This is a genomic window from Nocardioides koreensis, assembly GCF_039531775.1.
Taxonomy (GTDB): Bacteria; Actinomycetota; Actinomycetes; order Propionibacteriales; family Nocardioidaceae; genus Nocardioides; species Nocardioides koreensis.
The window spans coordinates 111,111-166,617 of sequence record NZ_BAAAQR010000011.1; the positions used below are offsets into that span (position 1 = coordinate 111,111).

A 55,507-nucleotide genomic window follows, 5' to 3' on the forward strand; every position below is an offset into this window, starting at 1 on the left:
AGCCGCGTGCTGCGCCTGTCCGTCGCCTCGCTGGTCGGGGGGCTCGCCGGCGCCCTGCTGCTGCTGGTGCTGCCCGAGGGCGCCTTCGCGGCCATCGTGCCGGCCCTGATCCTGCTGGGCCTGGTCCTCGTCGTCTTCCAGCCACGGATCTCCGCGTGGGTCGCCGCCCGGCACGAGGTCACCGGCGGCATGCCGCACCACGGCGCGTGGTGGGTGTGGCCCGCGGTCCTGCTCACCGGTGTGTACGGCGGGTACTTCGGCGCCGCGCAGGGCGTGCTGCTGATGGCGGTGCTCGGCATCGGCGTCGACGAGACCCTGCAGCGGCTCAACGCGGTCAAGAACGTCCTCGCGGCCATCGTCAACGGGGTCGCCGGCCTGCTCTTCATCCTCGTGGCGCACGTCGACTGGAAGGTCGCCGCGCTGATCGGGGTCGGCTCCGTGATCGGCGGGCAGGTCGGCGCCACGGTGGGCCGGCGGCTGCCGCAGCCGGTGCTGCGGGCGTTCATCGTGCTCGTCGGCGCGGTCGCTCTCGCGGCCTTCCTGCTGAACTGACCAGCGCTCCTCGACGCTCAGCCTTCCTTGACGACGTGGGTGCCGCCGGCGAACCGGTCGTGCCAGGCCTGCCGGTTGACGGTGTCGCTGTTGATGCCCACGGCGATCATGACGACCGCGACGAGCGAGGCGATCCCGCCCACGAGGCCGCCGATGACGGGCACCACGCCGAGCACGCCGAAGGCGACCCAGCAGTTGCGACGCAGGGACTGCTCCAGGGTCGGGTTGCCGCCCTGGGGGCCCAGCACGCGGAGCTTCATGACCATCTTGCCGACGCTCTGGCCGCGGGTGGACTCGAGGTAGCCGAAGTAGCCGAGGTAGAGCGCAGCGCCCAGCACGGCCGAGACCGCGGAGGCGGCGTACCCGGACGCGCCGTAGTACAGGCCGCTGCTGTCACCCATGACCGCCCCGACCACGATCCCGGTCACCACCACGCCGTCGACGACGGCGAGCAGGATGCCGTCGACGAGCCGGGCGAGGAACCGGTCGAGCAGCTCGCCGGGGCGGGTCCCGGTCCCGGGACCGGGCTGGGGAGTCTGGTCGGTCATCGCTGGTGCTCCTGGGCCGTCGTGCCCGAGCCGGGCACCTGTCGACAGCGTAGTTCGCCCGGTCCGGGTAGCGGGCCCGTGCCCGGATCGTTGTCAGTCGACGTACGCCGTCAGCCAGCGGCCGATCTGGTCGTACGCCGTGGCGCGCGGCCGGGGCAGGGACAGCACGACGTCGTGCCGGGCGCCGGGCACGGCGACGTAGGTGACGTGCCGACCGATGGCCGTGGACCAGCGCCGGATGTGCTCGACGTCGAGGACGATGTCGTGGCTGTGCACGTCGTCGTTCATGGCGGCCGGCAGCGTGGACCGGTCGGAGCTGAGCACCAGCACGGGACAGGCGACGTCCAGCCCGCGCTGGAGCCGGGCGTGGCCGTGCCGGATGGCGGCCAGCCAGCCGGCGAAGACCGGCCACGACTTCAGCGGCTTCCAGCTCAGGTCGAACTCCCACTCGCCGTCATGGTCCCGGTGCAGGCTGCGGGCGTAGAGGCCGTCGACCTTGCGCGGGATCTCGCGCCGGGGCGCGCGACGACCGAGCTGCTTGATGACCGTCGTCCCGACCGTCCGCAGCAGCGTGGAGCCCTGCAGGTCGAGCCAGGGCGAGTTGAGCACCATGCCGGCGAGCTCCCCGAGCCCGGCGGCCCGCTCGTCGGCCCACAGCGGCAGGACCAGGCCACCGGTGGAGTGGGCGCTCGCGACGACGTGGGTGTGGCCGTCCCGCTCGGTGATGCGGGTCCAGGCCGCGTCGAGGTCGGGGAAGTACTCGCGGAGGTCGCCGACGTAGTTGGGGGTCTGGTGCGGCCGGATGGAGCGGCCGTACTTGCGCAGGTCGAGGGCGTAGAAGTCGTAGCCGCGCTCGTTCCACCACTCGGCGTACCCGGTCTGGAAGAAGTAGTCCGCGAAGCCGTGGACGTGCAGCACCGCTCGCGTGGTCGGTCTCCCGGCGAGCCTGCTGACCAGGGTGGCGACGACGGGCCCCTCGTCGTCGTCGGGGAAGTCGATGGTCTCGGCCAGGTAGGGCTCGCCCAGGACGTCGGTTTCGGCGTTCACGGCTGGATTCTGGCACCCCGGATGGACAGCGCGAGCTCGGGACGGTTCGTGGTGACCATCCAGGCCCGTCCTGGCCGCAGCCAGTAGCGCAGCAGGAGCGGGTGGTCGACCGTCCACACCAGCAGGGGGAGCCGGGCCCGGCGCGCGAACCGGGCGACGCCCAGCAGGGCGAGCCAGTGGTTGGCGACGACGGCATCGGCGCGTGACTCGGCGAACCGCGGCGCGGGGAAGAGCTCGGACCACCGCGACCGCACCTGCTCGGCCAGGGGACGCCCGGCGACCGAGCCGCCGACCGACAGACCGGCCCGTACGCCGAGCCCCGCGGCGTCGGACCAGTCCCGGACCGCCCGGATCGCCTGGACGTTCCCGGTGGTGACGACGACGTTCGCCGGCCCCGCCAGCTCGACGGCGCGGGCCACGGCCGCGACCTCGAGCGCCCCGCCCGGCGACGCGTAGGCCTCCGCGGGGGACCGGAACTTGAGGTCGAGGTGGACGCCGGCCCGCCCGGCGAGCAGCCCGACCGCGTCCTCGAACCGGAGCGCGCCGGGCGCCGCCGCCGCGAACTCGTCGTACGAGAGCTGCGCGACCGGGCACAGCTCTCCACCGAGCAGCACCCAGGACTCGTGGCTGAGGACCAGCGTGCCGTCCCGGCAGCGGCGGACGTCGAGCTCGACGTACTCCGCGCCGGTGGCCACCGCGCGGTCGAGCGCGGCGGGCGTGTTCTCCAGGGCCGGGTCGTCGCGAGCGCCGTTGCGGTGGGCGCTGACGAGGACCGGCGCCGGAGCCGGCCTCACCGCCCGCGCCCGGCCGCGTAGGTCGCGGCGGCCCGGACCAGGCCCGCCAGCAGCCCCACGTCGGCGGCGGTCTCGGGGTGCCACTGGACGGCCAGCCAGAACCGGTCGCCCTCGGACTCGATGGCCTCGACGGAGCCGTCGCCCGCGTGCGCGCTGGCGACGTAGCCGGGATGCTCGAGCACGGACTGGTGGTGGTGGCAGCTGACGGTGAGCCGCTCACCCACCAGGGCGGCGACCCGGCTCCCACCCACCGTGGCCACCTCGATCTCGCCGAAGACGTCGCCGCCCGGGCTGTGCTCGTCGTGCTCGACGAGGTCGGGGGTGTGCTGGTGCAGGCTGCCGCCGGCGTGCACCGCCATCAGCTGCATCCCGCGGCAGATCCCCAGGACCGGCAGCCTGATCGCATCGGCGGCGTCGAGCAGGGCCAGCTCCCAGGCGTCCCGGTCCTCGCGCCAGCCGGCGGTGCGGGGATGCGGCTCCGCGCCGTACCGGGTGGGGTCGATGTCCGCACCGCCGCTGACCACCAGGGCGTCGAGGCGCGCGAGCACGGCGTCCGCGGCCTCCACCTGCGCGACGGGCGGCAGCAGCAGCGGCACGCCGCCGGTCTGCTCGACGGCCGTGGCGTACTGGGCGGGCAGCACATCGGCGGGCTGTCGCCACACCCCCCACGCGGCGTGCTCGCGGTAGGTCGTCAGGCCGATGACGGGGACGGCCATCCTCAGAGCGGCGTCACGTAGGCGCCGGAGATGCCGCCGTCGACGAGGAAGGTGCTCGCGGTGATGAAGCTGGACTCGTCGGAGGCCAGGAACAGCACGGCGTTGGCCATCTCCTCGGGCTCGGCGAACCGGCCGGCCGGGACGTGCACGAGCCGGCGCGCGGCCCGCTCGGGGTCCTTGGCGAACAGCTCCTGGAGCAGGGGCGTGTTCACCGGCCCCGGGCATAGCGCGTTCACGCGGACGCCCTGGCGCGCGAACTGCACGCCGAGCTCGCGTGACATCGACAGCACGCCGCCCTTCGAGGCGGAGTAGGAGATCTGCGAGGTGGCTGCGCCCATCACCGCGACGAACGACGCGGTGTTGATGATCGACCCCGACCCCTGCTCGAGCATGTGGGGGAGCGCGGCCTTGCAGCACAGGTAGACGCTGGTCAGGTTCACCTCCTGCACCCGCCGCCAGGCCTCGAGGTCGGTGTCGAGGATCGAGTCGTCCTCCGGCGGTGAGATGCCCGCGTTGTTGAAGGCGATGTCGACCGCCCCGTAGCTGTCCTTCGCGGTCCGGAACAGCGCGTCGACCTGCTCCTTGTCGGTGACGTCGACCTTCACGAAGGTCGCCAGGTCGGTCCCGCCCAGCTGGCCGACGAGCTCGTGGCCGCGCTGCTCGTCGATGTCACCGACCACGACCCGGGCGCCCTCCTCGACGAAGCGCTGCACGGTCGCCAGCCCGATGCCGGAGCAGCCTCCGGTGACGACGGCGACCTTGCCCTGGATGCGTCCTGCCATGTTCCCTCTGCTTTCGGTGCGGATCAGTGGGCGATGAAGACGTTCTTCTCCTCGGTGAACGCCATCGGGGCGTCGGGTCCGAGCTCCCGTCCCAGGCCGGACTGCTTGTAGCCGCCGAACGGCGTCCAGTAGCGCACCGAGGCGTGCGAGTTGACGCTCAGGTTGCCGGCCTCGACCGCCCGGGCGACGCGCATGCCCCGGCCCAGGTCGGCGGTGTAGATCGAGCCGGAGAGGCCGTACTCGGTGTCGTTGGCGAGCTCGACCGCGTGCGGCTCGTCGTCGAAGGGCATCACCGCCACGACCGGCCCGAAGACCTCCTCGCGCCAGATCCGGGCTGCGGGGTCCTCGGTGGTCACGACGCTCGGGGGCACCCAGAAGCCGTCGCCGCCCGGGGTGGTCCCGGCGATCGTCACCTCGACCTCGTCGAGGTAGCCCTCCACCGTGCGCTGCTGCTCCGCGGAGATCAGCGGACCCATCTCGCTGGCCTCGTCGCTCGGGTCGAGCACGCGCATCCCGGTCACGGCCGGCTCCAGCCGCGAGAGGAACTCGTCGTACGCCGACCGCTCGACGAGGATGCGGGACCGGGCGCAGCAGTCCTGGCCGGCGTTGTCGAAGACGGCGTACGGCGCCGCCGCTGCTGCGGCCGCGATGTCGGCGTCGGCGAAGACGATGTTGGAGCTCTTGCCACCCAGCTCGAGGGTCACCCGCTTCACCTGGTCGGCGCAGCCGGCCATGATCCGCTTCCCGACCGAGGTGGAGCCGGTGAAGCAGACCTTGCGCACCAGCGGGTGGGTCACGAAGCGTTCGCCGACGACCGTGCCCTTGCCGGGGACCACGGACAGCACGTGCTCGGGCAGCCCGGCCTCGAGCGCGAGCTCGCCGAGGCGGATGGCGGTGAGCGGGGTCAGCTCGGCCGGCTTGAGCACCACGGTGTTGCCGGCGGCGAGAGCCGGGGCGAATCCCCAGCCGGCGATGGGCATCGGGAAGTTCCAGGGCACGATGATGCCGACCACGCCCAGCGGTTCGTGGAAGGTGACGTCGGTGCCGCCGGCGACCGGGATCTGGCGGCCGAAGAGGCGTTCCGGAGCGCCCGAGTAGTAGTTGAGGCAGTCCCGGACGTTGCCGGCCTCCCACCGGGCGTTTCCCCAGGTGTGCCCGGCGTTGCGGACCTCGAGCCCGGCGAGCTCCTCGATGTGCTCGTCGACGACGGCGGCGAAGCGGCGCAGCAGCGCCGCGCGTTCCCCGGGGGCCACGGCCCGCCAGGTCGCAAAGGCCTCATGGGCACGCTCGATCGCGGCGTCCGCCTCCTCGACCGAGGCGAGGTGCACGTCGGTGACCGGCTGCGCGGTGGCCGGGTTCAGGACGGTGTGCGTGTCGGTCATCACAGCCTCTCGAATCCGCGTCGGAGCTCCCAGTCGGTGACGGCCGCGTTGTAGGCCGCGAGCTCCACGTCCGCCATGTTCACGTAGTGGTCCACCACGTCCGCACCCAGGGCCTCCTTGGCGACGGTGGAGGCGGCGAAGGCCTCGCGCGCCGCGGCCATCGTCGCGGGCACCCGCGGCCGGTCGGAGCGGTAGGCGTTGCCCACGAGCTCCTCGGGCAGGGGCAGCTCGTGCTCGATGCCGTGCAGGCCGCCGGCGAGCATCGCCGCCAGGGCGAGGTAGGGGTTCACGTCCGCCCCGGGCATGCGGTTCTCCATCCGGGCGGCCGGCCCCTCGCCCACCAGGCGCACTGCGCAGGTCCGGTTGTCGTGACCCCAGGCGATGGCGGTGGGGGCGAAGGAGGCGTCGGCGAACCGCTTGTAGGAGTTGATGTTCGGTGCGTAGAGCAGGGTGAAGTCGGCGGCGGTCGCCAGCACCCCCGCGACGAAGTGGTCGTAGAGCGGGGTGCGGCGCCGTGCCTCGTCGTCCCAGAACACCAGCTCGCCGTCCCGGCCCCGCAGGGACAGGTGGATGTGGCAGGAACTGCCCTCACGCTCGTTGAACTTCGCCATGAACGTGATCGACCTGCCCTGCTGGGCGGCGATCTCCTTGGCCGCGTTCTTGTAGACGGCGTGGTTGTCGGCGGTGGTCAGCGCGTCGGCGTAGAGGAACCCGATCTCGTGCTGCCCGAGGTTGCACTCGCCCTTGGCGCCCTCGACGTCGAGGCCGGCGTCGTACATGTGGTTGCGGATGCTGCGCAGCAGCGGCTCGGCACGGCTGGTGCCGAGGATCGAGTAGTCGACGTTGTACTGGTTGACCGGCGTCAGGTCCCGGTATCCGCTGAGGTGCGCCTGCTCGTACGACGTGTCGAAGGCGATGAACTCCAGCTCGGTGCCGGCGAGGGCGACCCAGCCGTGCTCGGCGGCGCGGTCGAGCTGGCCACGCAGGATGGCGCGGGGCGACTGGACCACGGGGGAGTGCTGTGCTCCGTCCGTGGGAGGCCAGACCAGGTCGCACTGCACCATGGCCGTGGCCGGCAGGTGGGTGAGGAGTCGGATCGTGTGGTGGTCGAGGACGAACTCCATGTCGCCGTAGCCCCGGTCCCACGAGGAGATCGCGTAGCCGTCGACGGTGTTCATGTCGACGTCGACGGCGAGCAGGTAGTTGCAGCCCTCGGTGCCGTGGTCGACCACGTGGTCGACGAAGTAGCGCCCGTGGAGCCGTTTGCCCTGCAGCCGTCCCTGCATGTCGGTGAACGCGACCACCACGGTGTCGATCTCGCCGTCCTCGATGCGACTGACGAGCTCGGTCATGGTGAGGTACCGCTCGTTGCGTGTTCCCAAGGCACTCTCCTGCCGATGGTCGGGGTTCAGCCCACCAGCCCGCGCAGGAGCGCGGCGGTGTCGTCGCAGTGTTCCTCCATCACCGTCCGGGCCCGGTCGGCCCGGCCCGCGAGGACGGCACGCACCAGGGCGGCGTGCTGGCGGTCGGAGTGGGCGATGTTGGCCTCGAGCACCGGGATCGCCAGCAGCATCTCGTGCAGGGTGGCCTGCACCGAGGTCACCGCCTCGATCAGGCGGGCCGAGCCGGTCAGCGCCGCGAGCGTCAGGTGGAAGCGCGAGTCCGCCTGGCGGTGCTGGGCCGGCTTGCGGGCCGACGCGACGGCCCGATGGGCCTCCTCGAGCTGCGCACGCGCGGCCTCCGAGAGCTGCGCGCGCGCCGCCAGGTGGGCCGCGCCCGGCTCGACGATGCGGCGGAAGTCGAGCGCGTCCAGCCAGTCCCGCCGTCGCTCGGCGGACGTGCGCGCCGCGGCCCGCGCCGAGGGCGTCCGCGGCTTGAGGGTCACGACGGTCCCACCTCCGCGACCGCGCCTGGTCTGCACCAGTCCTGCCTGGCGCAGGGCGGCGATGGCCTCGCGCAACGTCGCCCGAGACACCTTGAGCCGGGCGGCGAGCTCACGCTCGGAGGGCAGTGTCGAGCCGAGCGGGTAGACCCCGAGCCGGATGGTGGTGGCCAGCTGCTCCACGCACGCCTCGAAGGCGTGGTGCCCGCGCACGGGCCGCAGCACCGCCTCGGTGAGATCGTGCGCGGGCGCGGCCGTCATGCGCTCATCCTTGGCCTCGGTCTTCGGGGTGTCAATGCTGAAAGGTCTGAGTTCAGACCAACTTTGGGTACGACTATTTACGACCCTCTCGGAGCAGGTCTAGCCTCCGATCAATCGGCTCCGTTCACCCCGAGAAGGTGTGTCACCATGCCTGAAGCGCACGAACCAATCGCGGAACACGAAGTCCCCCCGCACCTGACGGAGGACGAGAAGCACCTGGCGAGACTCGGCTACAAGCAGGAGCTGAACCGGAGCTGGTCCGGCTTCTCCAACTTCGCCATCTCGTTCTCGATCATCTCCATCCTCGCCGGCTGCTTCACGAACTTCGGTGCCGGATTCAACAACGGCGGCCCGATCTCGATCTCGTGGACGTGGCCGATCCTCGGGCTGCTCATCCTCATGATCGGCTTCACGATGTCCGAGCTGGTCTCGGCCTACCCGACCTCGGGCGGCATCTACTGGTGGGCGTCGAAGCTCGGTGGGCCCGCGGCCGGCTTCTTCACCGGATGGCTGAACCTGATCGGGCTGATCGCGGTCACCGCGGGTGTGTCCTACGGCTGCGCCACGTTCATCGACCTGACGATCAGCACCTACTCGGACTCCTACGCGAACGACTACTCGCTGGGGCGGGTCTTCCTCATCTTCGTGGTCGTCCTCGCGCTGGGGTCGTTGCTCAACATCTTCAGCGGCCACCTGATGGCGATCGTGAACAACGTGTCCGTGTGGTGGCACGTGGTCGGCGCCTCGGTGATCGTGCTGATCCTCATCTTCGTCCCCGACCAGCACCAGAGCGTCAGCTACGTCTTCACCGAACGTTTCAACAACTCCGGGTACGGCGGAGGCAGCACGAGCAGCCTCGCCTTCTGGTTCGCGATCGTGCCGTTCGGCTTCCTGCTGACGCAGTACACCATCACGGGCTTCGACGCCTCCGCCCACCTGTCGGAGGAGACCTCGACGGCATCCAAGGCCGCAGCGAAGGGCATCTGGCGATCCATCGCGTACTCGGTCCTGGGCGGCTACATCCTGCTGCTCGCGGTGGTCTTCGCGATCCCGGACAACGCGCAGGGACAGCCGGACAACGCCCTGGCCGGCACGGGGGTGGCGCCGATCTTCGTCGGGGCCCTGGGCAGCAACTGGGCCACCTTCGTGCTGTTCATCTCGGCCTCCGCGCAGTTCTACTGCGCCACCTCCTGCATGACCTCCGCCTCGAGGATGACCTTCGCCTTCAGCCGCGACGGGGCCATCCCGGGTTCGGGCTACTGGAAGAGGCTGACCGCCAACCGGGTCCCGGCGCACGCCGTGGTCGGGGTCGCCGTGGTCAGTGCCCTCCTCACCCTGCCGGCCCTCATCGAGGTCAACGTCAACGGCACACCGGTGCCGCTGGCCTTCTACGCCGTCACCTCGATCGCGGTCATCGGCCTCTACCTCGCCTTCGCGATCCCGATCTGGCTGCGCTGGCGGCACGGCAGCAAGTTCGAGCTCGGCTCGTGGAACAACGGCGCGAAGTACAAGTGGATGAACCCGCTGGCGGTCGCCGAGATCCTGATCGTGTCGATCTACCTGATGATGCCCTCCACGCCGGCCGCGAACCCGTTCCGCGACGAGTTCGAGTGGAAGTTCGTCAACTACGCGCCGATCGTGACGCTGGGTGCGCTGCTGCTGCTGACGATCTGGTGGTTCGCCTCGGCCCGGAAGTGGTTCACCGGTCCCAAGCACACCATCGACGAGGCGGTCGTCGAGGCCTTCGACGCCTGAGTCGTGACCTCGACCGACGCGGAGCTGGAGGCCCTGCTCGACCGGATCCCGGTCCTGCAGGGTCGTCCGCGCACCGTGACCGACCTGCCCGGTGGCCTGACCAACCGCAACCTGCACGTCACCACCCCCGAACGGGACGTCGTCGTTCGCGTCTACCGCGGAGACCCGGACCTGCTCGGGATCGACCGGGACGCGGAGTGTGACAACTCTCGCGCGGCGGCGGCCGCGGGCGTGGGCCCGGGCGTCGTCGACCACCTGCCGGACCTCGGCGTGCTCGTCATCGACTACCTCTCGGGCAGGACCCTGACGAACGCCGACTTCGCGGACCCCGGCATCCTCGCGCGGGTGGCGGCCGCGTGCCGGCAGCTGCACGACGGCCCGCGCTTCACCGGTGACTTCGACATGCTCGCCCGCCAGGCGCGCTACCTCGCGACCGTCCGGGAACGCGGCTTCCCGCTGTTCGCGCGCTACACCGACTTCCTGGAGCCGTTCGAGCGCGTGAAGGCAGCGCTGGGAGCCAGGCCGCGGCCGACGGTCCCGTGCAACAACGACCTGCTCGCCGCCAACTTCGTCGACGACGGGGCCAAGATCTGGGTGATCGACTACGAGTACTCGGGCAACAACGACCCGTGCTTCGAGCTCGGCAACACCGCGACCGAGTGCGATCTCGACGGTGACCAGGTCGAGGCGCTGGTGACCGCCTACTTCGGCCGTCGCACGCGCCACGAGCTCGCCCGGGTCCGGCTCCAGTCGCTGGTGTCGGAGTACGGCTGGGCGTTGTGGGGCGCGATCCAGGCCGCGGCCAGCCCGATCGAGGCGGACTTCCACACCTGGGGTGAGTCACGCTTCGAGAAGGCGGCCACCACGTTTACCAGCCCGCTGTTCGAGCGGCTGCTCGAGGAGATCGGTCGTGACGACTGAGCTGCCCTCCCGGGCCCGCGTGGTGGTCGTGGGCGGTGGCGTGATCGGCACGTCGGTGGCCTACCACCTGGCCGGGCTCGGCTGGACCGACGTGCTGCTGCTCGAGCAGGGCTCGCTCTCCTGCGGCACGACGTGGCATGCGGCCGGGCTGGTCGGCCCGCTGCGGGCCTCGGAGAGCGGCACCCGTCTGGTTCAGTACTCCGCGGAGCTGTACTCCTCACTGGAGGCCGAGACCGGGCAGGCGACCGGCTACCGCAACGTCGGCGGGGTCATCGTCGCCCGGACCGAGGACCGGATGGTGCAGCTGCGGCGCACGGCGGCCAACGCCGCGGCGTACGACATGGAGTGCGAGCTGCTGACCCCGCGCCAGGCCGGTGACCTGTGGCCCGCCATGGCCACCGACGACCTGCTCGGGGCCATCTGGCTGCCGGGAGACGGCAAGGTCAACCCGACCGACCTGACCATGGCGCTGGCGCGGGGCGCGCGGATGCGGGGCGCGCGGATCGCCGAGCGGGTGCGGGTCCTCGGCCTCACGGTGGCGGGCACGGCCGCCGGGCGTCGGGTCACGGGCGTGCGGGCCGAGGTGGCGGGGGAGGAGCACCTGGTCGAGGCCGAGGTGGTGGTCAACTGCGCGGGGCAGTGGGCCAAGGCCCTCGGCGACCAGGTCGGGGTGACCGTGCCCCTGCACTCCGCGGAGCACTTCTACGTGGTGACCGAGCCGATCGCCGGCGTGCACCCGGGCCTGCCGATCATGCGCGACCCGGACGGCTGGACCTACTTCAAGGAGGAGGTGGGCGGCCTGGTCGTCGGCGGGTTCGAGCCGGAGGCCAAGCCGTGGCGGTCGCCGGCCACGATCCCGTACCCGTTCGAGTTCCAGCTGCTCGAGGAGGACTGGGAGCACTTCTCGGTGCTCATGGACGAGGCGGTGCGCCGGGTCCCGGCGCTGGCCGACACCGGTGTCCGCAAGTTCTACAACGGCCCCGAGTCGTTCACCCCGGACAACCAGTTCCTGCTCGGGGAGACGCCCGGGCTGCGCGGGTTCTTCGTCGGCGCGGGGTTCAACTCCGTGGGCATCGCCTCCGCCGGTGGGGCGGGCCGGGCGCTGGCCGAGTGGGTCGTCGAGGGCGAGCCGAGCACCGACCTGGTCGGGGTCGACGTGCGCCGGTTCGCGCCGTTCAACGCCAACAACACCTGGCTGCGCTCCCGCGTGGCGGAGGTGCTGGGCCTCCACTACGCGGTCCCGTGGCCCAACCGGGAGCTGGAGACGGCGCGCCCGTTCCGGTGCTCACCGGTGCATGACCGGCTCGCCGCTGCCGGCGCGGTCTTCGGGTCGAAGATGGGGTGGGAGCGGCCCAACGTCTTCGCGCCGGCGGGGTCGCAGGCGCGCCTGGACTACACGTGGGGCAAGCCGTCGTGGCTGCCCTGGTCGGCCGCGGAGCAGCGCGCCACGCGGAGCGACGTGGCGGTCTTCGACCAGACGTCGTTCTCCAAGTACGTCCTGGCGGGGCCCGGCGCGCTCGGCTGGCTCCAGTGGGTGTGCGCGAACGACGTCGACGTCGAGCCAGGTCAGGTGGTCTACACGCCGCTGCTGAACCGGCGGGGCACCTACGAGGCCGACCTGACGGTCACCCGAGTGGGCCCCGAGGAGTTCCTGCTCGTCAGCAGCTCGGCGGCCACCGTGCGCGACCTCGACTGGCTCGAGCGCCACCGGCCGGACGGCTGCGGGGCCACCCTCACCGACGTCACGACGGCGCACGCCGTGCTGGGGGTGATGGGGCCGCGGTCCCGCGACCTCCTGCAGCCCCTGACCGACGCCGACCTCGGTGACGAGGCGTTCCCGTTCGCGACCAGCCGGGTGGTCTCCCTGGGGTTCGCGACCCTGCGCGCCACCCGGATGACCTACGTCGGTGAGCTCGGCTGGGAGCTGATGGTCCCGGTGGAGCTGGCGACCGGGACCTACGACCTGCTGAAGGCCGGGGGAGCGACCGACGCCGGCTACTACACGATCGAGTCGCTGCGCCTCGAGAAGGGCTACCGCGCCTTCGGCCGCGAGCTGACCCCCGACTACGGCCCGGTCGAGGCGGGGCTGGTGTTCGCGACGGCGCTGAGTCGCGGGAAGGAGTTCCTCGGCCGTGCCGCGCTGGAGACCCACCGAGCTGCCCTCGCTGCCGGCGGACGGCGCCGGCGCCTGGTGTCCTTCGTGGTCGACTCGCCCGAGCCGATGCTGTGGGGTGGCGAGCTGGTCCTGCGTGCCGGCGTGCCCGTCGGTCAGGTCACCAGCGCAGCCTGGGGCGAGACCGCGGGCGCGTGCGTCGGCCTCGGCTACCTGCGCCACGACGGCCCGGTCACCCATGACTGGCTCGCCTCCGGCGGCTTCGAGGTCGACGTCGCGGGGGAGCGGTACGCCGCACGCTGCTCGCTGCGCGCGCCGCTGGCCTAGCGGTTCCTCGCCGCAGGAGTGGTGCTGGCGAGCCTTCTGCTGGCGGTGGGAGTGTCGGCTTGGCAATGATGGCCGCGCGACCACCTTGTTCTGACCAGCGATGGGCGGCAGCGATGCCGCCCGGACATGGGCTGTCCGATCGGGCCATTGCAGCGGCCACCCCGTGCGAGAACACTCGGCTCCAGGTCACGAAGGGAGGACCCCCATGTGGGCCCAGCTGAGCACCGTCCGTGTGGAGGAAGGCAAGGTCGACGCTGTCGGCGAGGCAGTGGAACGGCTGCGGGCCTTCGAGCAGCCCGACTCCGGACTTCTCCGCACGATCGTCATGCAGGACCAGAAGGACCCTGCCCGCATGCTGGTGCTGGTCGTCTTCGAGAGCGAGGAGAAGGCCCGGGCCCGTGAGCACGACCCTCGGCGCCAGGAAGGCGTCCAGGAGCTGCGGGCCAGTCTGGCCGAGGTCCTCGCATCCGCGCCCGAGTACACCGACCTGGACGTCATCGCGGATCTCGTGCCCTAGGCCAGCGGTGGGCGACCGGCCCGAGCCTCCTCATGGTGCGAGCCCGGAGCTCACCCGGCGTGGGTGTTCTGCTCCACGATCGGGGTGCCCGCGTCGGCCCTGGCGTCGCCCGGCTTGGCGCCGGGGGCACCGAGGTCCGCGCCGCTGCGCACGAGCTCCTCGATCTTCTTGCCGCACTCGGCGTCGACGTGGTGCCAGTACTGGAACGCGCGCTCGAGCACGTCGCCCTCCACGCCGCCGAGCAGGTGCCCGGCCACGGTCTTGACGAAGGCCTCGCGCTGCTCGTCGTCCCAGACCTCGCGGACCAGGGTGCCGGCCTGCGAGAAGTCGTCGTCGTCGGCCCGCAGCGTGTAGGCCTGCCGGACCATCGCGCCGTCGGTCTCCCAGCCGTCGGTGACCTCACCGACCTCGTCGGCGTAGCCGCGCCCGAAGGAGTTCGGGGCGTAGACCGGGTCGTCCGATCGGTGCTCGTAGGCCATCGGCCCGTCCTGGGTGTAGCTGTTGATCTCGACCTTGGGACGGTTGACCGGCAGCTGGAGGTAGTTCGGGCCGATCCGGTAGCGGTGCGTGTCGGAGTAGGCGAAGGCCCGGCCGAGCAGCATCTTGTCGGGGGAGAAGCCGATCCCCGGGACGAGCGCGCTGGGCTCGAAGGCCGCCTGCTCGACCTGGGCGAAGAAGTTCTCCGGGTTGCGGTTCAGGGTCATCGTGCCGACCTTGATCAGCGGGTAGTCGCTGTGCGGCCAGATCTTGGTCAGGTCGAACGGGTTGATCCGGTAGGTCCGGGCGTCCTCGTAGGGCATCGCCTGGATCGACAGCGTCCAGCTCGGGAACTCCTCGCGGGCGATGGCGTCGTACAGGTCGCGACGGTGGAAGTCGGCGTCCTCGCCGGCGATGCGGGTGGCGTCCGCGTCGGTCAGGCCCTCGACGCCCTGGTTGCTGTGGAAGTGGTACTTGATCCAGTGCTTCTCGCCGGCCTCGTTGATCCACAGGTAGGTGTGCGAGCCGTAGCCGTTCATGTGACGGAAGGTCTTCGGGATGCCGCGGTCACCCATCAGGTAGGTCACCTGGTGGGCCGACTCCGGGTTGAGGCTCCAGAAGTCCCACTGCATGTTGTTGTCGCGCAGGCCCGAGCCGCCGCGGCGCTTCTGGCTGCGGATGAAGTGCGGGAACTTCATGGTGTCGCGGACGAAGAAGATCGGGGTGTTGTTGCCGACGAGGTCGTAGTTGCCCTCGGTCGTGTAGAACTTCAGCGCGAAGCCGCGCGGGTCCCGCCAGGTGTCCGGTGACCCCTGCTCGCCCGCGACCGTGGAGAAGCGCGCCAGCATCTCGGTCGTGACGCCCTTCTGGAACAGCGCCGCCTTGGTGTACCTCGACACGTCCTCGGTGGTCTCGAGCTCACCGAACGCGCCCGAGCCCTTGGCGTGCACGTTGCGCTCGGGGATGCGCTCGCGGTTGAAGTGCGCCATCTGGCTCAGGAAGTGCACGTCGTGGAGCAGGATCGGCCCGTCCGGGCCGAGCGTCAGCGAGTTGCGGTCGCTGGGCGCCGGAGCACCCGTGTCGGTGGTCGATCCCAGGTGCGCCTCCTGTGACGGGGCGGTGGCGATCGAGCCGGGTCCGTGGGGCTGGGGCAGTTCAGGCATCGTCTCTCCTTGCGATGGGGGCTGCTCGGGATGGTCGTGCCCCGGCGGGCGGCACACATGCCACACCGGGGTCAGCTCGAGCGCTTCCTCGACCCTGCCGCGGGTTCTGGAACGAGTCAAGAAAACCCGGTGGCTCGCTGCCGGCCGGATCCGCTACCGCGAGTAGAGCTCGCGGATGACGTCCTCGATGTCCGGCTCCTGGATCGAGAGGTCGGCCACGTCGTACGTCGCCGCCACGGCCGCCACCAGCGGGGCTGCGCTGGCGTCGGTCGGAAAGGACAGCCACTGGCGGGGCCCCTCGACACGCCGGATCACCGCGCCCGCTACCACGATCGGCGCTGCCTCGTCGACCAGGTCCACGACCAGGGTGCGCATCGACCCGCCGTGCCGGTGCAGGTCGGCGAGGTCACCGTCGAAGACCGCCGTGCCGCGGTCGATCACGATCACCCGCCGGCACAGCGCCTCGATGTCCTGCAGGTCGTGGGTGGTCAGCAGCAGCGTCGTGCCCCGCTCGGCGTTGAGCGTGCGCAGGAAGTCGCGCAGCCGGCCCTTGCTCACCACGTCGAGGCCGATGGTGGGCTCGTCGAGGTAGAGGATCTCGGGGTCGTGGAGCAGCGCCGCCACGATGTCGCCCCGCATCCGCTGGCCGAGGCTCAGCTGGCGGACCGGGGTGTCGAGCAGGTCGCCGAGCGAGAGCAGCTCGACGTACTCCTCGAGGTTGGTGCGGTAGCGATCGGGCGGGATCCGGTAGATCTTCTGCAGCAGCTCGAAGGAGTCGCGCAGCGGCAGGTCCCACCAGAGCGTGGTCCGCTGGCCGAAGACGACGCCGATCCGCCGGGCCAGCTCGGTACGCCGGCGGCTCGGCTCGAGGCCGGCGACCTGCAGGTGGCCGCCGGTGGGCACGAGGATGCCGGTGAGCATCTTGATCGTCGTCGACTTCCCGGCACCGTTCGGGCCGATGTAGCCGACCATCTCGCCGGCGCCGACCTGGAAGGTCAGGTCCTGGACGGCCCGCACCTCGGTACGTGTGCGCGCGAAGCGACCGTTCCGGCGGCGCACCACGAACGTTCGCTCGAGGTCCTTGACGTCGATGAGGGACATCTCAGCTCCCGGTGGAGGTGTAGTGGCGGACGCCCGCGCGCCAGACGACCGCGCTCAGGACCACGAGCAGTGCCGCGGGGACGGGGGCCGCGAACTGCAGCCACTGTGGCAGCCCGAACGGGTCGGGTCGGCCGAGGAGGTAGAGGCATGGGTACCAGTTCACGAAGGCGAGCGGGAGCACGAACGTCAGCGACTTCACCAGCTCTCGGGGGAACACGCTGAGCGGGTACTGGGTGACGGTGTTGCCGCCGTACGTGAACGCGTTCGCGAACTCGCTGGCGTCGGCGGTCCAGAACTGCACGCACGAGAAGATCACGAACAGGCAGAAGAAGATCACCGAGCCCGCCACGACCATCTCGAGCGCGACCAGCACCCGCGCCGGCGTCCACTCCACGAACCAGCCCGCCCAGGCGAAGACAACCAGGGCCTGCACGATGCGGGAGACGCGCCGCAGCTGGAACTGGTCGGCGCAGACCTGGACCAGGAGCCGGACAGGACGCACCATCATCGTGTCGAGGGTGCCCATCCGGACGTGCGCGCCGATCCGCTCGACGCTGCCGATGAGCAGGTCGGCGATCCCGATCCCGATTCCGCTCGCGCCGTACAGCAGGCCGATCTCGGTGAGCGTGAAGCCACCGAGGGAGTCGATCGTGTGGAACATCAGCCACAGCCCCACGAAGTCGAGGGCGGTGGTGAGCCCGCCGCCGACCGTCATGACCCAGAAGGACACTGGGTACGCCAGCGACGCCCGGATCCACATTGCCGCGATGGAGCGGTAGTCGGTCACCGCGCCCCCGAGCTGCTCAGCCACCCTGAACCACCACCTTGCGCGTCGCAGCGCTCAGCACCAGCTGGCAGCAGCCGAGCAGGACGACCGCCCAGAAGACCTGGAGCCCGAGCCCGCCGACCAGGGCCCAGCCGGTGCGGTGGCCGAGCCAGATGTCGGCGGGGGTCTGGAGGTACGACGCCCACGGCAGCGCGAGCGCCACCGCCTTGAGGGCGCCCGGGAAGATCACGAGGGGCAGGACCATCCCGCTCCAGAAGAGGGCCAGCACGCCGCTGAGCACGCGGGGACCCTGGGCGTCGAGCAGCCAGAACGCCGTCGACGCGAACAGGAACCGCATCGCGAAGCTGACCACGACGGCCAGCAGGATGCTGACCAGGACGCCCAGTGACGCGACGACCGATCCGGGCCAGCGGATGTCGAAGAGGATCCAGCCCACCACCGTCGGCGCCAGGCCACGGGTCAGCAGGTGGTAGGCCGCCCGGCCCAGGTCCCCGGCGAGGTACCAACCGAGCAGGTTGACCGGCCGATAGAGGTCCACCGCGACGTCCCCCGACCGGATCCGGTCGGCCAGGTCGTCGGTGGTGCCGCCGCCCCAGAGCGCGACGGTCATGAGCAGGGCCTGGCCGATCCAGACGTAGGTCACGGCGTCGGTGGCGTCGTACCCGCCGGCGTCGGGTCGCTGGGACCACAGTGCGAGGTAGGCGTAGGAGTAGATGATCCCGAACACCGAGTTGGTGAAGATGCCCGCCAGGGTCGCGCCGGTGTAGGTGGAGTACCGACGGAACGCCCGGGTCGCGACGGCCAGGTGCAGCGCCGGCGACGGCACTAGTTGAAGTCGCCGAAGTTCAGCACCGCGTAGACCTGGCCCCCGCCGAGACGGACCCCGACACCGGCGCGGTTGGCCCGCGGCTTCATGATCACCGCGCGGTGCTCGGGGGAGTGCATCCAGGCCTTGACCGCGCTCGCGGGGGTCAGGGCCGTCCCGCGCACCAGGGTCTCGCCGACCCACGTGAGGTCGCACCGCCGCAGGATCTTGCGCTGGTTGCGGTGCACGAACTCACCGGTCTCGGCGAGGTGCCTGGCCCAGCGCTCGGAGAAGCCGTCGACGCAGCTGTTGAAGTAGCGCACCGGCTTGAGGCCGGCCTTCTTCCGTCGTTTGTTGATCTGGACGACGATCCGGTTCTCGAACTCCGTCAGGTGGGTGAGCGGGTCGAGCGAGAGGTTCGGCGCAGGGACCTTCCAGATCTTCGCCGAGGCGGGTGCGGTCGTGGCCGTCAGGAGGCCGGCGAGCAGGACGGCCATGGTGGCGACCAGCGTCGCCAGACGGGACAGGGGACGGGACAAGGCGGGGGACCTTTCCGAGAGCCCTTGTGGTCTAGACCACAAGGGGGTGTGACGGTGTCGTGGCTCACAAACCAGTGACTGTCACAAGTTTTTCTCGTTGGCCGGTTTGTGTCATCCAGGTCCGGGGCACTCCCGGACCAGCACGACTGTCTCGGGGACGTGCCGTTTGGTCAACTGACAGCGCCGGTTCGCGCCGGCTGAATTTGGGGGAACCTCAGCATGCTTCGAGCACTGAACGTCCGACGATCCGTCGCTCTCACCGCCGCACTGGTGGTCACCAGCTGGGGCGGCGTGGCCCTCCCGGCCGGCGCCGAGGCAGGCAACGGAAACCACGGCAACAGCACCAGCCAGGCCCACGCCCCGGGCAAGCGCCAGGACAAGTCCGGCCATCAGCACAAGACCAAGGGCAAGGGCGGGAAGGGCCAGGGCGGCAGCCACGGGAATTCCGGTGGCAGCTCGGACCACGACAACGCCGGATCCCATGGCAACGCCGGCGGGAACAACGGCAACGGCAGCTCCGGCAGCTCCGGCAGCAACGGCAACTCCGGCAGCCACGGCAGCTCCGGCGAGCACGGCGACCCGGCCGGCAACAACGGCACGGTGAAGATCGCCCCGCTCGGCGAGATGGACTCCATCCCCAACAACACCCCGCACGTGGGCTGCTCCTTCGAGATCGAGTGGTACGGCTACGACGAGGGGGACGACGTCGTCTCGACGGTGTCCTTCGCGATGCAGGCCCCCACCAAGGACGTCGGGCTCACGGTCGACGGCCCCGGCTCGGTCTTCGTCGGTGGCGACCCCGCCACCGGTGCGGGCACCGACACCGGGCTCGACGGCCGCGAGACCTACACCCTCTCCTTCACCGGCGACCCGCACCCGAAGCAGGGCTACCACGTGAAGCTGACAGTCGCGACGCCGCGCTCGAAGGGCAACGACACCAAGACCAAGGTCTTCTGGGTCCAGTCGTGCGAGAGCGGTTCGGACACCGGTGACGACACGGGCGACGACACCGGAGACGACAACGGCACCGGGACCAGCACCGACACCGAGACGCCCGGGACGTCCACCGAGACCGAGACCGACAGCGACAGCGCTACCGCCGGTGACGACACCGAGGTGCTGGGCACCCAGGCGTCGACCGGCCCGAACAGCAACAACACCGAGGTCTCCCCGGCCCAGGCCCAGGGTGGCAACGGGTCCGTCCCGACCGCTGTGGACGCCGGCGAGAACGGCCACTCCGCCTTCGGTGACTTCGTCCGCTCCCCGTGGCCGCTGCTGCTGGTGGGCCTCGGTGCCCTGCTGACCGTGACCACCTTCGTCACGCGCCGCCGCCACGGTGTCGACGGCCAGGAGTGAGACGACCGGCCGCGGCCGCCGCTCCTGGGCGGTGGCCGCGGTCGGTGTCGTGCTCGTCGCCGGAGGCCTGCTGGGCTGGTTCCTGCAGGCTCCCGGCGCGGGCGTCACCGGGCACGCGCCGACATCGCGGCCCTCCAGCCCGACGGTGGCCTCGGTCCCGGCCGAGGCCACCCGGGCCGCCTGGGTCCCCGGTGCTCCGCGACGCGTGCTGATCCCGGCCCTCCACGTCGCGGCTCCGGTGCTGCCGGTCAAGGCCCCGGGTGGGACCCTGGTCCCGCCCAGCGACCCGCAGCAGCTGGGCTGGTGGGCCGGCGGCGCCCGTCCCGGTGCGGCGCGCGGCAGCGCCCTGGTCACCGGGCACACAGTGCACACCGGTGGCGGGGCGCTCGACGACCTGGAGACCCTGCGCCGCGGTGACACCGTCACCGTGCGCACGGACCGCGGCCGGATCAGGTACGCCGTCACGAAGGTCGCCGTCTACGGCAAGGGGGCGGTGGCCGACCACGCCGAGCGGCTCTTCAGCCAGGACGTGCCCGGACGCCTGGTCCTGGTCACCTGCGAGGACTGGGACGGGCAGGGCTACCTGAGCAACGTGGTGGTCGTCGCCGAGCCGGTGGCCGCGCCGGAATAGCGCGGGGCCCGGCGGGGTTGCCATGATCAGTTGCTGATTCAACCAACGCCCACCGGTCAGGAGTCTCCATGCAGCTCGGCATCTTCACCGTCGGGGACGTCACGACGGACCCCACGACGGGACGCACGCCGACCGAGCACGAGCGGATCAAGAACACCGTTTCGATCGCGAGGAAGGCCGAGGAGGTGGGTCTCGACGTCGTCGCCGTGGGCCAGCACCACAACCCGCCGTTCGTCGCCTCCTCGCCGACGACCACGATGGCCTACATCGCCGCGCAGACCGAGCGGATCATCCTCTCGACGTCGACGACGCTGATCACGACCACCGACCCGGTGCGCATCGCGGAGGACTACGCCACGCTGCAGCACCTCGTCGAGGGCCGGATGGACCTGATGCTCGGCCGCGGCAACACGGGCCCGGTCTACCCATGGTTCGGCAAGGACATCCGCGAGGGCATCAACCTCGCGATCGAGAACTACGCCCTGCTGCACCGGCTCTGGCGCGAGGACGTCGTCGACTGGCAGGGCCGCTTCCGCACGCCGCTCCAGGGCTTCACCTCGACGCCCCGGCCGCTGGACGGCGTACCACCGTTCGTCTGGCACGGCTCGATCCGCAGCCCCGAGATCGCCGAGCAGGCCGCCTACTACGGCGACGGATTCTTCTCGAACCACATCTTCTGGCCGGCATCGCACACCAAGCAGATGGTCGGGCTCTACCGGCGCCGGTTCGAGCACTACGGCCACGGCAGCGCCGATCAGGCCGTCGTCGGGCTCGGCGGTCAGGTGTTCATGCGGCACAACAGCCAGGACGCCGTGCGCGAGTTCCGGCCCTACTTCGACAACGCGCCGGTCTACGGCCACGGCCCGTCGCTGGAGGAGTTCACGTCGCAGACGCCGCTCACCGTCGGGTCACCCCAGCAGGTCATCGAGCGCACCCTCGGGTTCCGCGAGTACGTCGGCGACTACCAGCGGCAGCTCTTCCTGATGGACCACGCCGGCCTGCCGCTGAAGACCGTGCTCGAGCAGCTCGACCTGCTCGGCGAGGAGGTCGTGCCGGTGCTGCGCCGCGAGTTCGCCGCCCTCAAGCCGGCACACGTGCCGGACGCCCCCACCCACGAGGGCCGACGCTCCTCACCCGCGGTGACGGCATGACCCGGCTGGTCGTCGTCAGCGCCGGCCTCGGCGTACCCTCCACCACCAGGCTGCTGGCCGACCGGCTGGCGTCCGCGACCGCGGAGGCCCTCGGCGAGGTCGACGTCGAGCACATCGAGCTGCGACAGCTGGCCCACCAGCTGACGGATCGTCTGCTCACCGGCTTCGCCGGCGAGGAGCTGGCCGAGGCCATCGAGTCGGTACGACGGGCCGCCGGGCTGGTCGTGGTCACCCCGGTGTTCTCCGCGAGCTACTCCGGGCTGTTCAAGACGTTCTTCGACGTGCTCGACGCCGACCTGCTGGACGGCAAGCCCGTGCTCGTCGCGGCGACGGCGGGCACCCCCCGGCACTCGCTGGTGCTCGATCACGCCCTCCGGCCGCTGTTCAGCCACCTCCACGCGGTCGTGGTCCCGACGGGCGTCTTCGCCGCGAGCGAGGACTTCGGCGATGCCCACGAGGGAGCCCTGTCCGGCCGCATCGACCGGGCCGCCGGTGAGCTGGCCGCCCTGATGGGCAAGGTCGACTCCACGGCCCGCCGTCGCCGGACGGTGGCCGACGAGTTCGCCGAGCCCACGCCCTTCGAGGAGCTGCTCCGGCGGGCGTCGGGGGTTGCTGGCTGACCTCCCGGACGCGGATGCTGGGTGAGTGCCGTCGACAGGACCACGATGATCCGGCCGCCCGACCACCGGGTGCGTGTCTTCGTCTCGTCCACGTTGGCCGAGCTCGCTGCCGAGAGGGCGGCGGTGCGCCGGGCGGTCCAGGGGCTCCGGCTCTCCCCGGTGATGTTCGAGCAGGGAGCGCGACCGCACCCTCCGCGTGAGCTCTACCGCGCCTACCTCAGGCAGAGCGACGTCTTCGTGGGGGTCTACTGGGAGCGGTACGGGTGGGTGGCACCGGGCGAGGACGTCTCGGGGCTGGAGGACGAGTACCGCCTCGCCGCGGAGCTGCCCCAGCTGCTCTACGTCAAGCATCCGGCACCCGCCAGGGAGCCCGCCCTCGCCCGGTTGCTGGACCACGTCCGGGCCACGGACCGCGCGTCCTACCGCCGGTTCGGCGGCATCGAGGAGCTGGAGGAGCTGGTGGCCGAGGACCTGGCTGCGCTGCTGAGCGAGCACTTCAGCTCCGTCCAGCAGGCGGTGGTCGACCCGGTGGCCCCTGTCCCGGTGCCGTTGACGCCCACGTTCGGTCGCGAGGACGACATCGAGCGCGCCGTGCGCGAGCTGGGGGACGGCGCCCGGCTCGTCACGATCACCGGCCTCGGCGGCGTGGGGAAGACCCGGCTCGCGCTCGAGGTGGCCAGGGTCGTCGGCAGCCGGACGGACGTGGACGTGCACTTCGTCTCGTTGGCGGCGGTCACCTCCCCGCAGTGGGTGATGCCCACGGTCGCCGACCGGCTCCGGGCGCACGACACCGACCGGCTCGGCGCGGTCGGCGCCCTCGAGGAGCTGCTGCGGAGTCGTCAGACCCTGCTCGTCCTGGACAACCTCGAGCAGCTGGTGCCGGCGGGCCCCGACCTGGTCAGGTTGCTCGAGCAGGTGCCGACACTCCAGGTCCTCGCCACGAGCCGGCAGGCGCTGCGAGTGCGCGCCGAGCGGGAGGTGCCGTTGGCGCCGCTGGCCCTCCCCGTGGGCGGAGCCACCGCTGCGCAGGCCGCAGCCTCGCCCGCGGTTCGGCTCTACCTTGATCGCAGCGCGGCCCTCGGTTCGGGCAGTGCCACCCCGGGACGCGTGGTTGCCGAGCTCTGCCAGCGCCTGGGCGGGCTCCCGCTCGCGATCGAGCTGGCCGCCGCGGGGGCACGGGTTGCCGGCGCCGCCGGGCTCCTGGCCCGGGTCGAGGGTGCGCTCGACCTCGCGTCGACCGCCGAGGACGTCCCGGACCGGCAACGCAGTCTCCGGGCGACCCTCGACTGGAGCCACGAGCTCCTCGACGAACGGGAGCGCGCGGTCTTCGCCCGGCTCGGCGTCTTCGGAGGCGGCGGGACCCTGGAGGCGGTGGAGACCGTGTGCGGCGACGACGCACGAGATGTGCAGCAGGCGCTCGCCGGCCTGCTCGACAAGAGCCTGATCGGGGTCCGGCACCCACCGGACGGCTCGGCACCCCGGGTGGAGCTGCTCGACCCGGTCCGGACCTACGCGCGCGAACGGCTCTGTGCCGAGGGGGAGGAGGCACCGACGTTGCTGCGGCACCTCGACCACCATCTCGGGCTGGCCCGGCAGGCGCAGCCGTTCCTGTGCGGCCCCTACCAGCGCGAGTGGGCAGCCCGGGTGGACGAGGAGCGGGCCAACCTCCGGACCGCCGTGGACACGGGACTGGTCCATGGCCGAGCGGGCGACGTGCTCGAGCTGGTGTGGGACACGCTCGTCTACTTCTACCTCCGCGACTCGGTGGCAGAGTGCCGCGGCTGGGTCGACCGGCTGGAGGGGCACCGTGCGAGCCTGCAGCCGCTCGACACCGCGGTGCTGGACCTGTGCCGCGTGATCGTCGGGCTGCCCGGCGACGGCCGTATCACGGCTGAGGTCCTCCGGAACGCGGCGGAGTCGTTCGCTGCGGCGTCGCGACCGCTCGAACGGGCGGTGAGCCTGCACCACCTGGGACTGCACCACCTCGCACGGGACGACGCCTCCCGTGCCCTCGCCGTGCTCGAGGAGGCCGCCGCCGGCTACGAGGCCATCGATCACGACTGGGGGTCGGCCAACGTGGCGCTGACCCTGGGCTCCTTGGCCGTGGTCCAGGGAGACCTGCACGAGGCCGACCGCCAGTTCCGCAGCGCGCTGGAGCATGCTCGCCGGATCGGCAACCAGCCGCTGACCGCCCTCGGGCTGCAGGGGCTGGCCCTGGTGCTCGCCGTGGCCGGCGACCACGCGGCGTCCCGGTCACGTCTGGGCGAGGCCGTCCGCCTGGTGGTCGACTGCCGGTCGCTCACCGGGGCCAGCTACTGCCTGGAGGTCCTGGCCGTCGACACTGCCGGGCGCGGGGACCTGGCGGCAGCGGCCGGACTCGTCGCCCTGGCCCGCGCGGTCCGGCAGCGTCTCGCGGTCCCCGAGTGGACAGCGGCCGCCGCGGCGCTGGACGCCGTCACGTCGGGCGTGGGGCTCCCCCCGGCGTCGGACGGCGAGCCCGACGACGGCCTGGACCCGTTCTCGGTCCTGACCAGCGAGCTGGGTGAGGAGGCGGCTCGGGCCGCCGCCCTCCCGTGAGGCGTCAGTGCTGGTAGGTCCCCTGGATGATCGCGCGGCCGGCCGTCTTGAACGCCAGGTTGAACGACACCACGGCCGGGGAGGCGTCGGAGTCGACGCCGAGCGAGTCCTCGGTCACCGCGTGCACGACGAAGAAGTAGCGGTGGACCTGGTCGGCCTGGGGCGGTGCCGCTCCCGTGAAGGCCTTGGACCCGCCGTCGTTGCGGCACATGAAGGCCTTGCCCGGCAGGGAGGCGCCCTCGGCTCCGGCCCCGGTGTCGAGCGAGGTGCAGTCGGCGGGGAGGTCGACGAGGACCCAGTGCCAGAAGCCGCTCGGCGTGGGGGCGTCGGGGTCGAAGCAGGTGACGGTGAAGCTCTTGGTGCCCGCGGGGACGTTCGACCACGACAGCTGGGGCGAGGTGTCGCCCTTGGCGGCGACCTGGTCGTCCTTGAGCGGCGCTCCGTCGGTGACGTCGTCGCTGGTCACCGTGAAGGACGGCACCTGGGGGAGCAGGTCATAGGGGTTGGGGTGCACCGGACGCTCGAGGCTCATGTGTCTCCTTCGCCTAGCTGAGATGACGGATCGTCCCCAACCTAGTCCGGTGGGTGAACCGGGGCCACGACGTCGGGGCCGGTCGCCGGAAGATGGGGCGGTGGACGACTTCCCGCCGTACCCCTCCGGACTCCGGCTCGCCGGGCGACCCGTCGTGGTCGTCGGCGGCGGGCACGTGGCGCAACGGCGGGTGCCCGCACTGCTGGCGGTCGGGGCGGTCGTCACGGTGGTCTCGCCCGAGGTCACGCCGGCCCTCGAGGGGCTGGTCGGTGCCGGCGAGGTGACCTGGGTCGAGCGCGGCTTCGAGGAGCCGGACCTCGACGGTGCGTGGTACGCCATCGCGGCCACCGACGACCACGACGCGAACGAGCGCGTGAGCGCCGCGGCCGAGGAGCGGCGGATCTTCTGCGTGCGCGCCGACGACGCCACCCGGGCCACTGCGTGGACACCGGCCGTGGGGCGGCACGCCGGTGTCACGGTGGCGGTGCTGGGCAACCGCGAGCCGCGACGTTCCGCGGCGGTGCGCGACGAGATCCTGGAGGGACTGCGCGAGGGCACGATCGTCGCGCGGCACCAGCGCGACCGGCAGGCGGGCGTGGTCCTGGTGGGCGGCGGCCCCGGCCACCCGGACCTGATGTCGGTCGCCGGCCGCAAGGCCCTGATGGAGGCCGACGTGGTGGTGGCGGACCGGCTGGCGCCACGCGAGCTGCTCGGTGAGCTGCCCAGCGACGTGGAGCTGATCGACGTGGCCAAGCTGCCCCGCGGCCGCTCGGCGCAGCAGGAGGAGATCAACCGGGTCATCGTCGAGCGGGCCCTCGAGGGCAAGCTCGTCGTGCGCTTCAAGGGTGGCGACAACTTCGTCTTCGGGCGGGGCTACGAGGAGGTCCTCGCCTGTCGCGAGGCGGGCGTCCCGGTGACGGTCATCCCCGGCCTCACCAGCCCCGTCGCGGTCCCCGCGGTCGCCGGCATCCCGGTGACCCATCGCGGGGTGGCGCACGAGTTCACCGTCATCTCCGGGCACCTGCCACCGGGGCATCCCGAGTCCCTGGTGAACTGGGCCGCGGTCGCCGGCATGTCGGGCACGGTCGTCCTGATGATGGCGGTGCACAACGCCCCGGCGATCGCCGAGGCGCTGATGGACGGCGGGCGGACGGGCTCGACGCCGGTGGCCGTGGTCTGCGACGGGACGATGCCGGGCGAGCGCACGGTGCTCTCCACGCTCGGGTCCCTGGCGAAGGACATCGAGGCCGAGCAGGTGAAGGCACCGGCCATCATCGTGGTCGGGGGCGTCGTCGCGGTCGCCCATCCGCAACACTTCTCCTGATGGCCACCCTGCTCGAGATCACCGACCCCGCCGATCCCCGCCTCGCCGACTACCGCGACCTGCGCGACGTACAGCTCCGCAAGGCGCTGGAGACCACCCACGGGCTGTTCCTCGCCGAGGGCGAGAAGGTCGTGCGCCGGGCGGTCGAGGGCGGGTTCACACCGCGCTCGTTCCTGATGGCGCCCCGCTGGCTCGATGGTCTGGGGGACGTGCTGGAGACCACCGACGCGCCGTGCTACGTGCTGTCCGAGGCGCTGGCCGAGGAGGTGACCGGCTTCCACGTCCACCGGGGTGCGCTCGCCTCGCTGGAGCGCCGCCCGCTGCCCTCGCTGGACTCGGTGCTCGAGGGAGCGCGGTCGGTGCTCGTGCTCGAGGACGTCGTGGACCACACGAACGTCGGCGCGATCTTCCGCTCCGGCGCCGCCCTCGGCTTCGACGCAGTGCTGCTGGCGCCGCGCTGCGCCGACCCCCTCTACCGGCGCTCGATCAAGGTGGCGATGGGCGCGGTGTTCACGGTTCCCTACACGAGGTTCGAGGGCTGGTACGACGCCCTGCCGTCGCTGTCGGCGCTCGGGTTCACCACGGTGGCGCTCACCCTGGCGCCCGACTCGACGCCGATCGAGGAGGCCGTCGCCGGGCTGGACAAGGTGGCCCTGGTGCTCGGCTCCGAGGGCCACGGTCTCTCGGAGCGGTGGGAGCGCTCCGCCGACCGGCGCGCGATCATCCCCATGCAGGACGGGGTCGACTCGCTCAACGTCGGGGCGGCCGCCGCCGTCGCGTGCTACGTGACGGCGCACCGGGCCGTCGTCGCGTGACCGGGGGATTCCCCGGACCGCGGGCGTAGAACGTCAGAAGAGCTCGGCGAGGTCCTGGCCCAGCGCCACGAACGAGAGCGCGGGGATCGCGAAGAAGGCCGAGCGGACCGCCAGCGTCGCCACGGTCGACGCCCTGATCGGCGCCAGCAGCAGCCGGTGCAGCGCCAGCAGGACGGCGAGCACGACCGTCAACGGCAGCAGCAGGGGGAGGACGGGCAGGACCAGCCCGACGAGCACCACCGGCAGCACCCATCGTGCGTGACCGCGCGACGTCCAGGAGCCCGGGCGACTCACCGCGTCGGTGACGGCAGCCAGCGCCACTCCGGACCCGAACGGGAGCGCGAGGAACAGCGCGACCGCGAACCAGAGCGGCCCGGTCCGGGTGAAGTCGACGCCGTCGTCGTGGAGCAGCAGCGCGCCGCCCAGCGCCGCCGCGGTCACCCCGACCGTGAGGTAGCGGAACCAGCGCCGTCCGATGAGCCAGGGCGCCACCGCGACGTACGCGACCGCGCCGATGAGCCCGACGCTCGCGCCGACGAGCATCAGGTTGTAGGTGCCCGCGAGCGTGGTGCGGCCGATCTCGAAGCCGTCATCGCTGGTCACGCCGACCACGTCGCCGGGCGAGGTCAGGCGGAGGAGCAGCATCGCCAGCCGGCCGCCCAGCCCGATGACGAGGATCCCCACCGCCACCCCCGCGACGACGACGATCCGCAGCAGCTCGAGCAGCTCCCGGCCGTACGTCGGAGCGCTGCCCGGCTGCCGGGCGTGTACGGGGACATCTGTCATGGCCTGAGCATAGGTTCGGTTCATGGCCGATGACTGGGAGACAGAAGACGCCGACTCGCCCTACCACCGCACCCTGCCGATCGGGGCGCGGCTCTCGGGGGCTCCGCTCGCGGACGACGCGATGTCGTGCTTCGACGCGGTCACCCTCAAGCCGCTGGAGCCGATGCGGGTGCCCGAGAAGCCGCGGGCCGGGGAGCTGGACCCGTCGGAGTGCAGCCACTGCCGGCCCTCGGAGTTCACGATCTGGCGTGACGACCTCTGGCACGTCAACGCCGGCTGGACGCGGATGGGCATCCCGTTCATCGGTGGCATGGCGCCGGAGCGGCACTGCCGGCTGGAGGACGCCCCCGCCGAGGTGATGGAGTCACTGGGGCCGCTGATGCAGCGGCTGAGCGCGGCGGTGAAATCGATCCCCGGGGTGGCGCGCACCCACTTCTCCCGATGGGGTGACGGCTCGGAGCACTTCCACCTGTGGGCGCTGGCCCGGCCGGCCGGGATGATGCAGGGCCGCGGCGCGATGCTGGCGTTCTGGGAGGACGTGCTGCCGGCGATGCCGGAGGAGATGAAGCACGAGCACCTGGAGATCGTGGCCGAGCAGCTGGCCGCCGGCGGGGGAGAGGCGTTCCCGCACCGCTAGACCACGGCGAGCTCGTAGATGAGCTCGAGCCCGTCCTCCTCGTCCCACTGCTCGCCGTTCTCGACGAACGGGAACTGTCCGATCAGCCCGAGCGATGCGGTGTTCGTGGGGGAGACGGTGGCGCGCAGCGTCCGGACGTCCGGGTCGGCCTGCGCGCGGGCGATCATGGCCTCCAGCGCGGCGCGGGCGTAGCCCCGCCGGCGGTACGCCGGGTCCACGGCGTACCCGACCTCCACCAGGCCGTCGGGGTCGGGCGCTGCGTGGAAGCCGGCCTTGCCCACCGCGTGCCGGTCGTGCTCGTCCCAGAGCACGCCGGTGACCCAGGGGGCGTCGGCCGGGGTCTCGACGACCTGACGCGCGCGTCGTCGCCAGGTGCCGACACAGTCCGGGCCGGCAAGCCACTCCGTCAGCTCGAGCGGTGTGGTCTCGAGGGCTCGAGCCAGGTCGCCGTCGCCGAGCGCGGCCAGCGTCGCCGCCTCGAGCTGGATGATGCGGACTGTCAGGGTGGAGGACTCAGGAGCGCGGGTCACCCGAGCAGTCTGCGGCGCCTGCGGAACGGGTTGCGACTGCTTTTCGTGGCGTCGCCAGCCTTGTCCGCCGCCTTCGCGGCCGCGTCGGGAACGGCGTCCTTGGCCTTGCGCCCCTTCTTGCGGGCGTTCTTGTCCATGGTCTTCACCGGGTGTGCCACCGCCGGCGGCAGCATCAGCTGGACGCTCGTGGTGAACATCCGCCGCGCCTGCCCCAGCAGCGGGAGCCCGATGGGCAGCAGGATCACGGTGATGCACAGGACGACGGCGACCAGCCCCAGCACCGCGGCCAGGATCCAGAGCAGCCCTCCGAGCAGACCTCGCAGCAATCTCATGGTGGGTACCTCCCTCACCGGACCCTTACCCGGAAACGCTCGGCTCCACGCTCCACGAACGATCCGCTGCGACAGTGGTCGAATTCGCACGACTTCGGCGGTCCCGCGCGGTTGACTCCTCCCATGCAGCCGCTCGTCTCTCCCGCCAAGGCCGCCCCCGGCGACAGGGTGGCGGTGCTCTCACCCTCGTTCGCCGCCCCGGGCGTCGCACCCGAGGTGCACGAGCAAGCCCTGAAGCGTCTCGAGGAGGTGACCGGCCTCGTGCCGGTCGAGTACCCCACCACCCGTCGGCTGGGGGCCTCGGCCCGGGACCGCGCGGCCGACCTCAACGCCGCCTTCGCCGACCCCGGGATCCGGGCCGTGCTGGCGACGATCGGCGGCGAGGACCAGATCACCGTCGTCCCACACCTCGACGGCGAGCTCGTCCGGGCCGACCCCAAGCCGTTCCTGGGCTACAGCGACAACACCAACCTGCTCAACTGGCTGTGGGGACACGGAGTCGCAGGCTTCCACGGCGGCTCCACGCAGGTGCACCTGGGACCCGGACCCGCTGTCGACGAGGTGCACGCGAGGTCGCTGCGTGCCGCCCTGCTGACCGGGGAGCGCCTGGAGATCACCGAGCCCGGGGAGTCGGAGGACTTCGGCCGGGACTGGAAGGACCCCGCAGCGCTGACCCAGCACGGCGACCGCGAACCGACCGAACCGTGGAGCTGGGCCGGTCCGGAGCGGTCGGTCACCGGCCGCACCTGGGGCGGCTGCATCGAGGTCGTGCAGTGGATCCTGACGGCCGGCCGCTTCCCGTCCGAGCCGGAGGTCCTGCAGGGCGGGGTCCTGCTCCTCGAGACCTCGGAGGACCTCATTCCCGCCAGCGAGTTCGGCTGGATCCTGCGGTCACTCGGCGAGCGGGGGCTGCTGACGGCGGTGGACGCCGTCCTGGTGGCGCGCCCGCCGACCTCGAGCTCCGACGCGAGGCCGAGCGCCGGGGAGCGGGCCGCACGCCGGGCCGAGCAGCGCGACCTGGCGATCGAGCTGGTCGGCCGCTACAACCCCGAGGCCGTCGTGGTCGTGGGCGTTCCGTTCGGTCACACCCGCCCGCAGTGGATCCTTCCGTACGGAGGAGCGATCACCGTCGACGGCGCGGCGCAGCGGGTCTGGGCGGACTACTCCTGACGCCGGTGCCGACCGGTCGCGTCACGCAGCGGACGGTCGGGCGTAGTGCAGGAGCACGACGCCGTTCCCGAACGTCCGGGTCTCGACGAGCTCCAGGTCGCGCCGCAGGTCGGCGCCGGGGAACAGCCGCCGTCCCCGACCGATCAGCACCGGGTGCACGTAGAGCCGGAGCTCGTCCACGAGGTCGAGCGCGAGGAACGACGCAGCCAGGTCGGCGCCGCCCAGCGCCAGGTCGCCGCCCGGCTCCGCGCACATCGCGCGGATCTCGTCGACCGACACCGAGCGGGCGATCGTCGTGTTCCAGCCTGCCGACGAGAGCGTGCGGGAGAAGACGACCTTGGGCATCTCGCGCCAGATCCGCGCGAACTCGGCGACGGGCGCAGGGGCGGAAGGGTCGGCGTCGGCGGACGGCCAGAAGTCCGCCATCAGCTCGTAGGTCCGGCGCCCGTCGAGGAAGGCGCCCATGTCCGCGAGCGTCTCGTTGAAGTGCCCGTGCAGCTCGTCGTCGACCCGGTGCCAGTCGAGCTCCCGGTCCGGCCCCTCGAAGAAGCCGTCGACCGAGACGGACATGAACAGGACGACCTTTCCCATGTCCGCACGATAGGCCGAAGTGAGGTCAGGCGGGCCAGGACTCCGGGTAGTCGTCGACGGCCTTGTCGTGCTGCTTCTGCAGCTTCTTGCGCTGCTTGGTCGGGAGCCGGTCCCCGAACACCGTGCCGAGGGTGTGGTCGGTCTCGTGCTGCAGGCAGCGGGCCAGCAGCCCGTCGCCCGAGAACTCGACCGGCTCCCCGGCCAGTCCGGTGCCGCGCACGGTGGCGAAGTCCGGCCGGGCGCACTCCACGAACGCCCCCGGGTAGGACAGGCAGCCCTCGTCCCCGTCGTCCAGCCGGCGGTCGCGCCCCTCGGGCAGGGTCAGGACGGGGTTGCACACCACGCCGACAGTGCGCTCGCCCGACTCGTCGGGGCAGTCGAAGACGAAGACCGCGAGGTCGACCCCGACCTGGCAGGCCGCCAGCCCGACACCGTCGGCGGCGTACATCGTGGCGACCATGTCGGCGACCAGCGTCCGCAGCTCCTCGTCGTACGACGTGACCGCTGCCTGCGGGCGGTGCATCACCGGCGTGCCCCAGCGGGTCATCGGGCGGACCGTGCCGCCCTCCGGGAGTGGTCCGTACGGTGCGTGCTCGGGCGCGTCAGGCATGGGCGGGAGCCTAGCGAAGGCCGGCATGTGACCCGGCACACCACCACGGCTGTAGCCGAGAGTGTAACTCGCAGTTACATTTGCGGTATGTCCCCGACACGGAGCTTCATGAACGCGGGCCTCAGGCCCGGAGGCAAGCACGGGCTGTCCTCCCAGGAGTCACGCGACCCGATCGGGTTCGCCGTCGCCGCGCTCAGCCGGGTCGCGCAGAGCGACCTGATCGACCGGATCGGGCTGCGCAAGCAGGCCGAGCAGGCCGTCTTCACGGTGACCCGCAGCGGTTTCAGGACCATGACCACCGCCAGTCGCACGTTCGCCAGGGCCGGCAAGAAGGGCAAGCCCGGGGTCCGGGTGCCCGCGGCCACGGCCCGGGGCGTCTTCGACCTCACGCCGACCGAGGACGAGCAGATGCTCGTCGACGTCGTCACCGAGCTCGCCGACGAGGTGGTCCGCCCCGCCGCGGCCGAGGCGGACGACACCTGCGAGGCGCCGGATTCCGTGCTCAAGGCCGGCGTGGAGATCGGTCTCCCGATCCTCGGCGTGCCGGAGGCACTCGGTGGCATCTCCGAGGAGCGCTCGGCCATGGCCGGCACCCTCGTCGCCGAGGCGCTGGCCAGGGGTGACCTCGGGCTGGCGGTGGCCGCGCTCGCCCCCGGCTCGGTCGCCACGGCCATCGCGCTGTGGGGCACCGACGAGCAGCAGCAGACCTACCTGCCCGCCTTCACCGGCGACGAGGCGCCGGCGGCCGCGCTCGCGCTGAACGAGCCGGCCGTGCTCTTCGACGTGCTCAACCCCTCGACGAGGGCGACGAGGTCGGAGGACGGCTACCGGCTCACCGGCGTCAAGACGCTCGTCCCGCGAGGTGCGGACGCCGAGCTCTTCGTCGTCGGGGCCGAGCTGGACGGCAGGCCGGTGCTCTTCCTGGTCGAGGGCGGTACCGCCGGCCTCGAGGTCGAGGGCGACCCCGCGATGGGGGTCCGCGCCGCGGGGCTGACCCGGCTCGCCCTTGACGACGTGAAGGTCCCCGACAGCGCGGTCCTCGGCACGGTCGACGGCACGACGTACGCCGAGTGCGTGCGGCTGTCGCGCCTGGCCTGGTGCGCGCTGGCGGTCGGGACCGGCCAGGCCGTGCTCGACTACGTGACGCCGTACGTCAAGGAGCGCGAGGCCTTCGGCGAGCCCATCGCCCACCGCCAGTCGGTCGCATTCATGGTCGCCAACATCGCGATCGAGCTGCAGTCGATGCGGCTGCTGACCTACAAGGCGGCCGCCCGGGCCGGCGCGGGCAAGGACTTCGCCCGCGAGGTCGCCCTGGCCCGCAAGCTCTGCGCCGACAAGGGGATGCAGATCGGCCTCGACGGCGTCCAGCTGCTCGGCGGCCACGGGTTCGTCAAGGAACACCCGGTGGAGCGGTGGTACCGCGACCTCCGGGCCGTCGGAATCATGGAAGGCACGGTGCTGATCTGATGGCGATCAATCTGGACGATCCGAAGAAGTTCCGGCCGCTGGCCGGCCAGGCGCACCAGGTCGCCATGAACATGCTGCGGCCGATCTCCCGCAAGTACGACCGCGCCGAGCACGAGTACCCCAAGGAGCTCGACATGCTCGCGGCCATGATCGACGGGCTCTCCGAGTCCGGCGCGGCCGAGGGTGCGGGTGCGGCGGGAGTGCGCCGGGACGAGAGCAAGGACGACGGCGGCGTGAAGAACGGCGCCAACCTCGCCTCGGTCATGTCCATCCAGGAGATGTGCTGGGGCGACGTCGGCCTGCTGCTGTCGATGCCCCGTCAGGGACTCGGCAACTCCGCCATCGCCAGCGTCGCCGACGACGAGCAGCTCGCGCGCTTCGAGGGCGTGTGGGCCGGCATGGCCATCACCGAGCCCGGCATGGGCTCCGACTCGGCCAACATCAAGACCACCGCCACCCTCGACGGCGACGAGTACGTCCTCAACGGCGAGAAGATCTTCGTGACCTCCGGCGACCGCTGCGACGCGGTCGTGGTGTGGGCGACGCTGGACCGGACGCTCGGCCGCGCGGCGATCAAGTCGTTCGTGGTGCCGAAGGGCACGCCCGGCATGCGCGTCGAGCGCCTCGAGCACAAGCTCGGCATCAAGGCCTCGGACACCGCGACGATCATCTTCGAGGACTGCCGGGTGCCGAAGGAGAACCTCCTCGGCTCCCCGGAGGTCGACGTCAAGCAGGGCTTCGCCGGCGCGATGGCGACCTTCGACAACACCCGCCCCCTGGTCGCCGCCATGGCCGTGGGCTGCGCGAAGGCCGCGCTGGACCTGACCCGCGAGCTGCTGGAGCAGGCAGGTGTGGAGGTCGACTACGACCGTCCGGCGATGGTCCAGTCCGCCGCGGCCGCCAGGTTCCTGCAGATGGAGGCCGACTGGGAGGCCGCGCACCTGCTGATGCTCCAGGCCGCCTGGATGGCCGACAACCGCAGGCCCAACTCGCTGGAGGCCTCGATGGCGAAGGCGAAGGCCGGGCGCGTCGGCTCCGACATCACGCTGAGCTGTGTCGAGCTCGCCGGCTCGGTGGGCTACAGCGAGACCGAGCTCCTCGAGAAGTGGGCGCGCGACTCGAAGATCCTCGACATCTTCGAGGGCACCCAGCAGATCCAGCAGCTGATCGTGGCGCGCCGGGTGCTGGGGCTGTCGAGCGCCGAGCTCAAGTAACCACGCGGCAACGGCCGGTACGACGAGCGCCGGGCCAGGACGGGTTCGTCCTGGCCCGGCGCTCGGTCGTCTGCGCGGCGGCTCGGTCAGCCCTTGCGGGGCTGCGCTGCCGCCTTCGCGGGGGCGGTGGTGGCGGCCTTCTTCGAGGGGGCCTTCTTGGCAGCCGGCTTCCTCGGAGGGAGCTTGGCTCCAGGGGCGGTCGCCGCGGTCTTCTTCGTGGCGGGTGCCTTCTTCGACGGCGACTTCCTCGCCGGAGCCTTCTTGGCGACGGTCTTGGCGACGTCGGCCGGGGTCACGTCCACCTCGGAGGCGTCGGCGGCCTCGACCTGGGTCTCGGGAGCCTTCTTGACCGGGGTCTGCTTGACCGGGGCCTTCTTGGCTGGGGCCTTCTTGGGAGGCGCCTGCTCGGCAGCGGGCTTCGCGGCCGGGGCCTTCCTCGCGGGAGCCTGCGTCGCGGCAGGCTTCGGTACCGGCTCAGCGGCCGGTGGCTTCGCCTCGGGCTTCCGGCCGGGGATGCGTGAGATGACGGCGCCGGAGGCCGACCTGGTCACCTGGTCGGCGACCATCCGGCCGAGGGCGACGGTGCCCCGGGCCTGGCCGACCGCCTTCTCCGCGGCCCCCCTCGGGTCCTTGAGAGTCCCGAGAGCGGTGTCCTTGATCTTGCCGAGCGGGTTCATGCGAGGCACGTGGCCATCCCTTCCATGGTCGACAGTCCGACAGGTCTTGCTCTGTCGTCGGCTCGTCCCGAGTCAAGCAGACGGGCGGGTGCGCCCGGAGGCGCACCCGCCCGGTGGACGGTGGACGGTGGCGGTCAGGAGATCGCCCGGAAGGGGTCGTGCTCGGAGAGGAGCTTGTCGACGCGCGCCTGGTCCAGCCTGGCCACGACGTACTGGTTCTCCTGGGCATCGCGGATGCACTTGGCAAGGGTGAACGACGAGGTGGTGAGGAACAGGGTGCCGAGGCCGAGGAAGGCCCGGATCCAGGGATCGACCGGGAGGTAGAGGACCGCGACGATCATCGTCAGCAGTGCGATGCCGAAGGAGACGCCCGCCTGCAGGAAGAAGGCGCTGGTGTTCTTGGGCTGGTTCGGAGTGCTCATGGGCCACAGCCTCGCCGCGGGTCGGGGTCGGCCGGATCCGTGCGCCTACTCGACCGGTCGGGCGGGTACATGAGTAGCAGTACCCAGCCCACGACCCGGCCGAGGAGCCGGAGGATCGGATCTCCCCATGAAGCTGTACGCCGACACGTCCGCCCGGTTCGCCGGTCAGCTCCTGGCGGACGTGCTGTTCGTCTGCTGGGTCATCGCCTGGATCTGGATCGGGAACGTCGTGCACGACGGCACGATGGAGCTGGCCGGTCCCGGACGGCAGACCGCGGAGTCCGCCACCAGCCTGGCGGGGTCCTTCACCGACGCCGGCGACTCCCTCAGCGACCTGCCCGTCGTCGGGGACAGCGTGTCCAGCCCGTTCGACGAGGCGTCGGCGGCCTCCGAGCAGCTCGCCGAGGCCGGGCGGGCGGAGATCCGCGCCGTCGAGCGGCTCGCCTTCTGGCTGGGTCTCTCGATCGCCGGCATCCCGGTCCTGGTCGTGGGCACCCGCTACCTGCCGGGCCGGGTGCGGTTCGTGCGCGAGGCGACCGCCGGGCAGCGCTTCATCGACGCGGAGGCCGACCTGGAGCTCTTCGCGCTCCGCGCCATCACCCACCAGCCGATGCACGTGCTCGCCCGCGTCACCGACGATCCCGTCGGTGCCCTGCGGGACGGCGACCGGGTCGTCATCGCGCGCCTCGCCGACCTGCAGCTGCGCGCGCACGGCCTGCAGTCCGCGACCTCGGGTCGTGCATAGTGGCGGGCGTGGCCGACTCTTCGCGCACCGACCTGATCGTCTCCGTCCTCGAGGACGCGTTCGCACCGCTGATGGAGGCGGACCCGGTCGCCTTCCGCGGCAAGTTCCGCAAGATGGCCGCGGACCCGCACGCGTTCTACCGGGGGAGTGCCTGCCTGTACTACGCGGACGTCACCGGCGGTGAGGATCCGTACGCCGACGAGCGCAGCGGACGGATCTGGATCCACGGTGACCTCCATGTCGAGAACTTCGGCACCTACCTGAACTCCGACGGCCGGATGGTCTTCGACATCAACGACTTCGACGAGGCCTACCTCGGCAGGTTCACCTGGGACCTGCAGCGGTTCGCGGCCTCGCTCGCCCTGGTGGGCTGGCAGAAGGCGCTGCCCGAGGACGACGTCCGGTCCCTGATCGGCAGGTACGTCCGCTCCTACCTCTCCCAGGTCGACGCCTACCGCGAGAGTGAGGACGACGACGACTTCGCACTTCACCTCGACAACACCCACGGGCCGATCAGGGAGGCGCTGGTGACCGCCCGGCTCCGGCGCCGGGCGGACCTCCTCGACGGCGCGACCGTCGTGGACGACGGTGCGCGCATGCTGCGCGAGGACTCCTCGGTGCGACGCCTGGGCAAGAAGGAACGGGCCAAGGTCGTCCGGGCGTTCGAGGCGTACCTGGACACGATCCCGGAGGACAAGCGGTTCGACCGCGAGCTGTTCTACGAGCTGCGCGACGTGGCCGGGAAGTCCGGGTTCGGGATCGGCAGCGCCGGCCTCCCGGCGTACAACCTGCTGGTCGAGGGCTACAGCCAGGCGCTCGACAACGACGTCCTGCTCTCGATGAAGCAGGCCAACGTCCCGGCCGTGAGCAGGTTCGTCGAAACCCGCCAGGTCGACGACTACTTCGAGCACGAGGGGCACCGGACCGTGGTCAGCCAGCGGGCGTTGCAGGTGCACACCGACCCGCTGCTGGGCCACACACAGGTAGACGGGGTCGGGTACGTCGTGTCGGAGGTCTCGCCCTACGAGGTCGACCTCGACTGGTCGGACCTGACCGAGCCCGACGACATCGCGGCCGTGGTCGACCTGCTCGGTCGCGCCACCGCGAAGATCCATTGCGCCTCCGACGAGGACAGCTCGCAGGACCTCGTGGACTTCCAGGTCGAGGAGGCGATCGCCGCGAGCCTCGACGGGCGCCGCCGTGAGTTCACCGCCTGGGTGACCGACTTCGGGATGGACTACGCCACGCAGGTCCGGGAGGACCACGCGCTCTTCGTCGACGCCTTCCGCGGCGGGCGCATCGGCGTGTCGGCCACCTAGCTAGGTGGTGTCCGGGTCCGGCCGACCGCCCGCCACCACGTCCGCCGCCGCGGACGGCTCGGCCCGCAGGTGGGCCGGGGGGCGGTGGCCGGCCGCCACGAACGCCGTGTCGACGGCGCGCATCACCGCGTCGAGCCGGTCGAGGGGGACCAGCGAGATCGCCGAGCCGCCGAAGCCGCCACCGGTCATCCGGGCGCCGACGGCGCCGGCCTCGACCGCGGTCTGCACCACGGTGTCGAGCTCGGCGCAGGAGATCTCGAAGTCCTCGCGCATCGAGACGTGGGAGGCCAGGAACTGGCGGCCGAGCTCCTGCCAGTCGGCCGCCTCGATCGCCGCCACCGACTCGCGGACGCGCTGGATCTCGGTGACCACGTGGCGGGCGCGTCGGCGCACCCGCTCGTCGCCGAGGCCCTCCACCGCGGCGAGGTCGGCGTGGCGCAGCGAGGCCACGCCCAGCTGGTCGGCGGCCGCCTCGCAGTCCTGGCGTCGCGACGCGTACCCGCCGTCCACCAGCGCGTGCGACACCCGCGTGTCGGTCACGAGCAGGGCCAGGCCCGCATCCTCCGGGGCCAGCGGCACCGCACGTGTCGAGTGGTCCTCGAAGTCGATGAGCAGTGCCGCGCCGGCCTCCGCGAGCATCGAGACCGTCTGGTCCATGCCGCCGGTCGGGGCGCCCGCCACCTCGGTCTCCGCACGCATGCAGGCGGCCACGAGCTCGCGGCGCACCCGCGGGGTGGGGTCCAGGCCGAGCAGGTCGGTGAGGGCGACGGCCACCGAGCACTCCAGCGCGGCCGAGCTGGACAGGCCGGCGCCGAGCGGGACGGTGCTGTCGATGAACACGTCGACGCCGGGTACGTCCTGCCCCGCCTCGCGCAACGCCCACAGCACGCCGGCGGCGTACGACGCCCAGCCGGACACCGAGCCGGCCCCGAGGGCGTCGACGCTGCCCTCCCAGGGCTCCGCGGCCTGGCGGCTCGCGATCCGCACCCGGCCGTCGTCGCGACGGGCCAGCGCGGCGTAGGTGGCGTGGGGGAGCGCGAGCGGGAGGCACAGCCCGGCGTTGTAGTCGGTGTGCTCTCCGATCAGGTTCACCCGGCCCGGGGCGCGGCCCACGACGGTCGCCGCGTGCCCGTAGGCGGACCGGAAGTCGGCACGCACGCCGCTCGCAAGGTCATCAGGCGCCCCGGGCTCCACGACAGACATGGCCGTCACCCTAGGCTCTTCGCCATGACCGGGGACGAGGGCATCTCAGCGGCGCACGTCGAGCTCGCGCACCAGATGTTCGACCTCGCACGCCTCGGGCACGTCCAGAGGTTGCTGGCCTACGTCGACGCCGGGGTCCCGGTCGACCTGACCGATACCTCCGGCAACACGCTGCTCATGCTCGCGGCGTACCACGGCCACGCCGAGGTGGTCGACGGACTGGCCGGACGGGGCGCCGACGTGAACCGGCTCAACGACCGGGGCCAGTCGCCGCTGGCCGGCGCGGTCTTCAAGGGCGAGGACGCAGTGGTCGCGACGCTGCTCACGCACGGGGCCGATCCCGACGCCGGCTCGCCCACGGCCCGGGAGACGGCACAGATGTTCGGCCGGACGCTCTGACCCACCTCGCGTAGATTCTGCCGTCGTGCAGTTCCTCAACGACGCGACCCCAGAGCACGACCTCACCTACGACGACGTCTTCATGGTGCCGAGGCACTCAGCCGTCGGCAGCAGGTACGACGTCGACCTCGCCACCGCCGACGGCACCGGGGCGACCCTGCCGCTGGTCGTCGCCAACATGACCGCCATCGCCGGCAAGCGGATGGCCGAGACCGTGGCCCGGCGGGGCGGCCTCACGGTGATCCCGCAGGACATCCCGATCCCGGTGGTGGCCGAGGTGGTGCGGTTCGTGAAGTCGCGGCACCGGATGTTCGACACCCCCATCGAGCTGACCCCGCACCAGACCGTGGCCGAGGCCCTCTCCCTGATCCCGAAGCGCTCGCACCGGGCCGCCGTCGTGGTCCGGGACGGCCGACCGGTCGGCGTGGTCTCCGAGGCCGACTGCGCCGACGTGGACCGCTTCGCCCAGGTCCAGGACGTGATGAACCCGCACCTGGTGACCATCGCGGCCGACAGCGACCCGCGCGCGGCCTTCGACGCGCTGCACGCCGCGAAGGCGCCGGTCGCCGTCGCCGTGGACGGCCACGGCCTGCTGCTGGGGGTCCTCACCCCCACCGGCGCCCTCCGCGCGACGGTCTACGAGCCGGCGGTCGACGGCTCCGGCGGTCTGCGCCTCGCTGCCGCGGTCGGCGTCAACGGGGACGTCGCGCAGAAGGCGTCCGACCTGCTGGCCGCAGGAGTGGACTGCCTGGTCGTGGACACCGCCCACGGGCACCAGGACCGGATGCTGGAGGCGCTGGCCGCCGTCCGGGCCCTCTCGCCGGGAGTCCCGGTCGCCGCGGGCAACGTGGTCTCGGCCGAGGGGACCCGCGCCCTCATCGAGGCGGGCGCCGACATCGTGAAGGTCGGCGTGGGCCCGGGCGCCATGTGCACGACGCGGATGATGACCGGCGTCGGCCGCCCCCAGTTCTCCGCCGTCCTGGAGTGCTCGAGGACGGCTCGCGAGATGGGTGGCCACGTGTGGGCCGACGGAGGAGTGCGCCACCCGCGCGACGTCGCGCTGGCACTCGCCGCCGGCGCCTCGTCGGTGATGATCGGCTCCTGGTTCGCGGGCACCCACGAGTCGCCGGGCGACCTGCTGCACGACTCCCAGGGCCGCGCCTACAAGGTTTCGTTCGGGATGGCCTCGGCCCGCGCGGTGGCCAGCCGGACCGCCACCGAGTCGGCCTTCGACCGGGCCCGCAAGGGGCTCTACGAGGAGGGCATCTCGTCCTCGCGCATGTACCTCGACCCGGCCAGGCCGGGTGTCGAGGACCTCATCGACCAGATCTGCTCGGGCGTGCGCTCCGCCTGCACCTACGCGGGAGCCACCACGGTCGAGGAGTTCCACGAGCGCGCGGTGGTCGGGGTGCAGTCGGCCGCGGGCTTCCACGAAGGAAGGCCGCTCGCCACCAGCTGGTGACGAGCGGCCCTCGGGGTCGTGCGGAGTAGCCGTCAGTCGGCGGCCGGGTGCCGCTCCACCGCGAGGACGAAGTCGTCCCCGTGCTCGGTGACCCCGGCGACGACGGCGGCCTCGACGGCCTCCGCGGCGTACTGCTGCCGCACCATCAGCGGGTCGCTGCGCAGGTCCTTGACCAGCGCGACGGCGAGCCCGATCATCACCACCACGAACGGCAGCGCCGCCACGATGGTGATGGTCTGCAGGCCGGTGAGGGCGTCGGAGCCGCCGACCAGCAGCATCACCGCGGCCACGGCGCCGGTGGCGACGCCCCAGAAGATGACGGTCGGCTTGCTCGGCTCGATGGTGCCGCGCTCGGAGAGCGTGCCCATCACGATCGAGGCGGCGTCGGCACCGGACACGAAGAAGATCGCGACCAGGACCATCACGACGATGCTCGCCACCGTCGCCAGCGGATAGGCCTCCAGCGTGGTGAACAGCTGGGTCTCGACGCCGCCCGCGCCGGCGATGTCGGTGCCGGTCTGCTGGAGCTTGATGGCCGCGCCCCCGAAGATGGCGAACCACACCATGCTGACCAGGCTCGGCACGAGCAGCACGCCGCTCACGAACTGGCGGATCGTGCGGCCGCGGGAGATGCGGGCGATGAACATGCCGACGAACGGCGTCCACGACAGCCACCACGCCCAGTAGAAGACCGTCCAGCTCTGCAGCCACTCGTTGGTCTTGCCACCCTCGGCGCCGGTGCGGGCCGACATCATCGCGAGGTTCTGGATGTAGGAGCCCAGCGAGGTCGGGACCAGGTTCAGGATGAACACGGTGGGGCCGACGACGAAGACGAACAGCGCGAGCGCGATCGCCAGCACCATGTTGATGTTGGACAGCCACTGGATGCCCTTGGCGACTCCGGACACGGCCGAGAGCACGAACGCAACGGTCAGGATCGCGATGATGCCGATCAGGATCCCGTTGCCGGTGGCGCTCCAGCCGCTGACGATGTGCAGCCCGGAACGGATCTGCAGGGCGCCCAGGCCGAGCGAGGCCGCCGAGCCGAAGAGCGTCGCGAAGATCGCGAGCATGTCGATCACCTTGCCGGCAGCGCCGTTGGCGCGCTTGCCGAGGAGCGGCTCGAACGCCGACGAGATCAGCTGCAGGCGGCCCTTGCGGTAGACGCCGTACGCGATCGCCAGGCCGACGACCGCGTAGATCGCCCACGGGTGCAGGGTCCAGTGGAAGAGCGTGGTGGCCATCGCGTTCTGCGTGGCCTCGGGGTTGCCCGCCGCCCCCGTGCCCGGGGGAGGCGTGGCGAAGTGGGTGATCGGCTCGCTCACGCCGTAGAACATCAGGCCGATGCCCATGCCGGCGCTGAACATCATCGCCACCCAGGAGACGGTGTTGAACTCCGGCTCCTCGTCGTCACGGCCGAGGGTGATGTTGCCGAACCGGCTCAGGGCCAGCCAGATCACGAACACGACGAAGCTGCTCGAGGTGAGCACGAAGAGCCAGCCGGTGTTGGCCATGGTCCAGGTCAGCGAGTCGCCCGAGACCTTCGCCAGCGAGTCGGTGCTCACGAAGCCCCAGACGAGGAACGCCACCGCGATCGCGGCCGAGACGCCGAAGACGATCTTGTCGAGGCCGGCACGGGTGTGCCCGGCCTCGTCGACGGGGACGTCCAGAGCGGGGTGGAGATCGGTCTCGGCGCTCGACGTGGGTACGTCGTCGCCGGACCTCGGATGTGGTGGTTGCGTGGTGTGGTCCTGCTGAGTCGTCACGTGTGTCGGCGCCGGTGAGAGACGCCGCCTCCTTCGCTCGATCAGGTACGGGGAACGGCAGACCGTGCCCGGGCCTGAGCCTGAGCGCAATCCGAGAAGGACACCTCCCCGCTCCGCCCCCGGCTGAAACCGCAGGTCAGCCACGAGGTGCGGGCGTCAGCGTGATCTCCCGCACGTCGGGCGGATCAGCCCCCGAACCGGTCGACGTAGGCGATGACCCGGTTGAAGAGCGTGGTCACCGACGCCGGGTCGGCGAGGCCGTGCGCGGGCTCGTCCGCGAGCTCGTAGAGCAGCGGCGAGGCGGCGGTGACACCGTGCTCCTGGGCCACGCGCGCGCACACCCGGGCGGCGTCGCGGACGGCCCCGGGCTCCACGGTCCACAGCGACTCGAAGATGCGGTCCCGGTCAGGCACCTCGCTCTGACCCGGGAGCTCCCAGGCCGTCAGTGCGACGGGGAGGTCCCGGGACTCACAGACCACGAACCACTCCCGTCGCATCGGCTCGTCCACCGCGAGCCCGACCATCTCGAGCCTCGGCGCCGGGCCCTCCTGCTGCGGAGCCGTCCGGGCGGGCTCGGCGAACACCATCGTGGAGCTCGCGACCCTCGACAGCTCGGTCCAGCGCTCGCGCGCTGCCCGGAAGTACCGCGCGTGCTGGAACCCGCCGAACAGGTGGGCCCGCTCCGCCCGCGCGCAGAACTCGTCCTCGATGGCCCACGAGAGTGCCAGCAGCGTGGACTTCCGCAGCCGGTGCGCGGCCAGCTGCGGGTGCTTGCGGCGCAGCTCCGCGAAGACCGAGGGGGAGGACGGCTCGGCGGCGGCCATCGCCTCGGCGATCGCCACGTCGAGACGTACGCCGGCGTCGCGTCGCCGCACCACGTGGTCGACCGCCGCGACATGACCCTGGTCGTACCGGCGGTGCCCGCTCTCGAGGCGGATCGGGACCGGGAACCCGTGCCTGGTCTCCCACATGCGCAGCGTGGCCGGGGTGACACCCGTCCGGCGGGCGAGCTCGCCGATCGTGAGCGGCGAATTGTCCTCGACCTCTTGCGTCGGCGGCGGATTCGTGGTCATGCTGAAAACGGTACCTCAACAAGATGTTGAAGTACATGTCCAACTTCTGGAGGCAATGGCGATGTCCATCAACAACAACGTCAGCAGTCAGTCGCTCGACGGCGTCGGCGGCGAGGTCGTCGACTGGACCGACCTCGGGCGCAAGATGTGGTCGTTCCTCACCGGGCGCGAGGCGGCCATCAACTACCGGTTCGTCGACATGAGCGTGGAGGTCCCCCGGGACACCGGCTCCAACGCACCGCGCGCGACGTGGAAGCTCAACGGCACCCTGCAGGTCACCAGCGACAACGCGTCCGGGCGGGGCTGACTCCGGTGTCCGGCGCGCTCCAGGTGGCCGCCGACCTCGACTTCGAGGTCGTCGTCCCGGGCCGACTGCCGATCCACGGGACGCTGCGCGGCAGCGGCAACCGGCTCGACCTCGAGGTCGACGACCCCGGCGCCTTCGCCGGGGGCGAGGACGCGCCGGCCGTCCGGGCCCTCGCGGAGACGCTGGGGCGTCGGGGGATCGGCGTCCGGGTCTGGCACGCGGGCACCCACCTCGTCACCTTCGGCGCGGTCCGGGCCCCGTGGTGGCAACGGCGCGCCACCGGGTCGCGACACATCCGGCTGGGCAGCCTGCGTGGCGCCTGGACCTCGGCACGGTCCCGCAGCCGGAGGACGGCGCCGGTCCTTCCCGACGCGTCGCTGGCGCCCCCGACCACGCTGTGGCCGCCGGCCCCGACGTTCCTGCGCCGACCGCGGCGCACCGTGACGACCACCCATGACCCGGCCCGCGGTGGTGGTCCACGGCTGGTGCTCGCCGTCGGGGAGGACGTCTGGCCCGGTGAGCGGCAGCCGGTGTACTGGCTCGCGGATGGCGTCAGCACGATCGGCAGCGACCCCGCCTGCGACATCTGCCTGCCCCGGTTGGCGAGCCTGCAGGCCGAGGTCCACCACGACGAGGCCGACGAGTTCGTCATCGTGGCGCGCAACCCGGGCGTCCGGGTCAACGGGGCCAGGGCGCCCCGACAGGTGCTCCGGACCGGCAGCCGGGTCGAGGTCGGACCGTGGCGGCTGGCGTACTACCGCGAGGAGTACGCCGACCACGGTCGGCCCTACGGCGGCCGGATCGGCGGCGAGCTCGGGCACCAGCGCCCGCAACCGCCGCGCGACGCGGTGCGGTGACCGGGCGGGGCCGGCTCACCCCCGGGAGCTGCGCTCGGTGCGGCCCCGCACGATCCCGATGAACTCCTGGACCCGGGGGTCCTCGTTGTCGACGAGCCAGGCCAGCCCGACCTTCGTGGGCGGCAGGTCCGTCACCGGGCGGTACGCCGTGTCCTTGCGGTGGTGCAGGCGCGCCACCGACATCGGGACGATCACCACGCCGGTGCCGCCGGCCACGACCTCGATCGCGTCCGGGACCGACATCGGCGGCCAGTCCAGCTGCTCGGCCGACGGGGCCCACCCGGACTCGTGAGGGAGCACGAGCTGCTCGTCGTCGAGGTCGGCGAGGCTGACCTCCTCGACGGCGGTCCCCACGTGGTCCTTGCCGACCACGGCGACCGGCAGCTCGTCGTACAGCGGGATGCAGTGCAGGCCGTCCCGGTCGATCGGCAGCCGGACCAGGCACATGTCCAGGCTGCCGTCGCGCAGCCCGGACTCCTGGCCCTCGCGCTCCACCGGCACCAGCTCGAGGGGCTCCTGCGGCCGGCGCCTGCGCCAGATGCCGGCCCACTTGTCGGGCGTCGCCCCGGTCACGAACCCGACGCGGAAGCTGGGCTGGGGGGCAGGCACCCGAGCAGGCTACGGGACCGCGTGATCGGGCCGAGTGGCACGGTGCCGGGGACCAATGGCAGGTCCCTGTCGCCGAGGGGCGGTTGTGGACTGGCCGGCAGAGAGGGGGACCCGTGAAGAGACTCCTGGTCCTGGGCGCCGGCACGGCCGGCACGATGGTGGCCAACAAGCTGCGGCGGCGGCTCGACCGCCACGAGTGGCAGGTGACAGTCGTCGACCGTGACGATGCCCACCACTACCAGGCGGGCTACCTGTTCGTGCCGTTCGGGACCTACGACCGCCACGACGTGGTCCGCACCCGTCACCACTTCCTCGCGGACGGGGTGGAGATGGTGCTCGGCGAGATCGACCGCATCGAGCCGGACGACGACGCGGTGGTCCTGGCCGACGGCCGCAGGCTCGGCTACGACTACCTCGTCGTGGCCAGCGGGACCACTCCGCGGCCCGAGGAGACGCCGGGCATGGACGGCAGCGAGTGGCGTCGGAGCATCTTCGACTTCTACACGCTCGAGGGTGCGGAGGCGCTGGCGCAGGCGCTGCGGGCCTTCGACCACGGACGGCTCGTGGTCCACGTGACCGAGATGCCGATCAAGTGCCCGGTCGCCCCGCTCGAGTTCGCCTTCCTCGCCGAGTCCTGGCTCCGTCGCCGCGGCATCCGCGACCGGGTCGAGCTCGTCTACGTCACGCCGCTCGACGGGGCGTTCACGCAGCCCGTCGCGTCGGCGCACCTGGCAGGGATGCTGGAGGAGCGCAAGATCCAGGTCGAGGCGGACTTCCTGGTCGAGCGGATCGACCCGGAGCGCCGGACGCTGGTGTCCTACGACGAGCGCGAGGTGCCGTTCGACCTGCTCGTCACGGTGCCGCTCAACATGGGCGCGGAGTTCGTGGCCCGGTCCGGGCTCGGGGACGAGCTCAACTACGTGCACGTGGATCCTCACACCCTGCTCTCGGCGGCCCACGACAACATCTTCGCGATCGGCGACGCCAACGACATCCCCGCCTCCAAGGCCGGCTCGGTGGCGCACTTCGCGGTCGAGGTGTTCATCGGGAACTTCCTCCAGCACGTCCAGGGCCGGCCGATGACCGGGTCCTTCGACGGACACGCCAACTGCTTCGTGGAGTCCGGGGACGACAAGGCGCTGCTCATCGACTTCAACTACGAGACCGAGCCGCTGCCGGGCAAGTACCCGCTGCCGTACGTCGGCCCGTTGAGCCTGTTGCGGGAGACCCGCGCCAACCACCTCGGCAAGCTGGCGTTCCGGCACGTCTACTGGAACCTGCTGCTCCCGGGCCGGCCCGTCCCACTCCCGGCCCACATGTCGATGGCGGGCAAGCAAGTCCCTCACGAGGAGGCCTGACACCCATGCCCACCACCACCATCGAGGGCCACCACATCCAGGTCGACGCCGAGGGGTTCATGACCGACCCCATGGAGTGGAGCGAGGACCTCGCGAAGGCGCTCGCCGCCCAGATCGGCATCGAGCTGACCGACGAGCACTGGAAGGCGATCAAGTTCGTGCGCCAGGACTTCGCCGACCAGGGCGAGACCGCGACCCTGCGCCGGATGAGCGTCGTCGGGGAGATCCCGACCAAGCAGCTCTTCGCGCTGTTCCCGCAGAAGCCCGCCAAGAAGCTGGCCTACGTCGCCGGCCTGCCCAAGCCCCGCGGCTGTGTCTGAGGAGACCGTCATGACCACCACCGAAGCTGCACCGATCGTCCCGTCGTTCGGCGAGGCAGAAGCCGGCCGCAAGCTCGCCATCATCTGCTCCAAGGGCAACCTGGACATGGCCTATCCGGGCCTGATCCTCGCCAACGCGGCGCTCGGCGAGGGCGTGGAGACGCACCTGTTCTTCACGTTCTGGGGCTTCGACATGATCAACAAGAAGACCATGGGCCACCTGAAGCTCACGCTGCTCGGCAACACCGCGACGCACGTGCCGCAGGGGCTCGGCGGCCTGCCGGGCATGACCGCGATGGCGACGCACCAGATGAAGAAGGCCATTGCCGAGCTCGACGTGCCCGAGGTGCCGGAGTTCCTCCAGCAGATCGTCGACTCGGGCGGGCACCTGTGGGCCTGCCGGATGTCCGCGGACATGCAGCACCTCGGCCTCGACGACCTCTACGAGGAGGTCGAGGACATCATCAGCGCCTCCGACTTCATCGAGAAGACGGCCGGCGCCCAGCTGCTCTTCATCTGACGTCGCACGGGCCCCCGATGGTCCCGGCGCACCGTGACCTTCGCACCTCGTGGCGCGACGACGGTCGGGGGACGCTCGGGTGGTGCAGGAGGTCCGGATCCACGCCGCCCCGCTCGAGCGACTCGAGCTGCTGTTGCCGCCCGCCCGGGTCGAGCTGCTGGAGAAGACCGCCGTGCACGCCCGCGCGATGCTGGACGGGCGAGCGATCTGGAACCTGAACTCGACCGCGCAGGGCGGCGGCGTCGCGGAGATGCTGACGGTGCTCCTCGCGTACGGCCGGGGCGCGGGCGTCGACACGCGCTGGCTGGTCCTCGACGGCGACCCGGAGTTCTTCGCGATCACCAAGCGGCTGCACAACATGCTGCACGGGTCCTCGGGTGACGGGGGCCCGCTCGGCCCGGACCAGCTGGCGCACTACCTCCAGGTGAGCCGGGCCAACGCCGCCGAGGCCGTCCCCATGGTCCGGTCGCGGGACGTGGTCCTGCTGCACGACCCGCAGACCGCCGGGCTGGTGGCTCCGCTGCGGGAGGCCGGGGCGCACGTGGCGTGGCGCTGCCACATCGGGTCCGGGATGGTCACCGAGGAGACCGAGGCAGCCTGGGCCTACCTCCGGCCGCTGATCGAGCCCGCGGACGCGTTCATCTTCTCGCGGCCGTCGTACGTGCCCGCCTGGCTGCCGCCGGCCCGGGTTCGGATCATCGCGCCCTCCATCGACCCGTTCAGCACCAAGAACGTCCACCTCGAGCCCTTCGAGGTCGCGGCAGCTCTCCAGCAGGCCGGCCTGGTCGACCTGCCCGCCGACGGAGGCAGCCTGGCGTTCGGGCGCCGGGGCGGCTCCACCGGCACCGTCCGTCCGCACCGCGACCTGCTGCTCGGGGAGGCACCGCTCCCGGCGGGAGCCCGGGTGGTCATGCAGCTGAGCCGGTGGGACCGGCTCAAGGACATGACCGGTGTGCTCACGGGCGTCGCCGACCACCTCGACCGCCTGCCCGACGACGTGCACCTGCTGCTGGCGGGTCCGGACGTCCTCGGGGTCGCCGACGACCCGGAGGGCGCGGCGATCCTCCAGGCGTGCCGGACCCTGCGCGAGGCGCTGCCCGAGGCGTCCCGGCAGCGGATCCACCTCTGCTGCCTGCCGATGGACGACGTCGACGAGAACGCGCACCTGGTCAACGCCCTCCAGCACCATGCGGAGATCGTGGTGCAGAAGAGCCTGGCCGAGGGGTTCGGGCTGACCGTCACCGAGCCGATGTGGAAGGGACGCCCGGTCGTCGCCTCCGCCGTCGGCGGGATCCCGGACCAGATCGAGGACGGCGTGAGCGGCATCCTGCTGCACGACCCGGCGGACCTCGGGGCCCTGAGTGAGGCGCTCGCCAAGCTGTTCGCCGATCCCGAGCAGGCCGCCACCATCGGGGCCGCGGCGCACGAGCGGGTGCGCGACTACTTCCTCGGTGACCGGCACCTCGTCCAGTGGGTGCAGCTGTTCGACGGCGTCCTCGAGCCGGGCTGAGACAGAAGGCCCACGCCCGCGTGACGGGCGGCCCTGTGCCGGTGGCCGGGGCGCGAGGAGGCTCGTCCCGACATGTGACAGAGCCGACTGGACCGATCGGGAAAGGTGCTCCATGGGTGTTCAGCTGAAGGCCCCCGTCGTGGTGGGGGTGGACGGGACCCAGCAGGGTCTCCACGCGGTGCAGTTCGCCGTCGCGGAGGCCCAGCGCGTCGGCTGCGGGGTGCGCCTCGTGCACGCGCTTCCCGACCTGTCGGCAACGTCCCCGATCGTCCCGATGGCCGGCTACGAGACCTTCGACCAGGTCGCCCAGAAGATCATGCGCGAGGCGGAGCAGGCGGCGCGCACCGCCTGGGACGGGATGGTCCCGCTGGAGAAGGTGATCCGCACCGGAGGTCGGGTGCACGTCCTGGTGCAGGAGAGCGAGGGTGCCCGCATGGTGGTGCTCGGCCACCGCGACCGGCAGCTGCTCGGCCGGGTCTTCACCGCCTCCACCAGCACCGGTGTCGCGAGCCGGGCCCGGTGCCCGGTCGTGTGCATCCCGACCGTGTGGCTCGCCGCCGCCGACCACCGCCACGTCGTGGTGGGTGTCGAGGACCCCGACCACGCCTACGAGGTCCTGTCGCACGCGTTCGTCGCGGCCAGCACCCGCAAGGCACGGCTGCGGGTGCTGCACACCTGGAAGCTGCAGCGGCCGTACGACGACGTCGTGGTCGGTCAGCGCGAGGCGGACCGCTGGACCGCCTCGCTCACCGAGCGGCTGCGGTCCGCGCTGCGGGAGCTCAGGTCGGCGTACCCCGAGGTGGTGGTGGACATCGACGTCCGTCACCAGGACCCCGCGGCCGCCCTGCTGGGCGCGACCGAGGGCGCGGACCTCCTCGTCATCGGCCGGCGGGGCCATGGCGCCCCGATCGGGCTGCCCATGGGCTCCACCGCGCGGGCGATGATCCGCGAGTCGAGGTGCCCGGTCGAGATCACCCCGTTGCACCCGGCCTCCCTGGACACCTCGACCGCTGACCTCGCCCTGGTGGCCGACGAGCTGTCTCCCCAAACCTGACCAGGCGGACCCCGCCAGAAGGGGTCGCCCTTCGGGACCAAGGTCCCTGTCGAGGTCGTCGTACCCAGAGTTGAGTAGTGCGGGCGTGCCCGACCGGGACGCAACACCACCACCCTCTGGAGGAGTCATGGGGCCCCGTCTCGTCCGCATCGCGGCCGCCGCCGCCGAACGCCTCGCCGACCAGGGAGTCGCCCGCGAGAACGCCCGCGCGGCTGCCACCACCCTGGCCCAGGGACGGGTGGACCGCCTCGAGGTGGAGCACTTCCTCGAGAACCACGCCCGGACGTACCGCCACCGCCCGGCCACCGGCGGGCACGTGCGCACGGGTGCGGCTCGCTGACGACAGCACACCCCGAGGGGCCCACCCGCGGGGTCCGTTGGGCCCTGTGGCGCGCCGGGGCCGGATGGAACGGTGGGCCGCATGACCACTGAAGAGCGCATCGCACGACTCGAGGGCCAGATCGAGGAGCTCCGCACCCGGCAGGGCGAGCTCCACCAGCAGCTCGCCCAGGCGCAGCTGGACCAGTGGCAGGGTCGCGTGGAGGACCTCGAGGTCCAGATGCACCTCGCCGCCATGGAGGCCAACGACAGGGCCGCGGCCCTGATGCAGCAGGTGCGCAGCAGGTGGGCGGACGTGCGCCGGCAGGTCGAGGGGGCGACCTCGACCGCGACCAGCGTCGGCGGCTCCCTGCGCGAGGGCCTCGAGAAGGCCGTCCGGGACCTGCGGCAGGCCCTGCTCGAGAGCAGGAACAAGCTCGCCTCCTGAGGCGCGCCGGTGTCGGCATCGCCACATCGGCGCCGGCCCGGGAATGTTTCGTGCCGCCGGCTGGCTCACCCCGCTGACAGCTCAACGACCCCTGGAGGTTCAACCGTGAGCAAGATCCTGTTCGTCGTGACCGGAGCGCAGCACTGGACCCTGGCCGACGGGACCCGGCACCCGACCGGCTTCTGGGCCGAGGAGCTCGTGGCGCCGTACCGGGCGTTCACCGGCGCCGGCCACGACGTCGTCGTCGCGACCCCCGGTGGGGTGGTCCCGGTGGTGGACGAGGGGAGCCTGGCCGCGGACGCCAACGGCGGTCAGGAGAACGCCGACGCGATCAGGGCCGAGCTGGGGCGGATCGACCAGCTCGAGGCGCCCCTGAAGCTGGAGGACGTCGACCTCGACGAGTACGCCGCCGTCTTCTACCCCGGTGGGCACGGCCCGATGGAGGACCTGGCCGTCGACGCCACCTCGGCGAGCCTGCTCGCCCGGGCACTGGACTCGGGCAAGCCGCTCGGGGTCGTGTGCCATGCCCCGGCCGCGCTCCTCGCGACCCAGGACGAGAAGGGCGCCTCGCCGTTCGCGGGCTACCGGCTCACCGGGTTCACCAACGCGGAGGAGAAGCAGGCGGGCCTCGCCGACAACGCGAAGTGGCTGCTGGAGGACCGGCTCGTCGCCCTCGGGGTCGACTTCCGGGCCGGTGACCCGTGGGCCGAGCACGTCGTGGTGGACCGCAACCTCTACACCGGGCAGAACCCCGCCTCGTCGGCGCCGCTGGCGCAGGAGATCCTCGCGGCGCTCGACGCCTGAGCACCCTCCCGCCGCCGCGGTCACCTCATCCGTCCGGGGTGAGCCCCTCCACGGCGTCCATGAGGCACCGTGGCGGTGTGATGAGCGAACCGACGGGTGCGGAGGCCACGGGCCGCCGGCTCGGGGCCGGGGCGGTCGCGTCCCTGTCCGGAGTCGGCGTCCTCGTGGTCTTCATCGTCCAGAACACCCAAGACGTCAGGTTCCACTTCCTGTTCCTCTCGTTCACCTGGCCGATGTGGCTCTACACCGTCGTGGTGGCGGTCTTCGGGGCGCTGGTCTGGTTCGGACTCGGCGTGCTGCGGCGCCACCGGCGGCGCAAGGAACGCCGCGAGGAACGACGGGGCTGAACCGCGGACGGCTCAGGCGGGAGCGGGGGCAGGGGGTCCGGCCTGGACCCGGAGCGCCAGGATGGCCATGTCGTCGTGCTGGGGCGCCTCGCTGAAGTCCGCGACCAGCCGGCGGATCCGGTCGGCGACCGCCTGGGCGGGCAGGTGGGACGTCCGCGACAGCTCCTCGGCGAAGCCCTCCTCCCCGAGCATCCGCGAACCTGCCCGTCGCTCGAGCACCCCGTCGGTGACGGCGACCAGGAGGTCGCCACGGTCGAGCACATGGCTGTCGGCGAAGTACGGGGTGCGGTCGACCACCCCCAGCAACGTCTGCGGCGTCCCGATCTCGCGGACGCCACCCCGATCGTCGACCAGGTACGGCGGCGGGTGCCCGGCGTTGACGATCTCGAGCCTGACCCGGCCGGAGTCGAGGCGCAACGTCCCGCACACCAGGGTCAGGAACCGGGCGCGGGGACCCTCGTCCAGGATCGCGGTGTTCAGGCGCTCGACGGTCGCGGTCAGGGGGAGCCCGGTGCGCATCAGCGCCTCGATCGTGTGCCTGGCCAGACCCGTCACCGCCGCGGCCTCGGCCCCGGTGCCACAGACGTCCCCCACCGCGAAGCACCACGTCCCGTTGCCGAGCGGGAACAGGTCGTAGAAGTCCCCACCGGCCGCGGTGTCCTCGCCGGCGGCCTCGTAGACGACGCCGACGTCGAGGCCGGGAACCGTCGGCACGAACGCGGGCAGCAGGCTGTTCTGCAGCGCCCGGCCGGTCGCCTGGAGGGCCCCGTGGGCCCGGGCGTTGTCGATCGCCAGTGCGGCCCTCCGCGCGATCGACTCCGCGACGAGGAAGAACTCGCTGCGCAGCACCTCTCCGGGCGGCCTCCCGATGGTCAGGTAGCCGGTCCGTCTGCCCCGCGCCACCAGCGGGATGCTCGTCGCGGAGTAGCCGGGGATCCGGACCGAACCCTTCACCAGGTCGTCGGCCTCGACGGTCTCGAGTGCCGCCCGCAGCTGCTCGTTGCGCTGCTCGTCCTCGTGCCAGACCTGTTGGAGCACGACCTCGTCGCGCTCGTCGGCAAGGTGGATGGCGCACCACTGGGCGATGCGCGGGACCACGATCTGACCGGTGATCGCCATCGTCATGTCCTGGTCCAGGGAGCCGGCGAGCAGGTCGCCGGCGTCGGCGATGTAGCTCAGCCAGCCGCGCCGCTCCCGCTCCGAGGCCTGGAGCCGGGCCCGGTCGGCGGTCAGTGCGATGGTGTCCGCGAACTGCTGCAGCACGGCGGCCTCGTCGTCGCTGAAGCCGTGCGTCACCACCGAGGCCGCGCCCACGGCGCCCACGAGGCTTCCCTCCATCACGAGCGGTACGACGACCAGTGACCGCAGCTCCGTGCCGGCGAGCAGGGGGACCGTGAACTCACCGAGGTCGGGCACCACGACCGGGAGCGCGGTGTTGTGCAGGTCGGGCGTGCCGGGGGTGTCGGGCGCGAGCCGGGTGCCCAGCAGGGTCTCGGACAGACCGCTGACCGCCACGACCTCGAAGTCGTCGTCGAAGTCGTGGGAGAGGAGCACGTAGGTGGCGTCGGCCGTGACCGGGTCGCGGATCCGCTCGGCGGCCAGCATGAGGTACTCCTCGACGCTGAGCCGCACCAGCGCGTCCTCGCGCAGGCCCAGGGCCGCGGCCGAGGAGTGGACCACCCGGGGCGAGGGAGCCGGGTGCTCGAGGAGCGCCCGCTGCTCCTCCGCGACGACGAGCGCGACGGACCCCGGGCCGCCGGCCGCCGGGGTGTGTGAGGCGAACACCATCTCAGACGACCCGTCGCTGCAGGCCACCGAGTAGGTGCCCTGCCACGAGGCCGCTCCCGGAGCGGTCAGGTCGTCGGGAAGGCGGCCGCCCGCTGCCCGGTCCACAAGGTCGGCGTACGGACGTCCCGCCACCTCCTCGGCCGTCCATCCGAACAGGTCGACCGCGTCGTCGTTCCATCCCGTCACGACCCCGCCGTCGGAGAGCTCGACGACGCCTACGCGGGTGCGGAGCACGGAGTGGGCGACCTGTTCGACAGGCGCCGCGTCGGGGGCGGTGCCGTCGCGCTCGCACATCACCCAGACCCGCTTGGCCGTCTTGGTGTACTCGACGCCCCACGCCGTCGAGAGGGACGTCGTGATCACCAGCCCGCGTCCGTGCTCGGAGGTCTCCTCCGGCGGGGCCGTCATCACCGGGAGCTTGCGAGCGGGGTGCTGGTCCTCGACCTCGATGCGCAGGTGCGGACCGCGCAGGGCGAGCGAGACGAGCGTGGGGGTACCGGTATGGACCACCGCGTTGGTCACCAGCTCGCTGACGATCAACGACGCGCTGTCGACGAGCTCGTCCGCACCCCACGCCTCGAGGGTCCGCCGGGTGAACCGTCGGGCCTCGGCCACAGATCTCGCGTCTGCGGCAAAGGAAAGCTGGGTGCGCACGGGAAATGAGTTCACAGCGGTCTCACGGACTCGTTGGCGGAGTCTCCTCATGGTGACAGACTCAGGTGGACGGGGCGACGAGGAGATTCAGATGCCCAGTTCGACGAAGAAGCCGCAGCGGCGCGAGTCCGGCGCGCGGCCCGCGGCCGGCGGCGAGCTCGACGCCGCGCAGCTGCGGCGTCTCCTCGCCGGCCTGAACGCGATGCGGGACGGCAACTTCCGCAAGCGGCTCCCCGTGTCGGGAGAGGGGCTGGTGGCAGACCTCGCCATCGCCTACAACGAGATCGCTGACCGCCAGCAGCACATCCTCTCCGAGCTGACCCGGGTGCAGAGGGTCGCCGGCCGGGAGGGCCGGCACAGCGAGCGCCTCCAGCCAGGGTTGGGGGAGGGCGGCTGGGCGAAGTGCGTCGAGGCCGCCAACAGCCTGATCACCGACCTCGTCCGCCCGACCGGTGAGTTCGCCCGCGTGGTCGCGGCGATGTCCGACGGCGACCTCACCCAGCGGATGGACCTGCGCCTCGACGGTCAGTCGCTGCGAGGAGAGCCGCTCCGGGTCGCCCGCAGCGTGAACGGGCTCGTGGACCAGCTCTCGTCGATCGCCGACGAGATCACCAGGGTGACCCGGGAGGTCGGCACCGAGGGCATGCTCGGTGGACAGGCGCGGGTGCGCGACGCCGACGGCAGCTGGCGAGACCTCATCGACGCGGTGAACACGATGTCGTCGCGGCTGACCGC

General features: G+C 71.8%; 58 protein-coding genes (2 of these 58 only partly in view). 32 read left to right on the forward strand and 26 right to left on the reverse strand.

Features of this window, described 5'->3' with window-relative positions:
* Positions 1-552: the 3' portion of a sulfite exporter TauE/SafE family protein gene (locus ABD268_RS16920; RefSeq protein WP_344154855.1), read on the forward strand. The gene continues 213 nt to the left of window position 1, outside the view; 552 of the gene's 765 nt are visible here — the last part of the coding sequence; the start codon falls outside the window, past its left edge; the stop codon is at positions 550-552.
* A 17-nt stretch (positions 553-569) separates the two neighbouring features.
* On the opposite strand, the gene ABD268_RS16925 is transcribed toward ABD268_RS16920, so the two are convergent.
* The 8 genes from ABD268_RS16925 to ABD268_RS16960 form a co-directional block, all read right to left on the reverse strand.
* Complete coding sequence (locus tag ABD268_RS16925) at positions 570-1,100, reverse strand: RDD family protein (protein WP_344154858.1); 531 nt, start codon at positions 1,098-1,100, stop codon at positions 570-572.
* A 93-nt stretch (positions 1,101-1,193) separates the two neighbouring features.
* Positions 1,194-2,147, reverse strand: a complete 954-nt coding sequence (locus ABD268_RS16930; RefSeq protein ID WP_344154861.1) for an alpha/beta hydrolase — start codon at positions 2,145-2,147, stop codon at positions 1,194-1,196.
* Entirely contained in the window at positions 2,144-2,941 is a 798-nt protein-coding gene (locus ABD268_RS16935) for a glycerophosphodiester phosphodiesterase (protein WP_344154864.1), read from the reverse strand. The genes ABD268_RS16930 and ABD268_RS16935 overlap by 4 nt, the downstream gene beginning before the upstream one ends.
* A complete protein-coding gene (locus tag ABD268_RS16940; protein ID WP_344154867.1) occupies positions 2,938-3,657 on the reverse strand; it encodes a gamma-glutamyl-gamma-aminobutyrate hydrolase family protein in 720 nt (239 codons plus the stop codon). The genes ABD268_RS16935 and ABD268_RS16940 overlap by 4 nt, the downstream gene beginning before the upstream one ends.
* 2 nt (positions 3,658-3,659) lie before the next feature.
* Positions 3,660-4,439: a 3-oxoacyl-ACP reductase gene (locus tag ABD268_RS16945; RefSeq protein WP_344154870.1), complete on the reverse strand. Its 780-nt coding sequence runs from the start codon at positions 4,437-4,439 to the stop codon at positions 3,660-3,662.
* A 23-nt stretch (positions 4,440-4,462) separates the two neighbouring features.
* Positions 4,463-5,821, reverse strand: coding sequence for an aldehyde dehydrogenase family protein (locus tag ABD268_RS16950; protein ID WP_344154873.1), 1,359 nt, complete (start codon positions 5,819-5,821; stop codon positions 4,463-4,465).
* Entirely contained in the window at positions 5,821-7,203 is a 1,383-nt protein-coding gene (locus ABD268_RS16955) for a glutamine synthetase family protein (protein ID WP_344154876.1), read from the reverse strand. Before ABD268_RS16955 ends, ABD268_RS16950 begins: the two co-directional genes overlap by 1 nt.
* A gap of 26 nt (positions 7,204-7,229) precedes the next feature.
* Positions 7,230-7,964, reverse strand: coding sequence for a FadR/GntR family transcriptional regulator (locus ABD268_RS16960; RefSeq protein ID WP_344154879.1), 735 nt, complete (start codon positions 7,962-7,964; stop codon positions 7,230-7,232).
* A 147-nt stretch (positions 7,965-8,111) separates the two neighbouring features.
* On the opposite strand from ABD268_RS16960, the gene ABD268_RS16965 reads away from it, so the two are divergent.
* From ABD268_RS16965 to ABD268_RS16980, 4 genes are all read left to right on the forward strand, one after another.
* Positions 8,112-9,719 (forward strand): amino acid permease, encoded by a 1,608-nt coding sequence (locus ABD268_RS16965; RefSeq protein WP_344154882.1) that lies wholly within the window; start codon positions 8,112-8,114, stop codon positions 9,717-9,719.
* Between the two features lie 3 nt (positions 9,720-9,722).
* Positions 9,723-10,640 (forward strand): phosphotransferase, encoded by a 918-nt coding sequence (locus tag ABD268_RS16970; RefSeq protein ID WP_344154885.1) that lies wholly within the window; start codon positions 9,723-9,725, stop codon positions 10,638-10,640.
* Positions 10,630-13,080, forward strand: a complete 2,451-nt coding sequence (locus ABD268_RS16975; RefSeq protein WP_344154888.1) for a GcvT family protein — start codon at positions 10,630-10,632, stop codon at positions 13,078-13,080. The genes ABD268_RS16970 and ABD268_RS16975 overlap by 11 nt, the downstream gene beginning before the upstream one ends.
* Before the next feature lie 205 nt (positions 13,081-13,285).
* Positions 13,286-13,597, forward strand: coding sequence for an antibiotic biosynthesis monooxygenase (locus tag ABD268_RS16980; RefSeq protein ID WP_344154890.1), 312 nt, complete (start codon positions 13,286-13,288; stop codon positions 13,595-13,597).
* Between the two features lie 50 nt (positions 13,598-13,647).
* Here the strand turns inward: ABD268_RS16980 and ABD268_RS16985 are convergent, their stop codons facing one another.
* The 5 genes from ABD268_RS16985 to ABD268_RS17005 all read right to left on the reverse strand — a co-directional run bounded on the left by ABD268_RS16985 (position 13,648) and on the right by ABD268_RS17005 (position 18,469).
* On the reverse strand, positions 13,648-15,237 hold the full coding sequence (locus tag ABD268_RS16985; protein WP_344154893.1) for a catalase: 1,590 nt from the start codon (positions 15,235-15,237) through the stop codon (positions 13,648-13,650).
* A gap of 153 nt (positions 15,238-15,390) precedes the next feature.
* Positions 15,391-16,338, reverse strand: coding sequence for an ABC transporter ATP-binding protein (locus ABD268_RS16990; protein WP_344154896.1), 948 nt, complete (start codon positions 16,336-16,338; stop codon positions 15,391-15,393).
* A gap of 1 nt (position 16,339) precedes the next feature.
* Positions 16,340-17,149 carry an ABC transporter permease gene (locus tag ABD268_RS16995; RefSeq protein WP_344154899.1) on the reverse strand — a complete coding sequence of 270 codons (810 nt, stop codon included), beginning with the start codon at positions 17,147-17,149 and terminating at the stop codon, positions 16,340-16,342.
* Entirely contained in the window at positions 17,142-17,951 is an 810-nt protein-coding gene (locus ABD268_RS17000) for an ABC transporter permease (RefSeq protein WP_344154902.1), read from the reverse strand. The genes ABD268_RS16995 and ABD268_RS17000 overlap by 8 nt, the downstream gene beginning before the upstream one ends.
* Positions 17,951-18,469, reverse strand: a complete 519-nt coding sequence (locus ABD268_RS17005) for a CAP domain-containing protein (protein WP_344154905.1) — start codon at positions 18,467-18,469, stop codon at positions 17,951-17,953. The genes ABD268_RS17000 and ABD268_RS17005 overlap by 1 nt, the downstream gene beginning before the upstream one ends.
* A gap of 219 nt (positions 18,470-18,688) precedes the next feature.
* On the opposite strand from ABD268_RS17005, the gene ABD268_RS17010 reads away from it, so the two are divergent.
* The 5 genes from ABD268_RS17010 (at position 18,689) to ABD268_RS17030 (ending at position 24,804) form a co-directional block, all read left to right on the forward strand.
* The gene (locus ABD268_RS17010; protein WP_344154908.1) at positions 18,689-19,825 is read left to right on the forward strand and encodes a hypothetical protein; all 1,137 of its coding nucleotides are present in this window, start codon (positions 18,689-18,691) and stop codon (positions 19,823-19,825) included.
* Entirely contained in the window at positions 19,806-20,456 is a 651-nt protein-coding gene (locus ABD268_RS17015) for a class F sortase (RefSeq protein ID WP_344154911.1), read from the forward strand. The genes ABD268_RS17010 and ABD268_RS17015 overlap by 20 nt, the downstream gene beginning before the upstream one ends.
* Before the next feature lie 68 nt (positions 20,457-20,524).
* Positions 20,525-21,607, forward strand: coding sequence for an LLM class flavin-dependent oxidoreductase (locus ABD268_RS17020; RefSeq protein ID WP_344154914.1), 1,083 nt, complete (start codon positions 20,525-20,527; stop codon positions 21,605-21,607).
* Positions 21,604-22,227 carry an FMN reductase gene (locus ABD268_RS17025; protein WP_344154917.1) on the forward strand — a complete coding sequence of 208 codons (624 nt, stop codon included), beginning with the start codon at positions 21,604-21,606 and terminating at the stop codon, positions 22,225-22,227. The genes ABD268_RS17020 and ABD268_RS17025 overlap by 4 nt, the downstream gene beginning before the upstream one ends.
* 21 nt (positions 22,228-22,248) lie before the next feature.
* Positions 22,249-24,804 (forward strand): ATP-binding protein, encoded by a 2,556-nt coding sequence (locus ABD268_RS17030; RefSeq protein WP_344154920.1) that lies wholly within the window; start codon positions 22,249-22,251, stop codon positions 24,802-24,804.
* Positions 24,805-24,808: 4 nt separating this feature from the next.
* Here the strand turns inward: ABD268_RS17030 and ABD268_RS17035 are convergent, their stop codons facing one another.
* Positions 24,809-25,336 (reverse strand): YbhB/YbcL family Raf kinase inhibitor-like protein, encoded by a 528-nt coding sequence (locus tag ABD268_RS17035; protein WP_344154922.1) that lies wholly within the window; start codon positions 25,334-25,336, stop codon positions 24,809-24,811.
* Between the two features lie 100 nt (positions 25,337-25,436).
* Between ABD268_RS17035 and cobA the strand changes: the two genes are divergently transcribed.
* Together cobA and ABD268_RS17045 are read left to right on the forward strand one after the other, a co-directional pair.
* Positions 25,437-26,660 carry a uroporphyrinogen-III C-methyltransferase gene (cobA, locus tag ABD268_RS17040; protein WP_344154924.1) on the forward strand — a complete coding sequence of 408 codons (1,224 nt, stop codon included), beginning with the start codon at positions 25,437-25,439 and terminating at the stop codon, positions 26,658-26,660.
* Positions 26,660-27,475 (forward strand): TrmH family RNA methyltransferase, encoded by an 816-nt coding sequence (locus ABD268_RS17045; RefSeq protein WP_344154926.1) that lies wholly within the window; start codon positions 26,660-26,662, stop codon positions 27,473-27,475. The genes cobA and ABD268_RS17045 overlap by 1 nt, the downstream gene beginning before the upstream one ends.
* Before the next feature lie 33 nt (positions 27,476-27,508).
* Here ABD268_RS17045 and ABD268_RS17050 read toward each other — a convergent pair whose 3' ends face one another.
* Entirely contained in the window at positions 27,509-28,261 is a 753-nt protein-coding gene (locus ABD268_RS17050; protein ID WP_344154928.1) for a hypothetical protein, read from the reverse strand.
* A gap of 22 nt (positions 28,262-28,283) precedes the next feature.
* Between ABD268_RS17050 and ABD268_RS17055 the strand changes: the two genes are divergently transcribed.
* A complete protein-coding gene (locus ABD268_RS17055; protein WP_344154931.1) occupies positions 28,284-28,898 on the forward strand; it encodes a hypothetical protein in 615 nt (204 codons plus the stop codon).
* Here ABD268_RS17055 and ABD268_RS17060 read toward each other — a convergent pair.
* Together ABD268_RS17060 and ABD268_RS17065 are read right to left on the reverse strand one after the other, a co-directional pair.
* Positions 28,895-29,428 carry a GNAT family N-acetyltransferase gene (locus ABD268_RS17060; protein ID WP_344154934.1) on the reverse strand — a complete coding sequence of 178 codons (534 nt, stop codon included), beginning with the start codon at positions 29,426-29,428 and terminating at the stop codon, positions 28,895-28,897. The two genes, ABD268_RS17055 and ABD268_RS17060, sit on opposite strands and share 4 nt — an antisense overlap.
* Positions 29,425-29,760, reverse strand: coding sequence for a hypothetical protein (locus ABD268_RS17065; protein ID WP_344154937.1), 336 nt, complete (start codon positions 29,758-29,760; stop codon positions 29,425-29,427). Before ABD268_RS17065 ends, ABD268_RS17060 begins: the two co-directional genes overlap by 4 nt.
* A gap of 123 nt (positions 29,761-29,883) precedes the next feature.
* Between ABD268_RS17065 and ABD268_RS17070 the strand changes: the two genes are divergently transcribed.
* On the forward strand, positions 29,884-30,930 hold the full coding sequence (locus tag ABD268_RS17070) for a S66 family peptidase (protein WP_344154940.1): 1,047 nt from the start codon (positions 29,884-29,886) through the stop codon (positions 30,928-30,930).
* A 21-nt stretch (positions 30,931-30,951) separates the two neighbouring features.
* On the opposite strand, the gene ABD268_RS17075 is transcribed toward ABD268_RS17070, so the two are convergent.
* Both ABD268_RS17075 and def read right to left on the reverse strand, forming a co-directional pair.
* Positions 30,952-31,521 (reverse strand): dihydrofolate reductase family protein, encoded by a 570-nt coding sequence (locus ABD268_RS17075; RefSeq protein WP_344154943.1) that lies wholly within the window; start codon positions 31,519-31,521, stop codon positions 30,952-30,954.
* 25 nt (positions 31,522-31,546) lie between these two features.
* Positions 31,547-32,131, reverse strand: coding sequence for a peptide deformylase (gene def, locus ABD268_RS17080; protein ID WP_344154946.1), 585 nt, complete (start codon positions 32,129-32,131; stop codon positions 31,547-31,549).
* 87 nt (positions 32,132-32,218) lie between these two features.
* On the opposite strand from def, the gene ABD268_RS17085 reads away from it, so the two are divergent.
* Together ABD268_RS17085 and ABD268_RS17090 are read left to right on the forward strand one after the other, a co-directional pair.
* Positions 32,219-33,598 carry an acyl-CoA dehydrogenase family protein gene (locus ABD268_RS17085; protein ID WP_344154949.1) on the forward strand — a complete coding sequence of 460 codons (1,380 nt, stop codon included), beginning with the start codon at positions 32,219-32,221 and terminating at the stop codon, positions 33,596-33,598.
* Complete coding sequence (locus ABD268_RS17090) at positions 33,598-34,812, forward strand: acyl-CoA dehydrogenase family protein (RefSeq protein WP_344154952.1); 1,215 nt, start codon at positions 33,598-33,600, stop codon at positions 34,810-34,812. The genes ABD268_RS17085 and ABD268_RS17090 overlap by 1 nt, the downstream gene beginning before the upstream one ends.
* Before the next feature lie 86 nt (positions 34,813-34,898).
* Here the strand turns inward: ABD268_RS17090 and ABD268_RS17095 are convergent, their stop codons facing one another.
* Both ABD268_RS17095 and ABD268_RS17100 read right to left on the reverse strand, forming a co-directional pair.
* The gene (locus ABD268_RS17095) at positions 34,899-35,489 is read right to left on the reverse strand and encodes a hypothetical protein (RefSeq protein WP_344155072.1); all 591 of its coding nucleotides are present in this window, start codon (positions 35,487-35,489) and stop codon (positions 34,899-34,901) included.
* Positions 35,490-35,623: 134 nt separating this feature from the next.
* Complete coding sequence (locus ABD268_RS17100) at positions 35,624-35,911, reverse strand: YiaA/YiaB family inner membrane protein (RefSeq protein WP_344154955.1); 288 nt, start codon at positions 35,909-35,911, stop codon at positions 35,624-35,626.
* 127 nt (positions 35,912-36,038) lie between these two features.
* On the opposite strand from ABD268_RS17100, the gene ABD268_RS17105 reads away from it, so the two are divergent.
* Positions 36,039-36,656, forward strand: coding sequence for a hypothetical protein (locus ABD268_RS17105; protein ID WP_344154958.1), 618 nt, complete (start codon positions 36,039-36,041; stop codon positions 36,654-36,656).
* Positions 36,657-36,664: 8 nt separating this feature from the next.
* Positions 36,665-37,975, forward strand: a complete 1,311-nt coding sequence (locus ABD268_RS17110) for a DUF2252 domain-containing protein (protein ID WP_344154961.1) — start codon at positions 36,665-36,667, stop codon at positions 37,973-37,975.
* On the opposite strand, the gene galK is transcribed toward ABD268_RS17110, so the two are convergent.
* On the reverse strand, positions 37,976-39,178 hold the full coding sequence (gene galK / locus ABD268_RS17115) for a galactokinase (protein WP_344154964.1): 1,203 nt from the start codon (positions 39,176-39,178) through the stop codon (positions 37,976-37,978).
* Between the two features lie 24 nt (positions 39,179-39,202).
* Between galK and ABD268_RS17120 the strand changes: the two genes are divergently transcribed.
* Together ABD268_RS17120 and ABD268_RS17125 are read left to right on the forward strand one after the other, a co-directional pair.
* Positions 39,203-39,577: an ankyrin repeat domain-containing protein gene (locus ABD268_RS17120; RefSeq protein WP_344154967.1), complete on the forward strand. Its 375-nt coding sequence runs from the start codon at positions 39,203-39,205 to the stop codon at positions 39,575-39,577.
* 25 nt (positions 39,578-39,602) lie between these two features.
* Positions 39,603-41,039, forward strand: coding sequence for a GuaB1 family IMP dehydrogenase-related protein (locus ABD268_RS17125; protein ID WP_344154971.1), 1,437 nt, complete (start codon positions 39,603-39,605; stop codon positions 41,037-41,039).
* Positions 41,040-41,071: 32 nt separating this feature from the next.
* On the opposite strand, the gene ABD268_RS17130 is transcribed toward ABD268_RS17125, so the two are convergent.
* Together ABD268_RS17130 and ABD268_RS17135 are read right to left on the reverse strand one after the other, a co-directional pair.
* Positions 41,072-42,805, reverse strand: coding sequence for a BCCT family transporter (locus tag ABD268_RS17130; protein ID WP_344154974.1), 1,734 nt, complete (start codon positions 42,803-42,805; stop codon positions 41,072-41,074).
* A 185-nt stretch (positions 42,806-42,990) separates the two neighbouring features.
* The gene (locus tag ABD268_RS17135; RefSeq protein ID WP_344154977.1) at positions 42,991-43,878 is read right to left on the reverse strand and encodes a DICT sensory domain-containing protein; all 888 of its coding nucleotides are present in this window, start codon (positions 43,876-43,878) and stop codon (positions 42,991-42,993) included.
* 61 nt (positions 43,879-43,939) lie between these two features.
* On the opposite strand from ABD268_RS17135, the gene ABD268_RS17140 reads away from it, so the two are divergent.
* Entirely contained in the window at positions 43,940-44,185 is a 246-nt protein-coding gene (locus tag ABD268_RS17140) for a hypothetical protein (protein ID WP_344154980.1), read from the forward strand.
* A 5-nt stretch (positions 44,186-44,190) separates the two neighbouring features.
* On the forward strand, positions 44,191-45,042 hold the full coding sequence (locus ABD268_RS17145) for an FHA domain-containing protein (protein WP_344154983.1): 852 nt from the start codon (positions 44,191-44,193) through the stop codon (positions 45,040-45,042).
* Between the two features lie 15 nt (positions 45,043-45,057).
* Here ABD268_RS17145 and ABD268_RS17150 read toward each other — a convergent pair whose 3' ends face one another.
* On the reverse strand, positions 45,058-45,651 hold the full coding sequence (locus tag ABD268_RS17150; RefSeq protein ID WP_344154986.1) for a LysR family substrate-binding domain-containing protein: 594 nt from the start codon (positions 45,649-45,651) through the stop codon (positions 45,058-45,060).
* A gap of 113 nt (positions 45,652-45,764) precedes the next feature.
* Here ABD268_RS17150 and sqr point away from each other — a divergent pair, with 113 nt between their 5' ends.
* The 9 genes from sqr to ABD268_RS17195 all read left to right on the forward strand — a co-directional run bounded on the left by sqr (position 45,765) and on the right by ABD268_RS17195 (position 52,330).
* Positions 45,765-47,009 (forward strand): type III sulfide quinone reductase, selenoprotein subtype, encoded by a 1,245-nt coding sequence (gene sqr / locus ABD268_RS17155; RefSeq protein ID WP_344154989.1) that lies wholly within the window; start codon positions 45,765-45,767, stop codon positions 47,007-47,009.
* Positions 47,010-47,014: 5 nt separating this feature from the next.
* Positions 47,015-47,329, forward strand: a complete 315-nt coding sequence (locus ABD268_RS17160) for a TusE/DsrC/DsvC family sulfur relay protein (protein WP_344154992.1) — start codon at positions 47,015-47,017, stop codon at positions 47,327-47,329.
* Positions 47,330-47,339: 10 nt separating this feature from the next.
* The gene (locus tag ABD268_RS17165) at positions 47,340-47,849 is read left to right on the forward strand and encodes a DsrE/DsrF/DrsH-like family protein (RefSeq protein WP_344154995.1); all 510 of its coding nucleotides are present in this window, start codon (positions 47,340-47,342) and stop codon (positions 47,847-47,849) included.
* 82 nt (positions 47,850-47,931) lie between these two features.
* Complete coding sequence (locus ABD268_RS17170) at positions 47,932-49,359, forward strand: glycosyltransferase (protein ID WP_344154998.1); 1,428 nt, start codon at positions 47,932-47,934, stop codon at positions 49,357-49,359.
* Between the two features lie 112 nt (positions 49,360-49,471).
* Positions 49,472-50,413 carry a universal stress protein gene (locus ABD268_RS17175; protein ID WP_344155001.1) on the forward strand — a complete coding sequence of 314 codons (942 nt, stop codon included), beginning with the start codon at positions 49,472-49,474 and terminating at the stop codon, positions 50,411-50,413.
* Between the two features lie 127 nt (positions 50,414-50,540).
* On the forward strand, positions 50,541-50,753 hold the full coding sequence (locus ABD268_RS17180; protein ID WP_344155004.1) for a hypothetical protein: 213 nt from the start codon (positions 50,541-50,543) through the stop codon (positions 50,751-50,753).
* A gap of 81 nt (positions 50,754-50,834) precedes the next feature.
* Positions 50,835-51,179: a hypothetical protein gene (locus ABD268_RS17185; protein ID WP_344155007.1), complete on the forward strand. Its 345-nt coding sequence runs from the start codon at positions 50,835-50,837 to the stop codon at positions 51,177-51,179.
* Positions 51,180-51,284: 105 nt separating this feature from the next.
* Entirely contained in the window at positions 51,285-51,983 is a 699-nt protein-coding gene (locus tag ABD268_RS17190; RefSeq protein ID WP_344155010.1) for a type 1 glutamine amidotransferase domain-containing protein, read from the forward strand.
* 80 nt (positions 51,984-52,063) lie between these two features.
* Positions 52,064-52,330, forward strand: a complete 267-nt coding sequence (locus ABD268_RS17195; protein WP_344155013.1) for a lipopolysaccharide assembly protein LapA domain-containing protein — start codon at positions 52,064-52,066, stop codon at positions 52,328-52,330.
* A gap of 12 nt (positions 52,331-52,342) precedes the next feature.
* On the opposite strand, the gene ABD268_RS17200 is transcribed toward ABD268_RS17195, so the two are convergent.
* A complete protein-coding gene (locus tag ABD268_RS17200; protein WP_344155016.1) occupies positions 52,343-54,823 on the reverse strand; it encodes a SpoIIE family protein phosphatase in 2,481 nt (826 codons plus the stop codon).
* Between the two features lie 40 nt (positions 54,824-54,863).
* On the opposite strand from ABD268_RS17200, the gene ABD268_RS17205 reads away from it, so the two are divergent.
* On the forward strand, positions 54,864-55,507 hold the 5' portion of the coding sequence (locus tag ABD268_RS17205; RefSeq protein WP_344155019.1) for a HAMP domain-containing protein. 5,125 nt of this gene lie beyond the right edge of the window; 644 of the gene's 5,769 nt are visible here — the first part of the coding sequence; it begins with the start codon at positions 54,864-54,866; its stop codon lies beyond the right edge, outside the window.

Bases quoted from the DNA above. Each gene is read 5' to 3' on its own strand.
- ABD268_RS17180 (WP_344155004.1), top strand. From the start codon at position 50,541: ATGGGGCCCCGTCTCGTCCGCATCGCGGCCGCCGCCGCCGAACGCCTC.
- ABD268_RS17075 (WP_344154943.1), bottom strand. From the start codon at position 31,521: ATGGGAAAGGTCGTCCTGTTCATGTCCGTCTCGGTCGACGGCTTCTTC.
- ABD268_RS16965 (WP_344154882.1), top strand. From the start codon at position 8,112: ATGCCTGAAGCGCACGAACCAATCGCGGAACACGAAGTCCCCCCGCAC.
- galK (WP_344154964.1), bottom strand. From the start codon at position 39,178: ATGTCTGTCGTGGAGCCCGGGGCGCCTGATGACCTTGCGAGCGGCGTG.
- ABD268_RS16945 (WP_344154870.1), bottom strand. From the start codon at position 4,439: ATGGCAGGACGCATCCAGGGCAAGGTCGCCGTCGTCACCGGAGGCTGC.
- ABD268_RS17010 (WP_344154908.1), top strand. From the start codon at position 18,689: ATGCTTCGAGCACTGAACGTCCGACGATCCGTCGCTCTCACCGCCGCA.
- def (WP_344154946.1), bottom strand. From the start codon at position 32,131: ATGCCTGACGCGCCCGAGCACGCACCGTACGGACCACTCCCGGAGGGC.
- ABD268_RS17195 (WP_344155013.1), top strand. From the start codon at position 52,064: ATGAGCGAACCGACGGGTGCGGAGGCCACGGGCCGCCGGCTCGGGGCC.
- ABD268_RS17185 (WP_344155007.1), top strand. From the start codon at position 50,835: ATGACCACTGAAGAGCGCATCGCACGACTCGAGGGCCAGATCGAGGAG.
- ABD268_RS16925 (WP_344154858.1), bottom strand. From the start codon at position 1,100: ATGACCGACCAGACTCCCCAGCCCGGTCCCGGGACCGGGACCCGCCCC.
- ABD268_RS17020 (WP_344154914.1), top strand. From the start codon at position 20,525: ATGCAGCTCGGCATCTTCACCGTCGGGGACGTCACGACGGACCCCACG.
- ABD268_RS17105 (WP_344154958.1), top strand. From the start codon at position 36,039: ATGAAGCTGTACGCCGACACGTCCGCCCGGTTCGCCGGTCAGCTCCTG.
- ABD268_RS17045 (WP_344154926.1), top strand. From the start codon at position 26,660: ATGGCCACCCTGCTCGAGATCACCGACCCCGCCGATCCCCGCCTCGCC.
- ABD268_RS16990 (WP_344154896.1), bottom strand. From the start codon at position 16,338: ATGTCCCTCATCGACGTCAAGGACCTCGAGCGAACGTTCGTGGTGCGC.
- ABD268_RS17135 (WP_344154977.1), bottom strand. From the start codon at position 43,878: ATGACCACGAATCCGCCGCCGACGCAAGAGGTCGAGGACAATTCGCCG.
- ABD268_RS16980 (WP_344154890.1), top strand. From the start codon at position 13,286: ATGTGGGCCCAGCTGAGCACCGTCCGTGTGGAGGAAGGCAAGGTCGAC.
- ABD268_RS17025 (WP_344154917.1), top strand. From the start codon at position 21,604: ATGACCCGGCTGGTCGTCGTCAGCGCCGGCCTCGGCGTACCCTCCACC.
- ABD268_RS17065 (WP_344154937.1), bottom strand. From the start codon at position 29,760: ATGAGATTGCTGCGAGGTCTGCTCGGAGGGCTGCTCTGGATCCTGGCC.
- ABD268_RS17175 (WP_344155001.1), top strand. From the start codon at position 49,472: ATGGGTGTTCAGCTGAAGGCCCCCGTCGTGGTGGGGGTGGACGGGACC.
- ABD268_RS17055 (WP_344154931.1), top strand. From the start codon at position 28,284: ATGGCCGATGACTGGGAGACAGAAGACGCCGACTCGCCCTACCACCGC.
- ABD268_RS17090 (WP_344154952.1), top strand. From the start codon at position 33,598: ATGGCGATCAATCTGGACGATCCGAAGAAGTTCCGGCCGCTGGCCGGC.
- ABD268_RS16940 (WP_344154867.1), bottom strand. From the start codon at position 3,657: ATGGCCGTCCCCGTCATCGGCCTGACGACCTACCGCGAGCACGCCGCG.
- ABD268_RS17085 (WP_344154949.1), top strand. From the start codon at position 32,219: ATGTCCCCGACACGGAGCTTCATGAACGCGGGCCTCAGGCCCGGAGGC.
- ABD268_RS16985 (WP_344154893.1), bottom strand. From the start codon at position 15,237: ATGCCTGAACTGCCCCAGCCCCACGGACCCGGCTCGATCGCCACCGCC.
- ABD268_RS17100 (WP_344154955.1), bottom strand. From the start codon at position 35,911: ATGAGCACTCCGAACCAGCCCAAGAACACCAGCGCCTTCTTCCTGCAG.
- ABD268_RS17160 (WP_344154992.1), top strand. From the start codon at position 47,015: ATGCCCACCACCACCATCGAGGGCCACCACATCCAGGTCGACGCCGAG.
- ABD268_RS17200 (WP_344155016.1), bottom strand. From the start codon at position 54,823: ATGAGGAGACTCCGCCAACGAGTCCGTGAGACCGCTGTGAACTCATTT.
- ABD268_RS16950 (WP_344154873.1), bottom strand. From the start codon at position 5,821: ATGACCGACACGCACACCGTCCTGAACCCGGCCACCGCGCAGCCGGTC.
- ABD268_RS17035 (WP_344154922.1), bottom strand. From the start codon at position 25,336: ATGAGCCTCGAGCGTCCGGTGCACCCCAACCCCTATGACCTGCTCCCC.
- ABD268_RS17140 (WP_344154980.1), top strand. From the start codon at position 43,940: ATGTCCATCAACAACAACGTCAGCAGTCAGTCGCTCGACGGCGTCGGC.
- ABD268_RS17165 (WP_344154995.1), top strand. From the start codon at position 47,340: ATGACCACCACCGAAGCTGCACCGATCGTCCCGTCGTTCGGCGAGGCA.
- ABD268_RS17050 (WP_344154928.1), bottom strand. From the start codon at position 28,261: ATGACAGATGTCCCCGTACACGCCCGGCAGCCGGGCAGCGCTCCGACG.
- ABD268_RS17120 (WP_344154967.1), top strand. From the start codon at position 39,203: ATGACCGGGGACGAGGGCATCTCAGCGGCGCACGTCGAGCTCGCGCAC.
- ABD268_RS17095 (WP_344155072.1), bottom strand. From the start codon at position 35,489: ATGAACCCGCTCGGCAAGATCAAGGACACCGCTCTCGGGACTCTCAAG.
- ABD268_RS16960 (WP_344154879.1), bottom strand. From the start codon at position 7,964: ATGACGGCCGCGCCCGCGCACGATCTCACCGAGGCGGTGCTGCGGCCC.
- ABD268_RS17070 (WP_344154940.1), top strand. From the start codon at position 29,884: ATGCAGCCGCTCGTCTCTCCCGCCAAGGCCGCCCCCGGCGACAGGGTG.